At 62.6% G+C, this 57,248-nt stretch carries 50 protein-coding genes (1 of these 50 running past the window's edge); 32 read left to right on the top strand and 18 right to left on the bottom strand.

What is annotated here, in order from left to right; translation table 11 throughout:
- The 8 genes from rsmB to GJ699_RS28705 form a co-directional block, all read left to right on the top strand.
- Positions 1 to 810, top strand: partial view of a 16S rRNA (cytosine(967)-C(5))-methyltransferase RsmB gene (gene rsmB, locus GJ699_RS28740; RefSeq protein WP_154382858.1) — the 3' portion only. Its footprint begins 597 nt before the window's first position; only the last 810 of its 1,407 coding nucleotides appear in the window; the start codon falls outside the window, past its left edge; it ends in the stop codon at positions 808 to 810.
- Positions 803 to 1,402, top strand: a complete 600-nt coding sequence (locus tag GJ699_RS28735) for a DUF4390 domain-containing protein (protein ID WP_195763671.1) — start codon at positions 803 to 805, stop codon at positions 1,400 to 1,402. Before rsmB ends, GJ699_RS28735 begins: the two co-directional genes overlap by 8 nt.
- The gene (locus GJ699_RS28730; protein WP_371867703.1) at positions 1,403 to 3,709 is read left to right on the top strand and encodes a sensor histidine kinase; all 2,307 of its coding nucleotides are present in this window, start codon (positions 1,403 to 1,405) and stop codon (positions 3,707 to 3,709) included.
- A gap of 59 nt (positions 3,710 to 3,768) precedes the next feature.
- Positions 3,769 to 4,491 carry a response regulator gene (locus GJ699_RS28725; protein WP_154382856.1) on the top strand — a complete coding sequence of 241 codons (723 nt, stop codon included), beginning with the start codon at positions 3,769 to 3,771 and terminating at the stop codon, positions 4,489 to 4,491.
- Positions 4,492 to 4,493: 2 nt separating this feature from the next.
- A complete protein-coding gene (locus GJ699_RS28720; protein ID WP_371867702.1) occupies positions 4,494 to 4,913 on the top strand; it encodes a GTPase in 420 nt (139 codons plus the stop codon).
- Positions 4,914 to 5,013: 100 nt separating this feature from the next.
- A complete protein-coding gene (locus tag GJ699_RS28715; protein WP_154382854.1) occupies positions 5,014 to 5,271 on the top strand; it encodes a BTH_I0359 family protein in 258 nt (85 codons plus the stop codon).
- 38 nt (positions 5,272 to 5,309) lie between these two features.
- Positions 5,310 to 6,077, top strand: coding sequence for a class II glutamine amidotransferase (locus GJ699_RS28710; RefSeq protein ID WP_154382853.1), 768 nt, complete (start codon positions 5,310 to 5,312; stop codon positions 6,075 to 6,077).
- Between the two features lie 75 nt (positions 6,078 to 6,152).
- A complete protein-coding gene (locus GJ699_RS28705; protein ID WP_154382852.1) occupies positions 6,153 to 7,433 on the top strand; it encodes an EAL and HDOD domain-containing protein in 1,281 nt (426 codons plus the stop codon).
- A gap of 18 nt (positions 7,434 to 7,451) precedes the next feature.
- On the opposite strand, the gene GJ699_RS28700 is transcribed toward GJ699_RS28705, so the two are convergent.
- The gene (locus GJ699_RS28700) at positions 7,452 to 7,829 is read right to left on the bottom strand and encodes an SPW repeat protein (protein WP_154382851.1); all 378 of its coding nucleotides are present in this window, start codon (positions 7,827 to 7,829) and stop codon (positions 7,452 to 7,454) included.
- A gap of 139 nt (positions 7,830 to 7,968) precedes the next feature.
- Between GJ699_RS28700 and GJ699_RS28695 the strand changes: the two genes are divergently transcribed.
- A complete protein-coding gene (locus GJ699_RS28695; protein ID WP_371867701.1) occupies positions 7,969 to 8,901 on the top strand; it encodes an ABC transporter ATP-binding protein in 933 nt (310 codons plus the stop codon).
- 1 nt (position 8,902) lies between these two features.
- Positions 8,903 to 10,213, top strand: coding sequence for an ABC transporter permease (locus tag GJ699_RS28690; RefSeq protein ID WP_154382849.1), 1,311 nt, complete (start codon positions 8,903 to 8,905; stop codon positions 10,211 to 10,213).
- On the opposite strand, the gene metH is transcribed toward GJ699_RS28690, so the two are convergent.
- Complete coding sequence (metH, locus tag GJ699_RS28685; RefSeq protein ID WP_154382904.1) at positions 10,200 to 13,961, bottom strand: methionine synthase; 3,762 nt, start codon at positions 13,959 to 13,961, stop codon at positions 10,200 to 10,202. The two genes, GJ699_RS28690 and metH, sit on opposite strands and share 14 nt — an antisense overlap.
- Before the next feature lie 238 nt (positions 13,962 to 14,199).
- Between metH and GJ699_RS28680 the strand changes: the two genes are divergently transcribed.
- The gene (locus GJ699_RS28680; RefSeq protein WP_154382848.1) at positions 14,200 to 14,508 is read left to right on the top strand and encodes a hypothetical protein; all 309 of its coding nucleotides are present in this window, start codon (positions 14,200 to 14,202) and stop codon (positions 14,506 to 14,508) included.
- Here the strand turns inward: GJ699_RS28680 and GJ699_RS28675 are convergent.
- Complete coding sequence (locus GJ699_RS28675; RefSeq protein ID WP_154382847.1) at positions 14,473 to 15,063, bottom strand: 2-hydroxychromene-2-carboxylate isomerase; 591 nt, start codon at positions 15,061 to 15,063, stop codon at positions 14,473 to 14,475. The genes GJ699_RS28680 and GJ699_RS28675 overlap by 36 nt on opposite strands.
- Before the next feature lie 47 nt (positions 15,064 to 15,110).
- Here GJ699_RS28675 and GJ699_RS28670 point away from each other — a divergent pair, with 47 nt between their 5' ends.
- Both GJ699_RS28670 and GJ699_RS28665 read left to right on the top strand, forming a co-directional pair.
- Entirely contained in the window at positions 15,111 to 15,566 is a 456-nt protein-coding gene (locus tag GJ699_RS28670; protein ID WP_154382846.1) for a hypothetical protein, read from the top strand.
- Entirely contained in the window at positions 15,563 to 16,468 is a 906-nt protein-coding gene (locus GJ699_RS28665; RefSeq protein ID WP_154382845.1) for a DUF2145 domain-containing protein, read from the top strand. The genes GJ699_RS28670 and GJ699_RS28665 overlap by 4 nt, the downstream gene beginning before the upstream one ends.
- On the opposite strand, the gene GJ699_RS28660 is transcribed toward GJ699_RS28665, so the two are convergent.
- From GJ699_RS28660 to def, 3 genes are all read right to left on the bottom strand, one after another.
- A complete protein-coding gene (locus tag GJ699_RS28660) occupies positions 16,465 to 17,100 on the bottom strand; it encodes an NAD(P)H-dependent oxidoreductase (protein WP_154382844.1) in 636 nt (211 codons plus the stop codon). The genes GJ699_RS28665 and GJ699_RS28660 overlap by 4 nt on opposite strands.
- A 98-nt stretch (positions 17,101 to 17,198) precedes the next feature.
- A complete protein-coding gene (gene fmt, locus GJ699_RS28655; RefSeq protein ID WP_154382843.1) occupies positions 17,199 to 18,155 on the bottom strand; it encodes a methionyl-tRNA formyltransferase in 957 nt (318 codons plus the stop codon).
- A gap of 2 nt (positions 18,156 to 18,157) precedes the next feature.
- On the bottom strand, positions 18,158 to 18,700 hold the full coding sequence (gene def, locus GJ699_RS28650; protein ID WP_154382842.1) for a peptide deformylase: 543 nt from the start codon (positions 18,698 to 18,700) through the stop codon (positions 18,158 to 18,160).
- Positions 18,701 to 18,880: 180 nt separating this feature from the next.
- Between def and GJ699_RS28645 the strand changes: the two genes are divergently transcribed.
- The 8 genes from GJ699_RS28645 (at position 18,881) to GJ699_RS28610 (ending at position 28,086) form a co-directional block, all read left to right on the top strand.
- Positions 18,881 to 19,984, top strand: coding sequence for a LysM peptidoglycan-binding domain-containing protein (locus tag GJ699_RS28645; protein WP_154382841.1), 1,104 nt, complete (start codon positions 18,881 to 18,883; stop codon positions 19,982 to 19,984).
- 8 nt (positions 19,985 to 19,992) lie between these two features.
- Positions 19,993 to 21,114 (top strand): DNA-processing protein DprA, encoded by a 1,122-nt coding sequence (dprA, locus tag GJ699_RS28640; protein ID WP_371867700.1) that lies wholly within the window; start codon positions 19,993 to 19,995, stop codon positions 21,112 to 21,114.
- Positions 21,115 to 21,157: 43 nt separating this feature from the next.
- Positions 21,158 to 21,622, top strand: coding sequence for a Smg family protein (locus GJ699_RS28635; RefSeq protein WP_154382840.1), 465 nt, complete (start codon positions 21,158 to 21,160; stop codon positions 21,620 to 21,622).
- Positions 21,623 to 21,819: 197 nt separating this feature from the next.
- A complete protein-coding gene (locus GJ699_RS28630) occupies positions 21,820 to 24,486 on the top strand; it encodes a DNA topoisomerase III (protein ID WP_154382839.1) in 2,667 nt (888 codons plus the stop codon).
- A 36-nt stretch (positions 24,487 to 24,522) separates the two neighbouring features.
- Positions 24,523 to 25,011, top strand: a complete 489-nt coding sequence (locus GJ699_RS28625; RefSeq protein ID WP_154382838.1) for an O-acetyl-ADP-ribose deacetylase — start codon at positions 24,523 to 24,525, stop codon at positions 25,009 to 25,011.
- Positions 25,012 to 25,404: 393 nt separating this feature from the next.
- Positions 25,405 to 25,812 (top strand): hypothetical protein, encoded by a 408-nt coding sequence (locus GJ699_RS28620; RefSeq protein ID WP_154382837.1) that lies wholly within the window; start codon positions 25,405 to 25,407, stop codon positions 25,810 to 25,812.
- Between the two features lie 90 nt (positions 25,813 to 25,902).
- Entirely contained in the window at positions 25,903 to 26,379 is a 477-nt protein-coding gene (locus tag GJ699_RS28615) for a hypothetical protein (RefSeq protein WP_154382836.1), read from the top strand.
- Between the two features lie 135 nt (positions 26,380 to 26,514).
- Positions 26,515 to 28,086 carry a methyl-accepting chemotaxis protein gene (locus GJ699_RS28610; RefSeq protein WP_154382835.1) on the top strand — a complete coding sequence of 524 codons (1,572 nt, stop codon included), beginning with the start codon at positions 26,515 to 26,517 and terminating at the stop codon, positions 28,084 to 28,086.
- Positions 28,087 to 28,172: 86 nt separating this feature from the next.
- On the opposite strand, the gene GJ699_RS28605 is transcribed toward GJ699_RS28610, so the two are convergent.
- The 4 genes from GJ699_RS28605 to GJ699_RS28590 all read right to left on the bottom strand — a co-directional run bounded on the left by GJ699_RS28605 (position 28,173) and on the right by GJ699_RS28590 (position 34,808).
- Positions 28,173 to 31,757 (bottom strand): ABC transporter permease/M1 family aminopeptidase, encoded by a 3,585-nt coding sequence (locus GJ699_RS28605; RefSeq protein WP_154382834.1) that lies wholly within the window; start codon positions 31,755 to 31,757, stop codon positions 28,173 to 28,175.
- Between the two features lie 9 nt (positions 31,758 to 31,766).
- Positions 31,767 to 32,660: an ABC transporter ATP-binding protein gene (locus GJ699_RS28600; RefSeq protein ID WP_154382833.1), complete on the bottom strand. Its 894-nt coding sequence runs from the start codon at positions 32,658 to 32,660 to the stop codon at positions 31,767 to 31,769.
- Positions 32,661 to 32,828: 168 nt separating this feature from the next.
- A complete protein-coding gene (locus tag GJ699_RS28595; RefSeq protein WP_154382832.1) occupies positions 32,829 to 34,025 on the bottom strand; it encodes an ABC transporter permease in 1,197 nt (398 codons plus the stop codon).
- A gap of 3 nt (positions 34,026 to 34,028) precedes the next feature.
- Positions 34,029 to 34,808 carry an ABC transporter ATP-binding protein gene (locus GJ699_RS28590; protein WP_154382831.1) on the bottom strand — a complete coding sequence of 260 codons (780 nt, stop codon included), beginning with the start codon at positions 34,806 to 34,808 and terminating at the stop codon, positions 34,029 to 34,031.
- Positions 34,809 to 34,919: 111 nt separating this feature from the next.
- Here GJ699_RS28590 and GJ699_RS28585 point away from each other — a divergent pair, with 111 nt between their 5' ends.
- Positions 34,920 to 35,372, top strand: a complete 453-nt coding sequence (locus GJ699_RS28585; protein WP_154382830.1) for a hypothetical protein — start codon at positions 34,920 to 34,922, stop codon at positions 35,370 to 35,372.
- A 33-nt stretch (positions 35,373 to 35,405) separates the two neighbouring features.
- Complete coding sequence (gene coq7 / locus GJ699_RS28580; RefSeq protein ID WP_154382829.1) at positions 35,406 to 36,047, top strand: 2-polyprenyl-3-methyl-6-methoxy-1,4-benzoquinone monooxygenase; 642 nt, start codon at positions 35,406 to 35,408, stop codon at positions 36,045 to 36,047.
- 4 nt (positions 36,048 to 36,051) lie between these two features.
- Here coq7 and GJ699_RS28575 read toward each other — a convergent pair whose 3' ends face one another.
- Complete coding sequence (locus GJ699_RS28575; RefSeq protein ID WP_154382902.1) at positions 36,052 to 36,477, bottom strand: OsmC family protein; 426 nt, start codon at positions 36,475 to 36,477, stop codon at positions 36,052 to 36,054.
- 184 nt (positions 36,478 to 36,661) lie between these two features.
- On the opposite strand from GJ699_RS28575, the gene GJ699_RS28570 reads away from it, so the two are divergent.
- The 7 genes from GJ699_RS28570 to erpA all read left to right on the top strand — a co-directional run bounded on the left by GJ699_RS28570 (position 36,662) and on the right by erpA (position 43,913).
- Complete coding sequence (locus GJ699_RS28570; protein WP_229262349.1) at positions 36,662 to 37,636, top strand: LysR family transcriptional regulator; 975 nt, start codon at positions 36,662 to 36,664, stop codon at positions 37,634 to 37,636.
- Between the two features lie 76 nt (positions 37,637 to 37,712).
- Entirely contained in the window at positions 37,713 to 39,923 is a 2,211-nt protein-coding gene (locus GJ699_RS28565; RefSeq protein ID WP_154382828.1) for a TonB-dependent receptor, read from the top strand.
- 13 nt (positions 39,924 to 39,936) lie between these two features.
- Positions 39,937 to 41,262, top strand: a complete 1,326-nt coding sequence (locus GJ699_RS28560; RefSeq protein ID WP_154382827.1) for a glycoside hydrolase family 1 protein — start codon at positions 39,937 to 39,939, stop codon at positions 41,260 to 41,262.
- Positions 41,263 to 41,433: 171 nt separating this feature from the next.
- Positions 41,434 to 41,862 (top strand): 50S ribosomal protein L13, encoded by a 429-nt coding sequence (gene rplM, locus GJ699_RS28555; protein WP_056157909.1) that lies wholly within the window; start codon positions 41,434 to 41,436, stop codon positions 41,860 to 41,862.
- 9 nt (positions 41,863 to 41,871) lie between these two features.
- On the top strand, positions 41,872 to 42,264 hold the full coding sequence (gene rpsI, locus GJ699_RS28550) for a 30S ribosomal protein S9 (protein ID WP_154382826.1): 393 nt from the start codon (positions 41,872 to 41,874) through the stop codon (positions 42,262 to 42,264).
- A 150-nt stretch (positions 42,265 to 42,414) separates the two neighbouring features.
- Positions 42,415 to 43,452, top strand: coding sequence for an N-acetyl-gamma-glutamyl-phosphate reductase (argC, locus tag GJ699_RS28545; protein ID WP_154382825.1), 1,038 nt, complete (start codon positions 42,415 to 42,417; stop codon positions 43,450 to 43,452).
- Positions 43,453 to 43,562: 110 nt separating this feature from the next.
- Positions 43,563 to 43,913, top strand: coding sequence for an iron-sulfur cluster insertion protein ErpA (erpA, locus tag GJ699_RS28540; protein WP_135199647.1), 351 nt, complete (start codon positions 43,563 to 43,565; stop codon positions 43,911 to 43,913).
- A gap of 44 nt (positions 43,914 to 43,957) precedes the next feature.
- Here the strand turns inward: erpA and GJ699_RS28535 are convergent, their stop codons facing one another.
- Complete coding sequence (locus GJ699_RS28535) at positions 43,958 to 45,835, bottom strand: TolB-like translocation protein (RefSeq protein ID WP_154382824.1); 1,878 nt, start codon at positions 45,833 to 45,835, stop codon at positions 43,958 to 43,960.
- Between the two features lie 149 nt (positions 45,836 to 45,984).
- Positions 45,985 to 47,100, bottom strand: a complete 1,116-nt coding sequence (locus GJ699_RS28530) for an FAD-dependent oxidoreductase (RefSeq protein WP_154382823.1) — start codon at positions 47,098 to 47,100, stop codon at positions 45,985 to 45,987.
- Positions 47,101 to 47,173: 73 nt separating this feature from the next.
- Here GJ699_RS28530 and GJ699_RS28525 point away from each other — a divergent pair, with 73 nt between their 5' ends.
- On the top strand, positions 47,174 to 47,851 hold the full coding sequence (locus GJ699_RS28525; RefSeq protein ID WP_154382822.1) for a TetR/AcrR family transcriptional regulator: 678 nt from the start codon (positions 47,174 to 47,176) through the stop codon (positions 47,849 to 47,851).
- Here GJ699_RS28525 and GJ699_RS28520 read toward each other — a convergent pair.
- From GJ699_RS28520 to GJ699_RS28510, 3 genes are read right to left on the bottom strand one after another with little or no spacing between them, the layout of a single operon-like run.
- Positions 47,837 to 48,943: a lactonase family protein gene (locus GJ699_RS28520; protein WP_154382821.1), complete on the bottom strand. Its 1,107-nt coding sequence runs from the start codon at positions 48,941 to 48,943 to the stop codon at positions 47,837 to 47,839. The two genes, GJ699_RS28525 and GJ699_RS28520, sit on opposite strands and share 15 nt — an antisense overlap.
- Positions 48,940 to 50,175 (bottom strand): MFS transporter, encoded by a 1,236-nt coding sequence (locus tag GJ699_RS28515; RefSeq protein ID WP_154382820.1) that lies wholly within the window; start codon positions 50,173 to 50,175, stop codon positions 48,940 to 48,942. Before GJ699_RS28515 ends, GJ699_RS28520 begins: the two co-directional genes overlap by 4 nt.
- Positions 50,172 to 51,713 carry a methyl-accepting chemotaxis protein gene (locus GJ699_RS28510; protein ID WP_229262348.1) on the bottom strand — a complete coding sequence of 514 codons (1,542 nt, stop codon included), beginning with the start codon at positions 51,711 to 51,713 and terminating at the stop codon, positions 50,172 to 50,174. The genes GJ699_RS28515 and GJ699_RS28510 overlap by 4 nt, the downstream gene beginning before the upstream one ends.
- 215 nt (positions 51,714 to 51,928) lie before the next feature.
- On the opposite strand from GJ699_RS28510, the gene GJ699_RS28505 reads away from it, so the two are divergent.
- The gene (locus GJ699_RS28505; RefSeq protein ID WP_154382818.1) at positions 51,929 to 53,806 is read left to right on the top strand and encodes a TolB family protein; all 1,878 of its coding nucleotides are present in this window, start codon (positions 51,929 to 51,931) and stop codon (positions 53,804 to 53,806) included.
- Positions 53,807 to 53,854: 48 nt separating this feature from the next.
- Here GJ699_RS28505 and GJ699_RS28500 read toward each other — a convergent pair whose 3' ends face one another.
- The gene (locus tag GJ699_RS28500; protein WP_229262347.1) at positions 53,855 to 54,715 is read right to left on the bottom strand and encodes a helix-turn-helix domain-containing protein; all 861 of its coding nucleotides are present in this window, start codon (positions 54,713 to 54,715) and stop codon (positions 53,855 to 53,857) included.
- An 8-nt stretch (positions 54,716 to 54,723) separates the two neighbouring features.
- The gene (locus GJ699_RS28495) at positions 54,724 to 57,123 is read right to left on the bottom strand and encodes an efflux RND transporter permease subunit (RefSeq protein ID WP_154382900.1); all 2,400 of its coding nucleotides are present in this window, start codon (positions 57,121 to 57,123) and stop codon (positions 54,724 to 54,726) included.
- Positions 57,124 to 57,248 lie beyond the last annotated feature (125 nt).

Below are 57,248 nucleotides of genomic sequence, written 5' to 3'. Positions count from 1 at the left end.
AAGACAGCCTGGCCGCAACAATGGCAGCAGATTCTTGCTTCCGGAAATAGTGCGCCGCCGCTGACCCTGCGCGTCAACGCCCGCAAGGCGACGGTCGAACAATACCTGGCTACGCTGGCCGAGGCCGGCATGGACGCGACCCAGATCGGCCCCTACGCGGTGCGGCTGGAAAAACCGGTCGGCGTGCAGCTGATTCCCGGCTTCGCCGACGGTGTGGTGTCGGTGCAGGACGCCGGCGCCCAGCTGGCGGCGCCGCTGCTGGACGTGCAGCCCGGCATGCGCGTGCTGGATGCCTGCGCCGCGCCGGGCGGCAAAACCTGCCACATCCTGGAACTGGCCGAGGCCCAGGTGACCGCGCTGGATGCCGATCCCAAGCGCCTGGCCCGCGTCGGCGAAAACCTCGACCGCTTGCAACTGCAAGCCGCGCTGAAGCCGGCCGAGGCGCAAAACAAGGACTGGTGGGACGGCCAGCAGTACGACCGCATCCTGGCCGACGTGCCGTGCACCGCCTCCGGCATCGTGCGCCGCCACCCGGATATCCGCTGGTTGCGCCGCAAGGGCGACACGCTCCAACTTGCAACACTTTCCGGCAAAATCCTCGACAACCTTTGGCAGATGCTGGCACCGGGTGGTAAATTGCTATTCGTGACATGTTCCTTGTGGCCGCAGGAATCCGAGGCGCAGGCGGCCGCTTTTGCTGTACGCAATCAGGCTGTCCGACTGGATGCGCCCGGTCAATTGCTCCCCGCCGGCGGCTCCGGGCAGGATCACGATGGTTTGTTTTACGCGCTGTTCCAGAAAAATGCGTAACCTCTTGAGTACCGGCCCCGACGTGACTTTACGATTTTTTCGACTCCTGATCGCACCATTGCTGCTGATGCTGGCGCTGCTGCCGCAGCCGTCGCAGGCCGCCGAGGGCGTCGAAATCCGTCGTCACCAGATTGAAACCACCGACGACGGCTACCGTCTGTCGGCGGCTTACGGGGTCGAACTCAGTCATGAGATGGAAGACGCGCTGCAATACGGCCGCACCCTCTACTTTTACACCGAAATCGAATTCACCCGGCCGCGCTGGTACTGGTTTGACGAAAAAGCCATCACCGCGCGCCAGACCGTCAGCCTGTCCTATAACGTGCTGACCCGCCAGTACAACGTCGCCGTCAGCGGCAGCGTGTATCAGTATTTCCCGACGCTGGACGAGGCGCTGTTCCTGATCCGCCGCCCCAACCGCTGGCTGGTGGCGCCGCGCGGCGCGCTCAAGGTGGGCGAAACCTATAACGTCAAGCTGAGCATGGGCCTGGACCCGAACTACGTGCCCAAGCCGCTCAAGGTCAATGCCCTGAACAACAATGAATGGCGGCTGGCGTCGGACAAAAAGTCCTTCCAGTACAGGGCCGAGTAAGTGAAAACAGCCTTACGGTATCTTTCCGTGGTTGGCGGCGGCATCGTCAGTATCCTGCTGTTCCTGCTGGCCTCGGCCTCCGACAATTCCGGCTTCTTCGACCGCTACTACGCCTGGCTGCTGGGCCTGAATGCGGCGGTGGCGGTGTCGCTGCTGCTGCTGGTGGTGGTGTCGCTGTTCCGCCTGTACGCCCGCTACAAGGCTGGCAAGTTCGGCTCCAAGCTGATGACGCGGCTGGTGCTGCTGTTTGCCGCCATCGGCGTGTTGCCGGGACTGGTGATCTTCCTGGTTTCGGTGCAGTTCGTGTCCCATTCGATTGAATCCTGGTTCAACGTGCCGGTCGAGGAGGCGCTGGAATCCGGCATCAACCTCAGCCGCGCCGGCCTGGACCGCGCCGTCAGCGAGCTGACCGTCACCGCCAACCGCACCGTGCAGGAGCTGGCCGACCGTCCGTTCGGCACCGAGCGCGCCACGCTGGCGGCGGTGGTGAAGAATGAAACCGGGATGCAGAACGCTATCATCGTCGACGCCGAGGGCGGGCTGGTGGTCAGCGCCCGCGCCAGCCGCAGCGGCAACCTCAGCGCCGACCTGCCGACCCGCGACATGATGGCCAAGGTCAAGAAGGATGAGCTGTACGGCGGTCCCGAGGGCGGCAACGAGCTGCACAGCGATCTGGTCAACGCGCCGCAAGGGCCGCAGAACAGCCCGGCCGAGGCCGCCAACCAGCTGCGGCTGCGGGTGCTGCTGCCGATCCCCGATCACGTCCAGCCCAACGGCACCCACCTGGCGCCGCGCTACCTGCAGCTGATCCAGCTGGCGCCGGCCCAGCTGGCGGCCGATGGCGAATCGATCCGCCGCGCCTACGCCGATTACAAGGAGCGCTTCGACGCCCGCGTCGGCCTGCGCAAGATGTACATCGTGACGCTGACACTGACCTTGCTGCTGGCGGTGTTTGGCGCCATCGCCAGCGCCTTCCTGATCGCCAGCGACCTGGCACAGCCGCTGCTGCTGCTGGCCGAGGGCACGCGCGCGGTGGCCGAGGGCGATTTGTCGCCGCGGCCGATCGTCGCCACCTCGGACGAGCTGGGCACGCTGACGCAATCATTCAACACCATGACGCGCCAGCTGTCGGACGCCCGCAGCCTGGTCGAGCGCAACCGCAGCGCGCTGCAAAACGCCAAGGCCCACCTGGAATCGGTGCTGGCCAATATGTCGGCCGGGGTGATGGTGCTGGACCACGAGTTCCATCTGCTCAGCTGCAATGACTCGGTGGAGCGCATTCTGCAGCAGGCCGGCGTCACCATGATCGGCCAGAAGCTGGACCAGATCGAAGGCTTGCAGGAATTCGGCGGCGCCATTGTGGCGGCGTTCGCGGCGCAGAACGCGCAATCGGCGGCCGGCCGCAACATCGCGCGCCTGCACTGGCAGCGCCAGATCGAAGTGCCGCGGCCATCGTCCGGGGTCGAGGGCAACGACCTGACGCTGCTCACGCGCGGCTCCCGCTTGCCGATTGAAAGCGGCAGCGGCTTCCTGGTGGTGTTCGACGATATCTCCGACGTGATTTCGGCCCAGCGCTCGATCGCCTGGGGCGAGGTGGCGCGCCGGCTGGCGCACGAAATCAAGAATCCACTGACGCCGATCCAGCTGTCGGCCGAACGCCTGCAGATGAAGCTGGAAGACAAGCTGATGCCGGCCGATATGGAGCTGGTGAACAAGAGCACCTCGACCATCGTCAACCAGGTGGCGGCGATGAAACGCATGGTGGACGACTTCCGCGACTACGCCAAGACGCCGCCGGCGGTGCTGCAGCCGCTGGACCTGAACGCGCTGGTGGACGAGATTCTGCACCTGTACATCAGCGGCGAGGACCACGACATCATCCACCCGCAACTGGGCGCTGGCCTGCCGCTGGTGATGGGCGATCCGACCCAGTTGCGCCAGGTGATCCACAATCTGCTGCAGAACGCGCAGGACGCGATGGCCGAATTGGCGGAGGGCGCACCGCAGCCACGCATTGACGTGATCACCGAAGCCATTCATTATCAGGGCGCGGACGGCAGCACGCGCACGGCGGTGCGGCTGGCGATCACCGATAACGGCCCCGGCTTCGCGCCCAAAATCCTCGCGCGAGCGTTTGAACCCTATGTGACATCGAAGGCGCGCGGCACCGGCCTGGGCCTGGCGATGGTGAAAAAAATTATCGAAGAACATGGTGGACGGATCGATATTCAGAACCATGTCGATAGAAGTGGCGCGTCAGTGTTGATTTTGCTGTTAAAGTTAGCCCCGACAGCGCAAAATAGTTAAAGTGCTACGACTACAAAAATCATTGCCGTTGAATGGCGAAATGAGGAAGGCAAGGGAAGATGGCAAACATTCTGGTAGTTGACGATGAAATGGGTATCCGCGAATTGCTCTCGGAAATCTTGAGCGACGAGGGACATGCAATACAACTGGCTGAAAACGCCCAGCAGGCACGCGAAGCGCGCGCCCAGGGGGCGCCGGACCTGGTGCTGCTCGATATCTGGATGCCGGATACCGATGGCGTCACGCTGCTCAAGGAGTGGCAGCGCGACGGCTTGCTGACCATGCCGGTCATCATGATGTCGGGTCACGCCACCATCGATACGGCGGTGGAGGCGACCCGTATCGGCGCGCTGAATTTCCTGGAGAAGCCGATCGCGCTGCAAAAACTGCTGAAAGCGGTGCAGGCCGGCCTGACCCGCGCGCAGGAAACCGTGCGCGCGCCGGCGCTGGCGCCACGTCCGGTGGTGGCGGCGCAGCCGGAAGAGACGCCAAGTGCGGCGGGCGTCGGCTTTGCGGCGCCGAATCCGGCCGCCGGCATCACCGTGCGCGGTGGCGCCACCGTGGCCGGTGCCGACAACCACATGTTCAATCTGTCGTTTGATTTGCCGCTGCGCGAGGCGCGCGACGCGTTTGAACGCATGTACTTCGAGCACCATCTGGGGCGCGAAGGCGGCAGCATGACGCGTGTGGCCGAGAAAACCGGCCTGGAACGTACCCATTTGTACCGCAAGCTCAAGCAACTGGGCGTGGAGCCAGGCAAACTGGCCAAGAAAAACGCCTGATTGTGACCAACGCCTCCGACACCGGCGCCGTCCATCACCGGCCGCCGGTGCCGACCTGGCTGGTCACCGGCCCCCGCCCCGGCGCGCGCGAGGCCGCCATCGCCGCCCATCTGCCCAAAGAGGGGGCCAGTGTTATCATTCTGGAGGGTTTGTCGGACGGCGGTTCGGCCTTATCCTTTGACCCCACGGATGGCCCGTTTCCTTATGACACGACGCCGCATGTGTTACGTATCGCACCAGGCTGCCTGCATTGCAGCGGTAATCTGATTTTGCGAGTAACATTAAACCGTGTGCTGCGCCGTCCCCCCGCGCGGCTCTACCTTAGCCTGGCCTCCGCCGAGCACCTGGAACAGTTGCGTTCCTGGTTGTCCGAGGCGCCCTACGGAGACTTGCTGAAACTGCAAGACGACATCGCGGCCTAGCCCCAGCCCGCTGATTGGCCTTGAAATGGCCCGTTTTCGGCCCCAATTGGGTTTAGAAGGCGGAAACGCAGGTGTTTCGCCCCTTGTGAAAGGAAGCAAAATGAACCTCATCTACAACAGCGAGCAATACAGTGTTGTCGAATTCGGCGCGGACCGGAATCTGGATGCGTTGCGCTTCGGCGGCTATGAAATTGTCGATAAAGGTGGCAAGCGCGAGATTTTCATCGCTGGCATCCTGGCGCAGAATTTCCGCCGCGACGTCAACGAACTGATCGCGGGGGAGCCGACCATGGCGGAAATCGACGAATTCCTCGGCAGTTACGATGTGTTGATGAGTCAACCGGTGCTGCTGCATTAAGTTAGACCGGCCCCACATGGCGTGGTTATAATCACGCCATGTGCCAACTCCTAGGAATGAACTGCAATGTCCCGACCGACATTGTGTTCAGCTTTACCGGCTTCGCCATGCGTGGCGGCCACACTGATACCCACCACGATGGCTGGGGCATCGCCTTCTTCGAGGGTGCCGGCGTGCGCCATTTCGTCGACCACCAGGCCGCGATCGCGTCCCCGATCGCCGAGCTGATCAAGCGTTACCCGATCAAGTCCACCAACGTCATCGCCCACATCCGCAAGGCCACCCAGGGCCAGGTGGCGCTGGAGAATTGCCATCCGTTTGTGCGCGAGCTGTGGGGCCAGTACTGGGTGTTTGCCCATAATGGCGACCTGAAGGAATTCAACCCGCTGCTGAACGGCGCCTTCCGCCCGGTCGGCACCACCGACAGCGAGCGTGCTTTCTGCTACATCCTGCAGCAACTGCGCGCGCGCTTTGGCGAGCAACGGCCGCCGCTGGACCAATTGCGTTCGGTGCTGAGCGCGCTGGTGCACGAAATCGCCACCCATGGCACCTTCAACATGCTGCTGTCGTCCGGCGGCGAACTGTTCGCGCATTGCTCGACCAATCTGTTCTGGCTGGTGCGCCAGCACCCGTTTGACACCGCCAAGCTGTCCGACGAGGATGTCAGCGTGGATTTCTCGCAGGTGACCACGCCGAATGACCGGGTGGCCATCATCGTCACCCAGCCACTGACTACCAATGAGCAATGGACGGCCTTCCAGCCGGGCGAGCTGAAGCTGTTTATCGACGGTTGTGCAACGCCATAAAAATTAAGCGACACCGCTGTCCATTACTGTCAAAATAGCAGTGTGGGCCATTGTGGTCCTCATTTTGGACTTGCAATGATCGATCTCACTCTACATGACGGTGGTCCCCAGAGTCTGCGCGTGCGCGAATTCTATCTGGGCCGCCAGCCCATTTTGGACCGCAACCAGGCCTTGTTCGGCTACGAGTTGCTGTTCCGCAACGCTCCGGTCGGACCGGCGCGCGTCACCAACGATTTGTCGGCGACGGCGGCGGTGATCGCCCATGCGTCCCAGTTGGGGATGGAAAAGACCATTGGCGATGCGCTGGGCTTTGTCAATGTCGATGCCGACGTCATCATGAGCGACATTTTCCCTTTCCTGCCACGCGAGAAAGTGGTGCTGGAACTGATGAACACGGTGCAGGCGACGCCGCAGGTGCTGGCCCGCATGCAGGAACTGGCCAGCCACGGCTTCATCTTTGCGCTGGACGATGTCACCGGTGAAACTCCGGACGTGCTGGCGTTGTTGCCGCTGGTCGAGTACGTCAAGATGGACATGCGCAACATCCCGCTGTCGACCTTGACCAAGCTGGCGCCGCGCTTCCGCCAGGACAAGAAGAAGCTGGTGGCGGAAAAGGTCGAAACGCGCGAAGAATTCAAAAACTGCCTGGATCTGGGCTTCGATTACTTCCAGGGCTATTACTTCTCCAAGCCGGTCATCATGAGCGGTAAGAAACTGTCGCCGTCGCAGCTGGCGGTGATGGAGCTGATGACGCTGGTCACCTCGGATGCTGAAAACCTCGAAATCGAGCGCGCCATCAAGCGCGACGTGTCGCTGGCGCTGAACCTGCTGCGGCTGGTGAACACGCCGGCGGTGGGCGCGCGCCAGCGCATCGATTCGCTGAGCCAGGCCGTGACCATTCTCGGACGCCGTCAGCTGCAGCGCTGGCTGCAGATCATGCTGTACGCCGAGCCGAGCAAGCGCGGCCACAGCATGACGCCGTTGCTGATGCTGGCCACCACCCGTGGCCGCTTGCTGGAACTGTTGGCCAGCAAACTGCGGCCGAAACAGCGCGAGGCCGCCGATATCGCCTTCACGGTCGGCATCATGTCGCTGATGGATACGCTGTTTGGCATCTCGATGGGCGAGATCCTGGAACAGATTCCGGTCGGCGACGAGGTGCGCGAGGCGCTGCTGCAGCGTGGCGGCTTCTATGGCGACCTGCTGAAGCTGGTCGAGTGCATCGAACGCATCGAGGAAATGGATGGCCACATCGTGCCCACGCTGCGCGATCTGGCCATGTCCACCGATGAACTGGTGGAGCTGGAGATGGCCGCGTTCGAATGGAGCGACAACGTGGTGCGCTACGCGTTGTAGCCCACCGCGTACGCCGGGTCAGGTCGCATGGCCTGTGCCCGGCCAGTGCTTGACCAGTTCCGGGTCGGTGCGCATTTCCCACAGCGCCAGCACGGCCACCGCGATGCCGACCAGCACCGAGTTCCACATCAGCTCGCGATTCTCCGCGATGCGCAGCACCCACGGCGATACCGCCACCCAAATCCCCACTAGCAGATTGAGCACCACGGCCCAGAAGTAGGTCTTGTACAGGTCGAACACCGCCAGAATCGCCACCACCGCGCCCGAGATGAAAGCGGTCCATGCCTGGATCGAGGGGATCGGATAACCGAGCACCCACGGCGTAATGAAGAACCACAGGCCCAGCAGCAAAATCAGCTGGTCCTGCCAGCGCTTGACGGATGGATTGTTTGCCATATTGCCTCCCTGGATAGTTGGGCCGCCGGCTGGCGGCGTTCTACTTAGTCCGCGCGGCGCCCGCAAAAGTTCAGGTGACTTGCTAAATTGTTATTGCAGGGCTATGCTGCCTGACGGTTCAAACAACACGGAGGCGACGGTGTTACTGAGTGTGGAGCAAATTTCCAAGTCCTATGGCGCGCGCAAGGCGGTGGACGGCGTCTCGTTTCAGGTGCAGCGCGGCCAGACCGTGGGCCTGATCGGCCCCAACGGCGCCGGCAAGTCGACCACGGTGAGCATGATCTGCGGCCTGCTGCGGCCGGATGGCGGCAGCATCGTGCTCGATGGCGAGACCATGGCGCAGGGCGCCAGCGGCGCCAAGCGCAAGATCGGCTTCGTGCCGCAGGATCTGGCGCTGTACGAGGATTTGTCGGCGCTGGAAAACCTCAAGCTGTTCGGCGCGCTGTACGGCTTGAAGGGCGCGCCGCTGAAGCAGCGCTGCGAGCAGGTGCTGGCGCTGGTCAACCTGAGCGACCGCGCCACCGAGCATGCGGCCAGTTTTTCCGGCGGCATGAAGCGCCGTCTCAACATCGCCGCCGCGCTGCTGCACGATCCGCAGTTGCTGATACTCGACGAGCCGACCGTGGGTGTCGATCCGCAAAGCCGCAACGCCATCTTCGATACGCTGGAAGCCTTGCAGGCGCAGGGGCGCTCGCTGATCTACACCAGCCATTACATGGAAGAGGTGGAGCGGCTGGCCGACCACATCGTCATCATCGATCACGGCAAGGTGCTGGCCAACGAGACGCCGGCCGCGCTGTATCAACGCTTGCCGGCACAGGCGGCGCTGGAGGTGCAACTTGCGCACGAGCCATCGGCCGCGTTGCTGGCCGGGGTGCAGGCGCTGGATGGCGTGACCGCGGTCGAGCATGCCGGCGCCACGCTGAACATCGGCTTGTCGGCCGGGCCGCACGCGGCCCCCGTACTGGCGTGGCTGGCGGCGCAGGGACAGTCGCTGCAGCACTTCGCCACCGCCCGCACTTCGCTGGAAAACATCTTCCTCAACCTGACCGGCCGCAGCCTGCGAGATTGATATGACCGCTTTCATTGCCATGATCCGCAAGGATCTGATCCTGTATGTGAACAACAAGCGCGCGCTGATGCTGGATTTGCTGATGCCGGTGGTGCTGGCGGCTTTCTTCGGCATGCTGTTTGGCGGCAGTCCGGACAAGAGTGGCGGCAAGCTGGATCTGGGTGTGGTGGCGCTGGACCAGTCGGCGGTGGGACAAAAGATCGTCGCCGGCCTGAAGGCCGAGAGCTCGCTGCGCATCACCGAATTGAGCGAGGCCGAGGCGCGGGACAAGGTCCGCGCCGGCAAGCTGCCGGTGGCGGTGGTGATTCCGGCCGGCTTTGGCGAGCAGGCATCCGATGCGTTGTTCAGCGGCCGTCACAAGCCGGAGCTGCCGCTGTTTTACGATCCGTCGCAGTCGACCATGCTGGCGATGGTGAAGGGGCTGTTGACGCAGCAGGTGATGCAGGCCACCAGCGCCGCCGTCATGAGTGTGAAGGGTAGCGCCACCACGGACAAGTATCTGGCCGAGCTGCCCGCCGCCGGCAAGCGCACCACTGAAGAGGCGCAGTTGGGCGACTTCCTCGCCAGCCTGAAGAAGTTCCAGGACCAGCGCGCCGCCACCGATGCCGCTGCCGCCAGCGCCGCCTCGGGCGCGGCCAGCGCGGCGGACGAGGCGCCGGCGGTCGGCATGACGCTGCCCTACACCACGCAGGAGCAGGCGCTGAGCAGCGGTCCCAAATACAACGCCTACGCGCACTCGTTCGCCGGGCTGGGCGTGCAATTCATCCTGTTCATGGGGATCAATCTGGGCATCGGCATTCTGCTGGAGCAGCGCCAGGGCATCTGGAGCCGGCTGCTGGCGGCGCCGGTATCGCTGGCGACCGTCATCATCAGCCGCGCCGCCGCCGGCGCCATCATCGCCACCGGCCTGCTGTGCTCCATGTTCATCTGCGCGACGCTGATCTTCAAGGTGGAGGTGACCAGTCTGTCCGGCTTCATCGGCATGGCGATCTGCTTTGGCCTGATGACGGCCGCCTTCGGCCTGATGGTCGCCGCCTTCGGCAAGACGCCGGAAGCGGCGCGCGGCATCGCCATCTTCGCCACGCTGGTGCTGGTGATGCTGGGCGGCGCGTGGGTGCCGTCCTTCATCTTCCCCGAGTGGCTGCAGCAAGCCACGCTGGTGGTGCCGACCCGTTGGGCGGTGGACGGCCTGGACGCCGTCACCTGGCGCGGCCTGGGCCTGCAAGGCGCGCTGCCCGCGATGGGCGTGCAGCTGGGCTTTGCGGCGGTGTTCGGCGCGCTGGCGGTGTGGAAGTTCCTCAGGAGAGGTTAGGCGCCAGCCAGCGTTCCAGTTCGGCCTTGTCGACGCCACGGCGGGCCGCCATGTCGTTGACCTGGTCATCACCGATTTTGCCGACCACGAAGTACTTCGACTCCGGGTGCGCGAAGTAGAAGCCCGACACCGCCGCCCCCGGATACATGGCGTAGGAATCGGTCAGCTCCATGTCGATTTCCTCGGCTTGCATGGTGTTGAACATCTCGCGCTTCACGGTGTGCTCAGGGCAAGCCGGATAGCCAGGCGCCGGACGGATGCCGAGGTACTTCTCGCCGATCAGCTCTTCGTTGCTGAGCTTTTCGTCGGTGACATAGCCCCACAAATCGGTACGCACACGCTCGTGCAGGTATTCGGCAAAGGCTTCGGCCAGACGGTCGGCCAGCGATTTCAGCATGATCGACGAGTAATCGTCATGCGCGTCTTCAAAGCGCTTCTCGTGCTTCTCGATGCCCAGGCCCGCCGTCACGGCGAACATGCCGATGTAATCCTTGATGCCGCTGTCCTTCGGCGCGATGAAATCGGCCAGACACTGGTTCGGACGCTGCACGCCATCCACCACCGGCTTCACGCCTTGCTGGCGCAGGCCGTAGTATGTGAAGTCTACGGTTGAACGGGTATCGTCGGTGTAGATCTCGATATCGTCATCGTTGACCGAGTTCGCCGGCAGCAGCGAGATCACGCCGTTGGCGGTCAGCCAGCGGCCGTCGATCAGCTTCTTCAGCATGGCCTGGCCTTCCTCGAACACTTTGGTCGCGGCCTCGCCCACCACGTCATCGGTCAGGATGGCGGGGAAGGGACCGGCCAGATCCCAGGTCTGGAAGAACGGACCCCAGTCGATATAGCGCGCAATGGTGGCCAGGTCGACGTTCTTGAATTCGCGGCGGCCGATGAACTTCGGCTTCACCGGCGCGAATGCCAGTTTCATCTTGTTGGCGCGGGCGTCGGCGATCGACAGCATCGGCAGCGCCTTCTTGTTGGCGTGCTGCTCGCGGATACGTTCGTAATCCTGCTCGATTTCAGCGATGTACTGCTCGCGCGATTCAGGCGTCAGCAGCGACTGCGCCACCGACACCGAACGCGATGCATCCGGCACGTACACCACCGGGCCATCGTAGTTGTGGGCGATCTTCACCGCCGTGTGAGCGCGGCTGGTGGTGGCGCCGCCGATCAGCAGCGGGATCTTCAGCATGCGGAAGTGATCGTCGCGCTGCATTTCCTTGGCCACGTGGGCCATCTCTTCCAGCGACGGGGTGATCAGGCCGGACAGGCCGATGATGTCGGCATTCTCCACCTTGGCGCGCGCCAGGATCTCGGAGGCCGGCACCATCACGCCCATGTTCACCACTTCGAAGTTATTACATTGCAGGACCACCGAGACGATGTTCTTGCCGATGTCGTGCACGTCGCCCTTGACGGTGGCGATGACGATCTTGCCCTTCGGTTTGGCGACGATGCCGGTGCGTTTTTCTTCCGCCAGCTTTTCCTCTTCGATGAACGGAATCAGGTGGGCCACGGCCTGCTTCATCACGCGCGCCGATTTCACCACCTGCGGCAGGAACATTTTGCCTTGACCGAACAGGTCACCGACGATGTTCATGCCATCCATCAGTGGGCCTTCGATCACGTGGATCGGACGGCCGCCGGATGCGGCAACGGCGGCGCGCATTTCTTCGGTGTCGTCGGTGATGAACTGGGTGATGCCGTGCACCAGCGCGTGCGCCAGGCGTTTCTCGACCGGGCCGTTGCGCCATTCCAGCGTGGCCGCTTCCTGCTTGCCGGCGCCGGCTTTGAGCGAGCCGGCGAATTCGATCATGCGTTCGGTGGCGTCGTCGCGGCGGTTCAGCACCACGTCTTCCACCCGCTCGCGCAGCTCGGCCGGCAGGTCGTCGTAGACACCGACCATGCCGGCGTTGACGATACCCATGGTCATGCCGGCCTTGATGGCGTGGTACAGGAACACGGTGTGGATCGCTTCACGCGCCGGGTCGTTGCCGCGGAACGAGAACGAGACGTTGGAGACGCCGCCGGAGATTTTCGCGTACGGCAGATTGTCCTTGATCCAGCGGGTGGCGTTGATGAAGTCCACCGCGTAGTTGTTGTGTTCTTCGATACCGGTGGCGACCGCGAAGATGTTCGGGTCGAAGATGATGTCTTCCGGCGGGAAGCCGACTTTCTCGGTCAGCACCTTGTAGGCGCGCTCGCAGATTTCGATCTTGCGCTCGAAGGTGTCGGCCTGGCCTTTTTCGTCGAAGGCCATGACGATGACGGCGGCGCCGTAAGCGCGGCACAATTTCGCCTGGCGGATGAATTCTTCCTCGCCTTCCTTCATCGAAATCGAGTTGACGATGGATTTGCCCTGCACGCATTTCAGGCCCGCTTCGATCACCGACCATTTGGACGAGTCGATCATGATCGGCACGCGCGAGATGTCCGGTTCGGAGGCGATCAGATTCAGGAAGCGGGTCATCGCCGCCTGCGAGTCCAGCATCGCCTCGTCCATGTTGATGTCGATGACCTGGGCGCCGTTTTCCACCTGCTGGCGTGCCACGCTCAACGCCTCGTCATACTGCTCGTTGAGAATCATGCGGGCGAAGGCTTTGGAACCGGTGACGTTGGTCCGCTCGCCGACGTTGACGAACAGCGAGCTGTCGTCGATGGTGAACGGCTCCAGGCCGGACAGGCGCTGCGCCACCGGCACTTGCGGCAGCTCGCGCGGCTTGACGGTCGACAGGATGTCACCGATGGCCTGGATGTGGTCCGGCGTGGTGCCGCAGCAGCCGCCGGCGATGTTGATGAAGCCCGCCGTGGCGAATTCCTTCAGCAGCGCCGAGGTGTCGGCCGGCAGTTCGTCGAAGCCGGTGTCGCTCATCGGGTTGGGCAGGCCGGCGTTCGGGTAGATGCAGACGAAGGTGTCGGCGATCTGCGACAACTCTTCGGCGTAAGGACGCATCAGCGCCGCGCCCAGCGCGCAATTCAGGCCGATGGTCAGCGGCTTGGCGTGACGCACCGAGTTCCAGAACGCCGGCACGGTCTGGCCGGACAGGATGCGGCCGGAGGCGTCGGTCACGGTGCCGGAGATCATCAGCGGCAGGCGTTCCTGGGCTGGATGCTCTTCGTAGTATTTTTCAATCGCGAACAGCGCGGCCTTGCAGTTCAGCGTGTCGAAGATGGTTTCCACCAGCAGCAGGTCGACGCCGCCGTCGATCAAGCCCTTGGTCTGTTCGTAGTAGGCGTCCACCAACTGGTCGAAGGTGACGTTGCGGGCGCCGGGGTCGTTGACGTCGGGCGAGATCGACGCGGTTTTCGGGGTTGGACCAAGCGCGCCGGCGACGAAGCGTGGCTTGTCGGCGCTGCTGTACTTGGCGGTGGCGTTGCGCGCCAGCTTGGCCGCTTCCACGTTCATTTCATAGGCCAGATGGCCCATGTGGTAATCGTCCTGGGCGATCGAGGTGGCGCCGAAGGTGTTGGTTTCGATGATGTCGGCGCCGCCGGCCAGGTAGCGCTCGTGGATCTCCTGGATCACGCCCGGCTGGGTCAGCGTCAGCAGCTCGTTATTCCCTTTGACGAACAGCTCGCGCGCGCCGCTGTTGGCAGGGGCGGCGAAGTCGATGAATTTGCCGTTCGGGCCGCCGCGATAAGCGGTTTCGTCCAGCTTGTACTGCTGGATGATGGTGCCCATCGCACCGTCGAGGATCATGATGCGGCGGGCGAGGATCTCGCGCAGCTGGGCATCGGTCTTGGACATGACGGGGCGGGTTACGGTGTTATTCATTTGCTATCTCAGAGGTCGGAGGGAGGCGCGCCACAAGATGAGGGCGGTCTGAGATTATACGGCATCCCTGAATATGCTTCAGCCAACAGCGGCATTGCCGCAACAATCTGCTGTTTTGCTCGACTGATCTACCTCAACGGCTACCGCCCCGGCAGCGCGCACCATCCAACAGTGCGCGTCCCGTCGCGCTCTATACTGAAATGGAGCGGCCATGAATTTCGAGATGACACTGTGCGGATTATCTCGGCGAGAAAAGCATCTTTGCTTGAGGAGAGGCGATATGAACGAGGGTATTGATTTCAGTGACATTCCTGAGTTAGGGGATGATTTTTTCGCACATGCCAAAAAACGTGAGGCGTTGGTGCAGAAAAGCTCCGTGATCGTGGACAGAGATGTCTACGAATGGTTCAAAGAGCATGTGCCGGCCTCTTCCGAGCTGATTAGTCAGATATTGCGCGCATACATCGCAGATCATCAGGCCAAGTCAGCCCCGAGTGGCGCGGGACAGGGCGTCGCTTAGGCGGTCGTTGCCCCAGTACATTTCGGCGCCGACGAAGAAGGTGGGGGCGCCGAACAGGTGGAGCGCGGCGGCTTCTTCGCTGCGGGCGCGCAGGCGGGCTTTGTTGTCGTCGGACTGGGCGGCGGCCAGCAGCGCCGGCGCGTCCAGGCCGATGCTGGTGAGGATGGCGGCGATCACGTCGGCATTGCCGATGTCTTCGTCATGCTCGAAATTGGCCAGCATGACGCGGGCGCAAAATTCGGCCATCCACGGCTGATGCTCGCCCAGCAAGGCCACCCGCGCCGCCAGCAGCGAACGGCGCGGAAATTCGGATGGCTGCCGCCACGGCAGTCCATATTTGACGCATTCACGCGGCATGTCCTGCCACACATAATCGCCCTTGTCCTTCTGCAGCACGAACGGCGAATTGTTCCAGCCCTGCGCCGCGAAGATCGGACCGAGCAGGAACGGCTTCCAGCGCACGATCACGTCCTTCTGCCGCGCCAGCCGCAGCACGCTCAGATAGCTGTAGTTGCTGGCAAAGTCGAACCAGCAGGCGATTTCAGGTGCGGTCATGGCGATCTCCTTTATACTCGTCTTTTTACGCAGTTGAGGTAGTGTAGATGAAATTGCCATTGTCTTTGCGTCTGCTGGCCACGGCTGGCTTGATGAGCCTGGCCATGTTCGCGCAGGCCGAGAGCTTTGCCTCGTCGGCATCCAGCGCCGGTTCGGCGTCCAGCGGCAGCGTGTCGGATTCGCTGACCGGCTCCAGCAATAGCTCGAATCGCAACAACCGCGTGGCCGATGGCGATTACCGCATCATCCAGATCGCCGCCACGCCCGGCCACGATGACCGTACTCGCGTCACCATGCAGGGCGATACGCCCGAACAGCGCATCGTGCTCGATCTGCCGCAGACCACGTTCGACAAGCAGCGCCTGGCCGTGGGTGACGCGATGTATGCGCACAACCGCGTCTACGGCATCGAGTTCGGCCGTGCCGATAATCGCCAGCCGGTCTATCTGGTGCTGGCCGATGAATGGCATGACGAACTGGCGTCGCGTCCGCTGAGCCTTTGAAGCGACTGCGCGCGCTGGCGCTGGGCTGCTGGCTGGCATTCGCGGCGGCCGGCGCCGCGCAGGCATCCTCGGGCGGTTTCTGCGACCGCACGCACGATCTCAGCGCCGCCGAGCAAGACCGTCTGCTGCGCTTCGCCGCCGTGCTGCGCGAGGAGCTCGGCGGCAGCGCGGACAGTGTGACGCTGGTCAGTCGCTCCGGCCTTGACCTGTCGCGCTTCCACATCCGTTACTCGCACGCGGCACTGGCCTGGCGCTCGGAGCAGGGCGTGTGGGCGGCGCGCCAACTCTATTATTCCTGTGACGAACGCCGGCCGCGCATCTACGACCAGGGACTGGCTGGCTTTGCCATGGGCACCGACGATCCGGCGCTGGGCTACCTCAGCATCGTGAAGCTGCCGCCGCAGGCGGTGCTGGCGCTGCGGCCGGCCTTGCTGGACAGTTCGCGCGCGCTGCATCTGCTAGGCGCGCAATACAGCGCCAACGCCTATGCCTACGGGCTGCGCTATCAGAACTGCAATCAATGGCTGGTGGAGATGCTGGCCGCCGGCTGGGGCGATCTGGCCGATGGCGCGGATTTGCGCGAGCGCGCGCAAGCCTGGTTGCGTACGGCGGACTATGCGCCGCAGCCGGTCGAAGTCGGCTCGCGTTTCTTGATGCTGGCGTCGCACTTCGTGCCGCTGCTGCATCTGGACGATCATCCGGACGCGGACCGCGCCGCGCTCAGGCTGCAGATCAGCCTGCCAAGCACGCTGGAGGAATTTGTGCGCGCCCGCTTTCCGCAAAGCGAGCGCGTCGAGGTCTGCCACGATGACAAGCAAATCGTCATCCATCGCGGCTGGACCCCGGTCGCCGACGGCTGTGTACCGGCCGACGGCGACCGGGTAGTGTCACTCAGCGATTAGATTTCGCTGATGAACTTGTCGCGTGGGCGACGCACTTTTTTCAGATCGACCAGCCAGTCGCCTTCCGGCTGACGGTAGCCCAGCGGCAGGATCACCACGCTGCGCAGATTGCGCTCTTTCAGCGACAGGATTTGGTCGACGGCGGCTGGATCGAAGCCTTCCATCGGCGTTGCATCCACGCCTTCGAAGGCGGCGGCGACCAGCGCCACGCCCAGCGCGATGTAAGCTTGGCGGGCGGCGGCGTCGAAGTTGGCGGCGTCACCGCGCGCGGCCACGATGCCTTGCAGTTGCTTGCGATAGGCTTCCCAGCCTTCGTTGACGAAACCGCGCACTTCATTGGTCAGGTCGAACATGAAGTCGATGCGTTCCGGCGTGATGTTGTCCCACGCGGCGAACACCAGCAGGTGCGAGGCTTCGGTGATTTGCGACTGGTTCCAGCCCACTTCGCGGATTTTGGCGCGCAGTTCCGGATTCTTCACCACCAGAATTTCAAACGGCTGCAGGCCGCTGGAGGTCGGCGCCAGGCGCACCGCTTCCAGGATGCGTTCCAGCGTGGCGTCGTCCAGCTTTTTGGCGTCGTCGAATTTTTTGGTGGCGTAGCGCCAGTTCAACTTATCGATTACTGCGGTCATATGCATACTCCCTAAGATAATAAGGCCGCGACCCTGGCGGGCGCGGCGACGGAATATCATAGCGAATATGTTGAGACCGTGCTGACGACGGCCTTTTTTCAGCCGAAGCGCTGGCCTTCCAGAGGGAAGCCTTTGATGAACTCGGCTGCGGGCAGGCGCTTGCCGCCCGGTTTTTGCAGCGAGGTCAGGCGCAAGGTGCCGCTGCCGCAGGCGATCACGATGCCGTGTTGCGCATCGGCCGCCAGCACCGTGCCGGCCGGTGCTTTGCTGTCTTCGGCCAGCACTTCGGCGCCCCACAGCTTGACGATGGTGCCGTTGACGTTGCCATGCGCGCCAGGGAAGGGATTGAAGGCGCGGATCTTGCGGCTGATTTCCTGCGCCGATTGCGTGAAATCGAGCGCCGCTTCTTCCTTGCTGATCTTGGACGCGTAATTGACGCCTTCCTCAGGCTGTACCACCGCTTCCAGCTGGCCATGCCGCATCTTGTTGAGCGCCTCGACGATCATCTTGCCGCCCAGCGCGGCCAGCTTGTCGTGCAGGCTGCCGGTGGTGTCGCTGTCTTCGATCGCCACTTTTTCGATCAGCAGCATCGGGCCGGTATCCAGACCTTCTTCCATCTCCATGATGGTGATGCCGGTTTCGGCGTCGCCTGCTTCAATCGCGCGATGGATCGGGGCGGCGCCGCGCCAGCGCGGCAGCAGCGAACCGTGGATGTTGAGGCAGGGCTTGATGTCCAGCGTGTCGCGCGGCAGGATCAGGCCGTAGGCCGCCACCACCATCACGTCGTACGGCGTCGACAGCAGGCGCTGATGGGCGGCCTTGGCTTCCTCGGCGCGTTGCGGGTCCTTGCTGTCCATGCGCAGCGACAGCGGCTGCAGCACTTCAATGCCCTTGGAGACGGCGTATTGCTTGACGGCCGATGGCTGCAAGTGCATGCCACGACCGGCGGGACGATCCGGCTGAGTCAGCACCAGCGGGATCTCAAAACCGGCCTCATGCAATGCTTGCAGGGCCACGGCGGCAAATTCCGGCGTACCGGCGAAGATGACTTTCATGCTTAGTAACGACGGCCCTGGGCGCGCAACTGGGCTTCGCGCTGCGCACCGCGCTCTTCCTTCTGCAGCTTGGTCTTGATGCGGTTGCGCTTCAGCGGCGACAGGTATTCAACGAATACCTTGCCCAGCAGGTGATCCATCTCGTGCTGAATGCAGACCGCCAGCAGGCCATCGGCCTCGACTTCAAACGGCTGGCCCTTGACGTCGTAGGCGCGCACCTTGACTTTGGATGGACGCTCGACGCCGTCGTAGACGCCCGGCACCGACAGGCAGCCTTCGTCGTACACCTGTTTGTCGTCGCTGGACCACAGGATTTCCGGGTTGATGTAAGCGACCAGCGCGCTCTTGTCTTCGGTGGTGTCGATCACGATGACTTGCTCGTGCACGTCCACCTGCGTTGCCGCCAGGCCGATGCCGGGCGCGTCGTACATGGTCTCGGCCATGTCGGCGACCAGCTGGGCCAGACGCTCGTCGAACACGGCGACCGGCTGCGCCACTTTATGCAGGCGCGGGTCAGGGTAACGCAGAATATTTAGGATAGCCATGGGTACTAATAACTAAGTGAAAACTATGTGGATGCCTTGCTAACAGACGACCGCCATGCGGCTGGCGCGGAGCGCGGTTTCGCTTGCTAGTTCAGGGTTTTATGGGCAGAATTTGATTCAATTTGGCAAGCTTTACTGCTCTGCTGCCGTGTGCCTGCGGCGCACTTACTGGACCTATTAATGAAAAATTTTAGCACAGTCGGTCCCCGCTTAGCATGGGCTGCCCTTTTTGTCGCCGCTTCGGCGACTGCGGCAGAACCCATCAAATGCGAGTTCCGGCCTGACGCTCCCGACCAGCACGTGGTGGTCAAGGGCGACACCTTGTGGGATATTTCCGGCACTTTCCTGCAAAAACCGTGGTGCTGGCCCACTGTCTGGGGCATGAACCGCGACGAAATCGCCAACCCGCACTGGATTTATCCGGGCCAGATCATCTGGTTCGACCGCAACGCCGGCCGTCTGCGGCTGGGCACGCCGATTGCCGCCAACAGCGGCGCCAACGATCCCGCCAGCCAACGCCTCGGCCCGCGCGTGCGCAGCGACGGCGTCGGCGCCGATGCGGTGCCGTCGATACCGCCCGGCGTGATCGAACCGTTCCTGACCCAGCCGTTGATCGTCGACGAGGATGAAATGAAAACGGCGCCGCGCATCATCGCCACGCAGGAGAGCCGGGTGTTCCTCGGCCAGGGCGACAAGGCCTATGTGCGTGGTGATTTGCATGGCAACACGGCGTTCCAGGTGTTCCGCCCAGGACAGCCGCTGAAGGACCCGGTCACGCAGAAAGTGATCGGCTATGAAGCGGCCTTCCTCGGCACGCTGAAACTGCAGGCCGAGGCCAAGCCCGGCTCCGGCAGTGATGTGCATACCTTTACGGTCTCCACCGCAGCGCAGGAAATGGGCAAGGGCGACCAGCTGCGCGCGGTGCCGCCAACGCCGATGCAGAATTACGTGCCACATCCGCCGGCGCAGCCGGTCGATGCGCGCGTGGCCGGGATCTATGGCGGCGTCACCCACGCCGGCCAGCACCAGATCGTCAGCATTAATCGCGGAAAGCTTGACGGACTCGATGTCGGCACCGTGCTGCAGCTGTACCATACCGGACAGACTGTCAGCGATTCCACGGCCAAGAAAAGCTGGTTCGGGCGCGAGCAGCAGGTCAAGCTGCCGGACGAGGAAGTGGGTAGCTTGTTTATCTTCCGCACGTTCAAGCAGGTGTCCTACGGCTTGATCATGCAGGTGACAGCGCCGGTGCAGATAGGCGATGTCGCCAAGTCGCCGGAGTAGGCCGCGCCGTGCAAGCCACGGATCCCCCCATCGATGTTTCCGAGCCAGTGCTGGCGGACTGGCTGCGGTTGTTGCTGACCGACGGTGTCGGCCTGCTGACCGCGCATCGGCTGCTGGACCATTTCGGCACGCCGGCGCGCATCTTTGCCGCCAGCCACGCCGAGCTGCTGCCGTTGCTGACCCGGCCGCGCCAGGCCGACGCTCTGCTGGCCGCACCGGCGCCCGAATTGACGGCGCAGCTGGACGCGCTGCAAGCCTGGCTGCAACAGCAGGGACATCGCCTGCTGTTCTGGGGCCAGCCCGATTACCCTGAATATTTACGCAATATCGCGGCGCCGCCGTTGCTGCTGTACGTCAAAGGCCGCGCCGAGTTGCTGCCGCAGCGCTCGGTGGCGGTGGTGGGCTCGCGCAACGCCAGCCGCCAGGGGGTGATCAATGCCGAGCAGCTGGCGCAGGCCTTGTCCGAGGCCGGCGTCACCATCGTCTCCGGGCTGGCGCTGGGCATCGATGCGGCCGCCCACACCGGCGGCCTGAATGGTCCGGGCAGTACCATCGCCGTGCTGGGCACCGGCATCGACCGCATCTATCCCGCCCGCAATGGCGCGCTGGCGCGCCGCATCGCCGAAGAGGGCTGCCTGGTGAGCGAATACCTGCTCGGCACCTCGCCCTCGCGCGACAATTTTCCGCGCCGTAATCGCATCATCAGCGGGCTGGCGCGTGGCGTGCTGGTGGTGGAGGCGGCCGCCCAGTCCGGTTCGCTGATCACCGCCCGGTTGGCGCTGGCGCAGGGGCGCGAGGTGTACGCCGTCCCCGGCTCGATTCATGCGACACTGTCCAAAGGCTGCCACCAGATGATACGGGAGGGCGCCCGGCTGGTGGAAAGCGCGGCGGATATCTTGGCCGATCTGCAACTGGCGGCGGGCGGCGGCGCGCTGACGCGGCCGGGGCTGGACGACAGTTTCGTCGACCGCGTGCTGCAGGCGATGGGCGACGATCCGGTCCAGGCCGAGGTGCTGGCCTTGCATTTAAACCAATCCGCCGGCGAACTGCAGGGGCAATTGCTGGCGCTGGAGCTGGCCGGATTGCTGGAACGCTTGCCGGGCGGCATGTTTCAACGGCTGCGGGCTTGAACAACACTTGTCGCGGATTCGTTTTAACTGATAGAGTAGAGCCATGTTCGACGTCCTTGTTTATCTCTACGAGACTTATTACCGTCCCGATGCCTGCCCGGAACCGGCGGCATTGGCCAAGAAGCTGTCGGCTGTCGGTTTTGACGACGTCGAGATCTCCGAGGCGCTGGTATGGCTGACCGACCTGACCGCCATGGCCGAGGTCGAGCACTCGCTGACCGCCGCGTCCACCGGCACCCGTTTCTATGTGGACCAGGAAGTCGACGTGCTGGGCCCCACCGCCATCGGTTTCATCCAGTTCCTGGAATCGGCCAAGGTGTTGTCGCCGTTGCAACGCGAGATCGTGATTGAGCGCGCGTTGGCGCTGGATGAAGTGCCGGTGTCGCTGGGCAAGTTGAAAATCATCGTGTTGATGTTGCTCTGGAGCCAAGGCAAGGAGCCGGACGCGCTGATGTTCGATGATTTGTTTGGCTCGGACGAAGACCAGGCTCCCCGCCTGTTGCATTAAAGTCCCAGAAAAATTCCCTTTAAGCAACAAAACACGGCATAATCGGCCTCCCGGTGGCGTGCGCTTGCCGAGCTGTCGGCAATCCGCTTATTATTTGCGCTTTGACAATACTGTGACAGAAATGTGCAGATCGCCAGCCGATCCATGTATCATGCGCAGGCTGTCCCCCTGAAGTGTTAAAAACGAGATACTAAAATATGAGTAAAACCCTCATCATCGCCGAGAAGCCGTCTGTCGCGAATGACATCGCGAAGACGCTTGGCGGCTTTACCAAGCACGATGAGTACTTTGAATCCGACGAGTACGTGTTGTCCTCCGCCGTCGGCCACCTGCTGGAAATCGCGGTTCCCGAAGAATACGACGTCAAACGCGGCAAATGGAGCTTCGCCCATCTGCCGATGATCCCGCCGTACTTCGCGCTGAACCCGATCGCCAAGACGGAAGCCCGCCTCAAGGTGCTGAACAAGCTCATCAAGCGAAAAGACGTTACCACCCTGATTAACGCATGTGACGCGGGCCGCGAAGGAGAACTGATCTTCCGCCTGATCGCGCAGAACGCCAAGGCCAAGCAGCCGGTCAAGCGGCTGTGGCTGCAGTCGATGACGCCAGCCGCGATCCGCGACGGCTTCACGCAGCTGCGCACCGACGACGACATGATGCCGCTGGCCGACGCCGCGCGCTGCCGCTCGGAAGCCGACTGGCTGATCGGCATCAACGGTACCCGCGCCATGACCGCCTTCAACTCGAAGGAGGGCGGCTTCTACCTGACCACCGTCGGCCGGGTGCAGACGCCAACGCTGTCGATCGTGGTCGAGCGCGAAGAAAAGATCAAAAAGTTCGTGCCGCGCGATTACTGGGAAGTGCGCGCCGAATTCGTCTGCGCCGCCGGCGTCTACGAAGGCCGCTGGCTGGACACCAAGTTCAAGAAGGACGAGAACGATCCGGAGAAGCGAGCCGAGCGCCTGTGGAGCAAGGCTGCGGCCGACTCCATCGCGCTGGCCGTGCGTGGCAAGCAGGGCAATGTCACCGAAGAATCCAAGCCGACCACCTCGATGGCGCCGGGCCTGTTCGACCTGACCAGCCTGCAGCGTGAGGCCAACTCGCGCTTCGGTTTCTCGGCCAAGAACATCTTGGGTCTGGCGCAAGCGCTGTACGAGAAGCACAAGGTGCTGACCTACCCGCGTACCGATTCGCGCCATCTGCCGGAAGACTATCTGGACACCGTCAAGCAGACGCTGGACTCGGTCAAGGAAAACAATAACTACCACCAGTTCGCCAAGCAGATTCTGGACAAGGGCTGGGTCAAGCCGAACAAGCGCATCTTCGACAACAGCAAGATCTCGGATCACTTCGCGATCATTCCGACCCCGATCGCGCCGAAGAACCTGTCCGAGCCGGAGCAGAAGCTGTACGACCTGGTGACGCGCCGTTTCATGGCGGTGTTCTTCCCCGCCGCCGAGTTCCAGGTCACCACCCGCTTTACCGAAGTGTCGGGCCACACCTTCAAAACCGAAGGCAAGGTCATGACCAATCCGGGCTGGCTGGCGATCTACGGCAAGGAAGCCGATGGCGACGACAAGGAAAAAGAAGGTGGCAGCAACAAGAACCTGGTGCCGGTCGCCAAGGGCGAGAAGGTGCTGACCGACCGCGTTGACGCCAACGGCTTGGTGACCAAGCCGCCGGCACGCTACACCGAGGCGACGCTGTTGTCCGCCATGGAAGGCGCCGGCAAGCTGGTGGAAGATGACGAGCTGCGCGACGCCATGGCCGGCAAAGGCCTGGGCACGCCAGCCACGCGCGCCGCCACCATCGAAGGTTTGATCAGCGAAAAGTATCTGCTGCGCGAAGGCCGCGAGCTGATGCCGACCGCCAAAGCGTTCCAGCTGATGACGCTGCTGCGCGGCCTGGGCGTCAACGAACTGACTGCGCCCGAGCTGACCGGCGAGTGGGAATACAAGCTGTCGCAGATGGAAAAGGGCAAGATCTCGCGTGACGAGTTCATGCGCGAAATCGCCCAGATGACGCAGGTGATCGTCAAGCGCGCCAAGGAATACAGCAACGACACGATTCCGGGTGACTACCACACGCTGGTGGCGCCATGCCCGAATTGCGGCAGCGTGGTCAAGGAAAACTACCGTCGCTTCGCCTGCACCAAGTGCGAATTCTCGATGAGCAAAACGCCGGGCGGCCGCCAGTTTGAAATCGAGGAAGTGGAACAGCTGCTGCGCGACCGTACCATCGGCCCGCTGCAAGGCTTCCGCTCCAAGATGGGCCGTCCATTTGCCGCGATTCTGCGCATCGTGCGCGATGAGGACATCAGCAACTTCAAGCTGGAGTTCGACTTTGGCCAGAACGACGAGTCCGAGGATTCAGAACCGGTGGACTTCAGCGAGCAAACGCCGCTGGGTCCGTGCCCGAAGTGCAACGGTGGCGTGTACGAAATGGGCCTGGCCTATGTTTGCGAACACAGCGTCGCCAAACCGAAGACTTGCGATTTCCGCAGCGGCCGCATCATTCTGCAGCAGGAGATTCTGCCGGAGCAGATGGCCAAGCTGCTGAACGACGGCAAGACCGATCTGCTGCCGGGCTTTATCTCGCAGCGCACGCGTCGTCCGTTCAAGGCTTTCCTGGTGAAGGGCAAAGACGGCAAGATCAGCTTCGAGTTTGAAGAGCGCAAGGCCAAGCCGGGCGCCGCCGCCAAAGGCAAGGCGGCAGCGGCTGACGACGGTGCGGACGAGGAAAAGAAAGCACCGGTGAAAAAGGCCGCAGCGGTGAAGAAGCCGGCGGCGGTCAAGAAACCGGCAGCCAAGAAACCAGCCGCAAAGAAAGCAGCGCCTAAAAAAGCTGCCGCCACTGCGGAGTAAATGATGAGGACGGGACACGCGAGTGTCCCGTTTTTTATGATGCGAGCGGTTCAATCCAATATCACCACGCTGGCGGTGGATGCCATCGTCAATGCGGCTAATTCTTCCTTGCTGGGCGGTGGCGGCGTTGATGGCGCGATCCACCGCGCGGCCGGGCCGGAGCTGGTGCACGAGTGCCGGCTGCTGGGCGGTTGCCATACCGGCGACGCCAAGATCACCAAGGGCTATCGTCTGCCTGCGCGCTACGTGATCCACACCGTCGGCCCAGTGTGGCGCGGCGGTACCGAGCGCGAGCCGGAATTACTGGCCTCTTGCTACCGGCGCGCGCTGGAGCTGGCGGTGGCCAACGGCGTGCGCAGCATCGCCTTCCCCAGCATCAGCACCGGCATCTACGGCTATCCGATTCAACTGGCGGCGGAGATAGCCATCGCCACGGTGGCGGCGTCTCAGTTCGAAGGCGAAGTCATCTTCTGCTGCTTCTCCGCAGCCGATTTGCAGGTGTACGAACAGCTACTTCACAGGTGAGGCATGGCGGTGACGAACAGCGCGCAGCATGACCTTCAGCTGGACTGCTTTGTACCTGTTTCTTGCGATGACCGCGGCCGTACTACTATTCGGACATTCGCTGGGTAGCCATCGCAAACTGATTGTGCAGGTGGGCTTGGCGGGACCGCTTGGCTTGCTGCGACAGCATGCTGTGACCTCTATCTGAAACACGAACCGCTGACTCAGATCGAAGTGCGTATTGCCGACGATCGCTTTGGAAAGCTGCTGCGCGCGCACGCTGCGTTATTTGATGGGATACAACTGGTAACTTTTCTTACGGAAATGTGGTCGTCGGCGCGTGGGGCGGGCGCGTTGTATGCACAAGAGCACTGATGAACAGCGCTCTGCCAACCCAAGAAAAGGAACACTGTCATGAAAACCAAAACCCTGATGATGAGCGCCCTGTTTTCGATGATCAGCGCCGCAGCTTTCGCGCAGAATCCAGTGGCCCAGGACAGCCGCGAGATCAAGCACGACAATGCTGTGATCGCGGTCAAAAAGGGTGAGGTGGCCGCCGGCAAACAACAGCTGCAAGCCGAACACCAGGAAACCAAAGCGCTGGCCCATGCCGAACATCAGGCACTGAAGAAAGGCGACGTGGTTCAGGCCAAGCAGCTGGATCAGGCCCGCCACGACGAGCAGCACGCGATGCAGCAGCAAAAGCAGGCGATTAAACATGATAAAAAAGTCATCGCCCGCCACCGCGTCGACAAGCACGAAGCCCAGATCGCCCGCGAGGAAGACAAGCTCAAGCACGAGCACGAAGCCGGCAAAATCTGATTGTCACTCCGACAAAAGCCGCACAGTTTCAGGCTGTGCGGCTTTTTATTGCTTGCATTCAACCGCATGAGTGACTATATTTAAGGCACCATGACCACCTCCGTGACCTCCGCCACCTCCAGCTCGACGTATCAGGCCTATGTGCCGACCGTCGGCCAGACGACTTCAACCGCAGCGTTGACGTCGCAGGCAGTGTCGTTGTCGACGCAATCGGCCGTGGTGGCCGCGTTGGGCGGTTCCAGCAGCGCCACGGTGTACACGCCGAGCGGTTTGTTGAATACTCTGCAACAGGCCGGTGTGGCCAGCGACACCATCGCCACTCCGGAATCCGGCAGCGACACCTCCAGCACCGCGCAGGATACGCAGGATCAGGCCATCGTCTCGTCGCTGTCCAGCAGCACCTCCAGTTCCGGCATCTACACCGGCACCGGCACGGTCAGCGGCCTGACCGAGCAGGCATCCGCCAACTGGGCGGATCTGCTGAAAGCCAACCCCAGCCTCGCCAGCACTGTCATTTCCAGCTCCTACAACCTCGGTCTGGTCAGCAGCCTGTCCACCACCGCCTGAATCCCTTCAGCAGCAAATAATTTGCTGTGATAAACTATTGGTTCTTTTTGGCAATCAATCTTCTACTGCCTGAATCGTAGTTTCAATCGTCGTAGCGCTTCTTTCTTTCCAACTGCCTGCAGGGGCACACAACTCATGAAAAACTTCACAATTGGCACGCGCCTGGCGGCGGGCTTTGGTTTGGTGTTGGCGTTGATGATCTTGATGACGCTGATTGGCATCCGTCACATGCACTCGGTAGCGACCGCCACCCGCGACATGATGCAGCAGCCGCTGGCGAAGGAACGCATGATCAGCGACTGGTACCGGCTGATCCACACCAGCGTGCGCCGCACCTCGGCCATCTCCAAGAGTTCGGACCCGTCGCTGGGACCGTTCTTTGCCGACGACACCAAACAGTCCACCGCCGAGATCAACGTCCTGCAGCAAAAGGTCGAAGCCTTGCTGGAAGGCGACGAGGAAAAAGCCATGTTCAGCGACATGATGGCGGCCCGCAAGCAATACGTGGCCTCGCGCGACAAGATCGTGGCGCTCAAAAAAGACGGCAAGCTGGACGAGGCGGCCGAAGAACTGGAACAGCGCTTCACGCCCAACGGCAAGGCTTACCTGGCGGCGCTGGGCGGACTGCTGGAGCATCAGCGCAAGAACATGGATAACCAGGCCGGGCACATCGAATCGCTGTACGAAAGCAACCGCGCCTTCATGATCGGCTTCGGGCTGGCGGTGCTGGCGCTCGGCGTGGTCAGCGCGTGGCGGCTGACGCGCGGCATCACCGTGCCGCTGAGCCAGGCGCTGGAGATCGCCGAGGCGGTGGCCCACCGCGATTTGACCTCGCACATTGAAGTCAGCAGCTCGGACGAAACCGGCCGTCTGCTGCAATCGCTGCAAAAAATGAATGATGGCCTGATCGACATCGTGACCCAGGTGCGCAACGGCACGGAAAGCATCTCGACCGCATCGAGCCAGATCGCCGCCGGCAATCTGGACTTGTCGAGCCGCACCGAGCAGCAGGCATCCAGCCTCGAAGAGACCGCCTCGTCGATGGAAGAACTGACCGCCACCGTCAAGCAAAACGCCGACAATGCGCGCCAGGCCAACCAACTGGCGGTGCGGGCGTCGGAAGTGGCGCAGCGCGGCGGCGGCGTGGTGTCGGACGTGGTCAGCACGATGGAAGCGATCACCGGTTCCTCGCGCAAGATTGCCGACATCATCAGCGTGATCGACGGCATCGCCTTCCAGACCAACATCCTGGCCCTGAATGCTGCAGTGGAAGCGGCGCGCGCCGGCGAGCAAGGACGCGGCTTCGCGGTGGTGGCGTCGGAAGTGCGCAACCTGGCGCAACGCAGCGCGGCAGCGGCCAAGGAAATCAAAGGGCTGATTGACGATTCGCTGCTGAAGGTGGATGCCGGCAGCGCGCTGGTATCGCAGGCCGGCAGCACCATGAGCGAAGTAGTGGAAAGCATTCAACGCGTGACCGACATCATGGGCGAAATCAGCTCCGCCACGCAGGAGCAGAGCAGCGGCATCGAACAAGTCAACCAAGCCATCGGCCAGATGGATCAGGTAACGCAGCAGAACGCCGCGCTGGTGGAACAAGCCGCCGCAGCCGCCGCCGCGCTGCACGACCAGGCCGACACCCTGACCGCCACCGTCGCCGTATTCAAGCTGCACGAAGCCCAATCCAACCACCTGCGCCTCGCCGCGTAAATCCGGGGTCAGGTCCATCATTTCTACACGAGCTCAACCGCACAGCGGTTGAGCTCGTGTAGAAATGATGGACCTGACCCCGGAGGTTACTGCGTTTGCAATTCGACGTTGATCATGTTGTCGTCGGGCTTGCGGTCGATGAGTTTGTTGTCGGGGTCGATGCCGGCCTTGGCTGGACGGCCATTGACGATCACGGTGTAGCGGTTGTCTTTTTGCTCGATCAGTTTGCGTTCGCGCAGCAGTGGGTTGCCGTCCTTGTCGTCGACGCCGATGTCGATCCAGTCCTTTAGCGCGACGTCTTTTTCTTCGCCCTGTTCGCCGGCGCGCACTTTGGCGGCGCTGACTACGAAGCTGACTTCGTATTTGCCATCACTGAGCTTGCGCGCGGTCGCTGAGGTCGCATGGTTTTCGTACAGCACGATGTAGTTGAACAGGTCGTCAATCAGATACGCCTGGTCCGCCGGCGTGATCTTGCGCAGCGCTTCCACCAGCACATCCACGCCCGGATACGGGCCGGACTTGCGGCCATACTGCGTCAGCAATTCCTTCAGCGCGCCGTTGACCTTGGCTTCGCCCAGAATATCCTGCAACTGGTACATCGCCAGGCTGCCCTTGCGGTACTGGATGTAGTTCTGGTTTTCATTCTCCGCCAGCGGCAGTTCTTTTTTGCGCTCCAGCGCGCGGCCGATCAGATATTGCTCCAGGTCGTAGTGCAGGAAGCGGCGCATTTTGCTGGCGCCGAAGTTTTTCTTCATCACCATCAAGGCCGAGTATTCGGCCAGCGTTTCGCTCAGTACCGAGCTGCCGCGCGTGTTGCCGCCCACTAGCTGGTGGCCCCACCACTGGTGCGCCACTTCATGTGCGGTGATGTAGAACGGGTAGTCGATGTCCTTCGGATTCTTGTCGTTGACCTTGGCGATGAAGCCCACCGATTCCGAGTACGGTATGGTGTTCGGATACGATTGCGCAAACTGCGCGTAACGCGGGAATTCGACGATGCGTACCAGTTTGTGCTGGTACGGCCCGAAATTCCTGGTGTAGTAATCCAGCGATTCCTTGATGCCCTTGTCCATGCGATCCAGGTTGTACTCATGGCCGGGATGGTAGTACAGCTCGATGCCGACGTCTTGCCACCAGTCGCGCTTGACCAGGTAGCGCGCCGACTGGAAGGCGTACATATTCAGTATCGGCTGCTCCATCTTGTAGTGGAAGTAGCGGCGGCCCTTGCTGCTCCAGTCCTTGACCAGCGTGCCCGGTGCGATCGCGGTCTGGTCGGCGCTGGTACTGATGGTGGTGTCGAACGAAATCCAGTCGGCGTCGTTGGCGGCGAAGTTGTTGGTCAGGCCGCCGGCATCGTTACGCGGCAGCATGCGCTCGCGCGCCGCCAGTTGGTGTTTCTTGCGGTCGCTGGCGTCGTTCAGCTCCCAGTCCTGCTGGTAACCGATGTGCGGCATGATGCCGTTGTTGAAGAAGGTGCCGTTGGCGATCACCGGCGTGTCCTGGCCGATGCCGAGGATGCCCTGCGGCGCGTAGCGGATTTCAAAGTCCATGCTGAGCTGCGCGCCCGGCGCCAGTGGCTTGCTCAGCTTGTAGCTGTAGAAGCCGAGCTCGCTGTCCTGCAGGCCGTTGCGTACTTCCTGGCCGAAGCGCACGCGGTATTGCGCCACGTTGTTGTCCTGCGAGACGATGATGTCGCTGACCGGCTGCGCGGTTTTGTTCTGCAGCGTGTAGCGGCCCTTGATGACCAGCGTGCGCTGCTCCGGCCACATGTCGACACCCAGTTGCACATCGGTGATGCGCGGCTGCGGGATTACGGCGTATTGCTTGTACTTGCGTTCGTAGTCGGCCTTGTCCGTTTCCTTGTGGTAGTTCGATTTGTAGCAGTTGGCGATGTGCTGGTTGTAGAACAGCACGCCGCCGGCACCGAGGAAGATCAGCAGGCCGATGGCGATGGTGCTCAGCACCGGCACCGTCAGCGCGTGGCGCGCCAGTTGCAGGCGCTGGCGCCAGCCATCGTTGGTGCCGCGCGCCCAGAACAGCAGCGACAGCACCACCAGCAGCAGCGCCGCGCCGCCCCAGTAGGCTTCGAACCAGCGCTCGCGCAGCAGGAAGTGGCCATAGCCGTTCATCGCCGAGTAGATGATGGTCGGCATATTGCCGTAGATGAGCATGGGGTTTTCCAGCCCCACCGAACTGGCCGTGACGCTGATGATGTAGTAGACGATCATCGCGAAGTAGGCGATGTAGCGCTGGTTCAGCAGCACTTGCAGCGCGATCGCCAGCACCGCCGTCAGCGCATAGCCGGGCAGCAGCACCAGGAACAGATGGCGCAGATACAGCCCCGGCTCCAGCATGAAGTAACCCTGGAAAACCTGTACCGCCATGCCGGTCAGCATGATGATGGCCATCAGCAGCGCTTGCAGGCCGATCAGCGCGAACAGCTTGGACAGCAGCGGCAGCCAGCTCGGTACCGGCAGCGCGTCCAGCATCTGCCCCATGTGGGCCTCGCGCTCGCGCCAGATCAGCTCGCCGGCGTAGAAGGTGGTGATCACCATCATGAACAGGGCGAAGGTTTCGCTGATCACTTCCAGCACCTGGTAGGTGACCGGATAGGTATTGGTGCCGTACAGCGAGCCCAGGTCCAGGCAGGAGGCGAACATCATCAACACGCCGGCCAGCACGATCACCAGGAAGTAGATATTCTTGGTGGTTTCGCGCAGGTTCAGCCAGCTCATGCGCACCAGCAGCCAGCCCAGGCTGCGCGCCTTGAAGTCGGGCGTTTCCTGGGTGTTGATGGAGGCTTGCGACAGATGTTGCGGCACTTCGCCTTCGCCGGTGCTGGCGTGCTTGCTGTGGCCGCTGTCGCTGGTGGCGATGAAGTGGAAGCGCCAGTAACCGACCAGCAGGCCGGCCAGCGCGGCCGAGGCCCAGATCACGCGGTTCAGCAGGTACACGCCTTCCGGCCACAGCATGCGGGTGTTGCGTTCGACGATGGGCCAGTACTCGGTCAGGCGCATCACGGCGGTGGTGCCGAACGGGTCGATCAGGGCGGCGAAGGTTTTGAAGTCGAGGTCGCGCGCCAGGCCCGGCGCCACCAGGTAGCCGATCAGCATGACCACGCTGGAGATATACACCGGCAGCATGCGCCGCGTCAGCGCGGCCAGGATGAAGAACACGGCGCCGAAGATGAAGATGTTGGGCAGGATCACGATCAGATACGGCATCACATACGCCAGCAGCGGCGGATGCGCCAGCCGCTCGGGATCGATGCCGGGGATGAAGCTGCCCAGCCAGGCACCGAGCAGGATGCTGGTGAAGATCACCGCCAGCGTGAAGTAGGCGCCGAGGAAGCGGCCGAACATATACTGGTGTTTCTTGATCGGCGCACTGAAGAAGAAGTGCTGCATGTCGTACTCGAAGTCCTGCTGCACCGAGCGCCCCATCATGGCGGCGATCACGATCACGCCCAGCGAGCCGATGAAGCTGGTGGTGAACATCAGCGAGCGCGGCGAGTCGATCAGCTGGCTGCCGAACACGATCGAGGCGCCCTTGAAGAAGCCGCCGGCGGCGGCCATCCACAGCATGGTCAGTGCCAGGAAACCGAAAAAGTAGACCCAGGTCGATAGCAGCTTGAGGCGCTGGCGCGCTTCAAAGGAGGCAATGGCTAACATGATGCCGCCTTACTCGCAGCTGTTCGCGGCGCGATGGCGGCCGGCGATGGTGGCGAAGTACACATCCTCCAGATCGCCGATGGCTTCCTCGAAGCCATCGCCGGGATCGGTGTCGCTGTAGACGTGGATCAGGGTGCGGCCCGACAGCAGGCGCGACGAGATCACTGGATGACGCAGCTGGAACGAGGGCAGGTCGCTCTTGGTGATGAAGCGGGCCCAGATCTTGTCGCTGACTTCGTGGATCAGTTCCTGCGTCGGCCCGCACAGCAGCAAATGGCCTTTGTTGATGATGGCCATGTTGGCGCACAGGTCGGCCACGTCGGACACGATGTGGGTCGACAGGATCACGGTCTTGTCTTCGCCAATGTCGGACAGCAGGTTGTGGAAGCGCACCCGCTCCTGCGGGTCGAGGCCGGCGGTCGGCTCGTCGACGATGATCAGTTTCGGGTCGCCCAGCAGCGCCTGGGCGATGCCGAAACGCTGCCGCATGCCGCCCGAGAAGCCGCCCAGTCGCTGATGGCGCACTTCGAACAGATTGGTTTGCTGCAACAGGCCGTCGACCACTTCGCGCCGGCGGTGGCGGTTGCTTAGTCCTTTCAGCACCGCGAAGTGATCCAGCATTTCGTAGGCGGTCACTTTCGGATAGACGCCGAAGTCCTGCGGCAAATAGCCCAGCAGGCGGCGGATTTCATCTTTTTCGTCCAGCACGTCCATGTCGCCAAAGAAGACCGAGCCGGAGTCGCATTCCTGCAAGGTGGCCAGCGTACGCATCAGCGTCGACTTGCCGGCGCCGTTGGGGCCGAGCAAGCCGAACATCCCGGTCGGGATGGTGAGCGAGATATTGTCCAGCGCCACCACGCCATTCGCGTAGGTCTTGGACAAATTGCTGATGCTTAATTCCATGCTAACTCCTGATTCTGCACGACAAACCACTTTTCACATGATGGCATTGTATTGAATTTGATCCATAGCGGGGGCGCCATTGCGATGGGCGGCAATATGCTGCGCCAGAGTGCAGAATCGACGGAACAGGCGGTGTTGCCTGCATGGCTGGTTGAATAGACAACTTATTCAATTCCTAAACAAAACCTGCTCGCGGCTGAACCACCAGCGGCACAGGGCCAGCAACAGGCCGGCAGTGATCGTTGTTGACACTAATATCACGGAAAACATGCGGTAGTCCATGGTTCCCTTCACCAATTCCTTCATCGCCAGCGCCACATTGGTCAGCGGCACCAGCGCCCACTTCCAGTTCAGCTCGACGCCGGGCAGCAGCGCCACCAGCGTCGGCAGGATGGTGACGACGATCAACGGCGAGATCAGGCCAGCCGCTTCCTTGTAACTTTTGGCGTAGACCGAGATTGCCAGCAGGATGGCGGCGAAGATGGCGGCGATGGGCACCAGCATCAGCGCCACCATGGCCAGGTCGAGCAGGCCGATGGCGCGCATCATCTGCACCAGATCGCCGCCGATCAGCGGGCCGACGAAGGTGATCAGCGCGGCCACGCTGGCGACCATCAGCAGCGCCGAGGTCAGGCCGACGGTGAACAGCATCAGGAACTTGGCCAATACCACCGCCGTGCGCGAGACCGGCGCCAGCAGCAGCGTTTCCAGCGTGCCACGTTCCTTTTCGCCGGCGCCGGTGTCGATGGCCGGGTACATGGCCGCCATCAGGCACACCATCAGCAGCACATAGGGCAGCATGCCACCGATCAGCGCGCCCATCTGCTGGCGCTTGTCGGCGGTGGAATGGTCTTCCAGCGTGATCGGATCCAGCGCGAAGGACAGCTGATGCTTGCTGAGGCCGAGCGCGGACAGTACATGTTCGCGCAGCTCGCGGTTTTCGCTGCCGAGCACCGACTGCACCCGCTTGCGCGTCAGGTCGACGGTGGCGGCGCTGTTGTAGTGCAGCTGGATCACGCCTTGCTGCTGCGCCGCCAGCCGCTCATCCAGGCCGGCTGGAATCACCAGCGCGAACTTGATGCGGTCGTCGGCGATGGCCTCGCGGATCTGCTCCGGCCCGGCCAGCTTCACTTCATGAAAGCCTTTCTCCTGCGCGAAGCGGGCGGCCAGCTGCGGCGCGTATTGCTGGCCGAAGATGGCATACGCCATGTCGGCCTGGCTGGCGCGCTTGAACATGCTGGAGGACAGCAGGCCGAAGCCGGCGAAAATCAGCGGAATCGCAAACACCGGAATAAACACGGTAAAGAAAAAGGTGCGGCGGTCGCGCACCAGCTCCAGCAATTCCTTCAGGTAGATGGTCCACATGGCTCAGCCTTCCTGGTTGATGAGGCCGACAAAGGCATCGTACAGATCGGCGCTGCCGCCGAGGTGGCGCAGCTGGTCCATGCTGCCGTGGAAAGCGGTCTTGCCGTGGTTGATGACGCATACGCGGTCGCACAGCTTTTCCACCTCGTGCAAATGGTGGGTGGAAAAAATCAAGGGCACGCCCAGCGCCTTGTAGCTGGCGATAAAATCCAGCAGGATCTTGGCCGACATCACGTCGAGGCCGGTGGTCGGCTCGTCGAGGATGACAATGCGCGGCTCGTGCACCACGGTGCGGGCGATCGCGCATTTCTGCTTCATGCCGGTGGACAGCTGGTCGGCCCGCTTGTTACCGTACTCGTGCATTTGCAGCAGCTCGAACAGATGGTCGCAGCGCTGCTTCAGATGGGCCGGCGTCATGCCGTGCAGGCGGCCGAAGTATTCGATGTTTTCGCGCGCGGTGAGGCGGCCGTACAGGCCGGTGGAGCCGGACAGAAAACCGATGTGGCGGCGCGCGAACAGCGGATCGGCCAGCAAGTCGACGCCATTGGCGTGGATGCTGCCGGCGTCCGGCGTCAGCGCGGTCGACAGCAGGCGCAGCGTGGTGGTCTTGCCGGCGCCATTCGGGCCGAGCAGGCCCAGCACCTCGCCGGGCGCGCAGCGGAAGCTGACATCGCGCACCGCGTGGAACCAGCCGTCATGATCGCGGGGATCGCGCGCCATGGCGGTTTTGCTGCCGCGCTTAGGCAGGCGAAAGCGTTTGGCCAGGCCGCTTACCTCGATCATCGTGGTTGTCCAAGGTTGAAAGTTTCAAGAGTAGCATGCAAAAATTCTGACACGCAAGCTACTGTGTGTAGAAAACTCTTGCTATAGTCGCGCACAGGAGCTGAGCGAAAAATGAATCCCATACTCAAGGACAAAATACTGGCAGTGATGCAGAGCGGCACCAGCCGCGACGAGGCCACCGGTTTCTTCCGCGTGACGGTGGGACTGTATTACCTGTCCGGCCTGATGACCAAGGAAACCATCGACTTCAAGCAGCTGGACCGCGAGTTCAATCGCTTCATCTATCAGAGCATCGGCAAGGGCCACAGCATTACCAGCATCTTGCAATACATGAGTGGCGAGAAAGTGGTGCGGGTGGTCGATTCCAAACGCTTCCTGCAAGCCTTCGAGCAATACTGTACCGAGGTTCCGGTGGAAAACATTCCCTTCCTGCTTGGGCTGAACCTGGGCGTGGCCAAGGATATTTCCAAGATCGACGTGCGCGGGCCGGTGGCCGATTACATCGAACGGCAGCGGCAGTTGCGTGAGGAGGCTGACGCAAAATCGGGAGCCGGTCCCGTATAATGGGACTTTCCACCGAACACGCGAGTTTGCCTCATGGCTGCATACCATCACACTCCATTGGACCGATTCATCGCTGGCGCCGACAAGGCGCTGCGCGTCATTTCCGGCGTGGCCACGGCCTCGCGCGCCAACCCGGCGGTGCACGCGGCCGATGCGGAAATGAGTGAAGCGGAACGCCGCCACGCGGCCGGCCTGATGCGCGTCAACCATGTGGGCGAGGTGTGCGCGCAAGCGCTGTACAACTCGCAGGCGCGCTTCGCCCGTACCGAGCAGATCCGCGAACAGTTCGAGCATTCCAGCCGTGAGGAAGAAGACCATCTGGCTTGGACCGCGCAGCGCCTGGGCGAGCTGAACTCGCACATCAGCGTGCTGAATCCGCTGTTTTACGCCGGCTCGTACGCGCTGGGCACGGTGGCTGCCTTGCTGGGCGATCCGCGCAGCCTGGGCTTCGTGGTGGAAACCGAGCGTCAGGTGGAAGCGCACCTGGAAAGCCATCTGAACAAGCTGCCGCCGCAGGACGCCAAATCGCGCGCCATCGTCGACCAGATGCGCATCGACGAAATCGAACACGGCGCCGCCGCCCAACGCCTGGGCGCCGCCGCCATGCCGCTGCCAGTACAAAAAGTCATGTCCGCCATGGGCAAGGTCATGACCAGCACGGCTTACTACGTCTGAGGGCTTAAGCTACTTCGACGATCTCGAACGAGTGGGTGATCTCGGCGGTTTTGCCCAGCATGATCGATGCTGAGCAGTATTTGTCGTGCGACAGGGTGATGGCGCGCTCCACTTGCTCAGGCTTCAGACCTTTGCCGGTGACCACGAAGTGGAAGTTGATTTTGGTAAATACTTTCGGCTCGGTGTCGGCGCGATCGGCTTTCAGCACGCATTCGCAGCCGCGAATGTCGGCGCGGCCTTTTTTCAGGATCAGCACGACGTCATAGGCGGTGCAGCCGCCGGTGCCGAGCAATACCATTTCCATCGGACGCGGCGCCAGGTTGTGACCGCCGCCCTCGGGCGCGCCATCCATGTTGACCAGGTGGCCGGAACCCGTTTGGGCCAGGAAGCTCATGCCCGATGGGCCGTTCCAGCTGACTTTGCACTCCATCATTCTCTCCGTAAAAATTTAGTGCCCATATTGTAATGGACCTCGCGCCCTAGCGCATTTCCCACGTTGCCGCTATTGATTTTCTGAATCCGACGTATCCACAGAATCAGCTGCGAGGCGATTCCCGGCGCCGCTATGCTGTCTCCCAATCAAAGAGGTGCGCTCCCGCACCCGGGAGACCTGTATGAATGTGCAGAGCATGCGCTTCAACCGCCTCGATCTGAATCTGCTGATCGGGCTTGATGTGCTATTGACCGAATGTAGCATCACCCGCGCCGCCAGGCGATTGTGTCTGAGTCAGTCGGCCGCCAGCGGCATTCTGGCCCGCTTGCGCGAATACTTCGACGACGAACTGCTGGTGCAAGCCGGCCGTCAGATGGCGCCGACCCCGCTGGCGCTATCGTTGCGCGCGCCGGTGCACGAGATCCTGCTCAAGATCCAGCAGACGGTCGACATGGCCGAGGTGTTCCGTCCCGAGTCCGCGACCCGTCATTTCCGCGTGGTGGCCTCGGACTACGTCAGCTCGGTGGTGCTGACCGATCTGGCGCTGCGGCTGAATCAGGTAGCGCCCTTCATCACCATGGAAATCCTGCCGCCCAACGAGCGCTCGCTGGCGCAGCTGGAACGCGGCGAGATCGACCTGCTGCTGATGCCAGAGCGCTACCTGTCGCGCAGTTATCCATCCGAAGTGCTGTTCACCGACCGCTTCAGCTGCATCGTCTGCAACGACAACACCGAAGTGGGGCCGCAGCTGAGCAAGGTCGATTATCTGCGGCTAGGCCATGTCGCCACCTCGTTCGGCTCGCATCAACAATCTGCGTTCGATGAATGGTATTTCAAGAGCATAGGACTGAACCGCCGCATCGAGGTGATGTGCGCCGCCTTCAACCTGCTGCCGCAGTTTGTCATCGGCACCCGTCGCATCGCCACCCTGCAGCACCAGCTGGCGCTGCAACTGGCGCGCTATTACCCGATCCGCGTGCTGGCGCCGCCGGTGGAGATTCCTCCCATCGTCGAGTCCATGCAGTGGCATCCATCGAACAACCACGACCCGGCGCACCAGTGGCTGCGCGGCATGCTGTGCAAACGCGGCCCATCAGCAAAACCAATAGGTGAGCATCGGCAAGGACGATTTCTGCACGGAGGTGAACTGCTCTAGTCTTCGCTGACTGCCGGTTTCAAGGCGCTACCTAAAAAAAGATTGCCCGCTCAGTCGGGTCGACACTGGAGATACCATGCAATACAAACGAATCCTGGAATGCCTGTTGGCCAGCGGCGCCATGCTGCTGTCCTCGCAATCCGCCTTTGCCCAGCTGGCGCCACAGCCCGACGCCCAGAAAGCCGACAGCGCCGACAAGAACGACCTGAACGTGGTGGTGGTCACCGCCAATCGCGTCCGCTCCAACGCCCAGACCACCGCCGTGGCGCTGGACGTGTACAAGGGCACGGCGCTGGCCGATGCCGGCGTCAGCAATGTGCAGGCGCTGCAAACCATCGACCCCAGCATCAACGTCACCAGCTCGACCGGCGCGGCCTACGTGGCGGTGCGCGGCGTGGCTTCGACCGACACCACCGAAACCGGCGACCCGGCGGTGCCGATCGCGCGCGACGGCTTCTTCACCAACCGTTCGTTCAGCATCGCCTCGTCGATGTACGACATCGAACGGGTGGAAGTGCTGAAAGGCCCGCAGGGCACGCTGTTCGGACGTAACTCTACCGGCGGCCTGATTAACATCATCACCGCCAAGCCGGGCGAAACGCTGGGTGGCTACCTGAGCACCGACGTCGGCAATTACAACGCCGTCAATCTGGAAGGCGCGGTCAACGTGCCACTCAGCGACAAAGTGCAGATGCGCTTCTCCGCCGTCGACCGTCATCACACTGGGTATCGCCACCTGAGCGGCATTAACGGCAGCGGCGATGACGAGGGCACCAAGTCTGCCCGTCTGCAGTTCGCGTTCCAGCCGGTGGCCGGTTTCCAGGGGCTGGTGTCCTACCAGAAGGACAAGACCGACGCCATCGGCGACGTCACCAAGGTGGCGCCGGTGGGCGTGCTGACACCGGTCGGCGACGCCAAGACCTTCCCCGGCTGGGCGCCCACCGCGACCAAGCTGGACGGCGAGCGCCTGCGCTGGGAATTCAGCTACGACCGCCTGCCATGGGACTTGACGCTGACCTACGCCGGCGGCATCGACCGTCAGGACTACCACCACGAAACCGACGCCACCGGCCCGAGCTACCCAGCCGCGCGTCAGTTCATCCAGAACGAATCGCCAGACACGCGCAACCACGAAATCCGCATTTCGACCCCGTTGAAGAACAGCGTCACCTGGCAGGCCGGCTATTTCTACTTCCACGAGACCAACCTGATCAACAGCGGCGTCGCCAACCTGGCCATGGACGCCGGCGTGCCGACCGATTACGCCTACACCTACGGCATCAAGTTCGACTACGTCATCAAGACCAAGACCCAGGGCTTGTTCTCGCAAGTGGGCTGGAGCCTGACCGATGCCCTCAAGCTGACCATTGGCGGCCGCTATTCGCGTGACGAAAAGCTGCGCACCGGCCAGGCGCGCCTGTTGCTGGGCGCACTGGTCAGTCCGTACATCGGCGCGCCCGCCATCATCACGGCCGGTGATGGCCAGATGAAGGAATCCAAGCCGACCTATCAGCTGGGCCTGGACTGGACGCTGACGCCGCAGAATTTCCTGTACGTGAAATACGCCACCGGCTACAAATCGGGCGGTTTCAACTCCAACGGCAGCGCCGTCTCGGTGCCGTATGACGCCGAGACCCTGAAGGCACTGGAATTCGGCAGCAAGAACAGCTTGTGGGACCGCCGCATCAAGCTGAACGTGGCGCTGTTCCATCAGAATTACCAGAACTATCAGGCGTCCCAGTTCTCGGACGCGCTGAGTAGCGGCACCGGTGTGTTCAACATCGGCAAGGCCACCATCAAAGGGCTGGAGACCGAACTGGTGGCCACCGTGCCGGAAGTGGCGCGCTTCGATCTCAACACCACCTTGCTCAACACCCGCTTTGGCGGCGGCATCTCGGCCACCGAAGGATCGAGCCCGGCGGTGAGTCGCGACATCAGCGGCCACGCGCTGCCGAACGCGCCGAAATTCGTGATGACCGCCGGCGTGCAAAAGAACTTCGACGTTGCCGGCGGCGACTTGATGGCGCGCCTGTCAGCCAAATACTCGGGCGCGTTCTACTACACGGTGTTTAACGATCAGGACACCCGCTCGCCAGCCTACACCACGGTCAACGCACTGCTGAGCTATCGGCGCGATGGCAGCAGCTGGGAATTCCAGAGCTACGTCAACAATCTGACCGACAAGGTGGTGCTGGCCAACGCGCAGCGCAATTACACCAGCGTGATCAACACGCTGCAATTCCAGCCGCCGCGTACCTTTGGCGTGCGCGCGCGCTACAGTTTCTGAGAGGGGAGCGGACATGCTGAATCGTCGTCATTTTCTCGGTGCCATCGCGGCCGGTGCCGGCGTCATGACGCTGCCTGGCGCGGCGCGTGCCGCCGCCTTCAACCCGCGCTTTCCGCCGGGCTTTCTATGGGGCGCGGCCACCGCCGCCTATCAGGTCGAAGGCAACAACAGCAACAGCGATGTGTGGGCCATGGAGCACGCGCAGCCGACCGTGTATGCGGAACCGTCGGGTGACGCCGCCAACAGCTATGCGCTGTGGGCGACCGACCTTGATCTGGTCAAGGGCATGGGCCTCAACACCTATCGCTTCAGCCTGGAGTGGGCGCGCATCGAGCCGGCCAAGGGCGAGTTCTCGTTGGCCATGCTGGAGCATTACCGGCAAATGATTGAAGGTTGCCACGCGCGTGGACTCAAGCCGATGGTCACCTTCAACCACTTCACCACACCGGTCTGGTTCGCGGCGCAGGGTGGCTGGTCGAACGCCGAAGCGCCGGCGCTGTTCGCCCGCTATTGCGAGCGCGCGGCGCGCCATCTGGCGGCCGGCATCGCCTACGCCACCACGCTCAACGAGCCGAATCTGTCCGGCGTGCTGGATCTGGTGCTGCCGGGCGATATCGGCCCGCGCCTGCTGGATGCCGACCGCTTGATGCAGGAGGCGGCCGCGCGTGCGCACGGCGTGCCGCGCTTCCTGCCGGGCAATCCGCTGTACGTGGCCGATCCGCAGGTGGTGCAGGCCAACCTGCTGGCCGCGCACAAGGCGGGCCGCGCCGCGATCAAATCGGTGCGGCCGGAGTTGCCGGTTGGCGTTAGCCTGGCCATCATCGACGACCAGGCGGTGGGCGAGCATAGTCTGCGCGACGCCATGCGCCGCAAGCTATACGGTGCCTGGCTGGAAGCGGCGCGCGGCGATGAGTTTGTCGGTGTGCAGAATTACGAACGTGCGGAGTGGGATGCGAAAGGGCGGCTGCCGGTGCCGGCCGGCATAGCCACCAACGACGCCGGCGCCGAGATTTATCCAGCCTCGCTGGCTGGCGCGGTGCGGCATGCGCATGCCGTCAGCGGCGTGCCGGTGATTGTCACCGAGCACGGCATCAACGCCGCCGACGACAGCAAGCGGGCGCGCCTGATCCCCGCCGCGCTGACCGAACTCAAACGCGCGATCGATGATGGCGTGCCGGTGCTGGGTTATATGCACTGGTCGCTGGTCGACAATTTCGAGTGGGTATTCGGCTACAAGCCGCAGTTCGGCTTGCACGCGCTGGACCGCAAGACCTTCCAGCGCACGCCCAAGCCCAGCGTGGCCGTGCTGAGCGCCATCGCGCGCAACAATTCCCTGTAAGCCGCGCCGCAGGCCGCTTCCGGGCGAAATGCGGCTTGACGCGTCAGTCATCGCTGACTTATAATCGAGGGCTTTCCATTCGCTCAGGAAAGTAAATAAAAAGGCCGAGTCCGCTGTTGTGATTAGCGGAACCACCATTTGAGCGGTAATTTCTTATTTGAAAGTCATCACATGAAAACTTTTTCCGCTAAAGGACATGAAGTCCAGCGCGACTGGTTCGTGATTGACGCGACGGACAAAGTCCTCGGACGTGTTGCCAGCGAAGTGGCACTCCGACTGCGCGGCAAACACAAACCTGAGTTCACCCCTCACGTCGATACCGGCGATTTCATCGTCATCATCAACGCAGGCAAACTGCGCGTGACCGGCACCAAAGCAACCGAGAAGACCTACTACCGTCACTCGGGCTACCCAGGTGGCATCTACGAGACCAACTTCCTGAAAATGCAACAGCGTTTCCCAGGTCGCGCTCTGGAAAAAGCCGTCAAGGGCATGCTGCCAAAAGGCCCACTGGGCTACGCAATGATCAAGAAGCTGAAAGTGTACGCCGAAGGTTCGCACCCGCACGCTGCTCAGCAACCTAAAGCACTCGAAATCTAAGGAACTGACATGATCGGTAACTACAATTACGGCACCGGCCGTCGCAAGAGTGCAGTAGCTCGTGTGTTCATCAAAGTTGGCACTGGCCAAATCATCGTTAACGGCAAGCCAGCAGCTGAGTACTTCTCGCGCGAAACCGGCCTGATGGTGATTCGCCAGCCTCTGGAACTGACCGGCAACGTTGAACGTTTTGACATCAAAGTCAACGTTCACGGCGGCGGCGAGTCCGGCCAGGCAGGTGCAGTTCGTCACGGCATCACCCGCGCTCTGATCGATTACGATTCGGGCCTGAAAGGTGACCTGGCACGCGCTGGCTTCGTAACCCGCGATGCACGTGAAGTTGAACGTAAAAAAGTTGGTCTGCGCAAAGCACGTCGCGCAAAACAATTCTCGAAGCGTTAATTTTTACGCTCTGGTGCGCTGCTTGCGGCGCACCACCGAAAAAGCCGCCGGCCTTGTGTCGGGCGGCTTTTTTTCCATCTGGCTACTGTCATGCGGCGGTAGTCGTTGCCTGATAAAATGGCACCTCACTCTTATTTTCAAGGAAGAACAATGATCAAAGTTGGCATCGTCGGCGGCACCGGATACACCGGGGTAGAACTGCTGCGTTTGTTGGCAGTCCACCCGAATGTGGAACTGACGGCAATCACCTCGCGCAAAGAGGACGGCTTGCCAGTCGCTGATATGTTCCCTTCGCTGCGTGGCCGCGTTAACATCAAATTCTCGTCGCCGGAAAACGCCGACCTGAGCAAATGCGACGTGGTGTTCTTCGCCACCCCGCATGGCGTCGCCATGGCGCAGGCACCCGAGCTGCTGAAAGCCGGCGTCAAGGTGATCGACCTGGCGGCCGACTTCCGCATCAAGGACAAGGCCGTCTTTGAAAAATGGTACAAGATCGAGCACACCTGCCCGGACCTGCTGGAGCAGGCCGCCTATGGTTTGGCCGAGCTGAACCGCGAAGAAATCCAAAAAGCCAATCTGGTCGCTAATCCGGGCTGCTATCCGACCACCATGCAGCTGGGCTACTACCCGCTGCTGAAAGCCGGCGTGATCGATGCCGCCGGGCTGATCGCCGACTGCAAGTCGGGCGTGTCGGGTGCCGGCCGTAAAGCCGAAATCGCCACCCTGTTCTCGGAATCCTCGGATAACTTCAAAGCCTACGGCGTGGCCGGTCACCGTCACACCCCGGAAACCAAGGCCCAGCTGCAGAAATTCACCTCGGACCAGGTTAATCTGATCTTCACGCCGCACCTGGTGCCGATGATTCGCGGCATGCACTCGACGCTGTACGCGCGCCTGACCAAGGACATCAGCAACGAAGAACTGCAAAAATTGTTCGAAGAGCAATACAAAGACAGCGCCTTCGTCGACGTCATGCCGTTCGGTTCGCATCCGGAAACCCGTTCCACCCGTGGTTCCAACATGCTGCGCCTAGCGCTGCACCGTCCGGACAATGGCGACACCGTCATCCTGCTGGTGGTGCAGGACAACCTGGTCAAGGGCGCGTCCGGCCAGGCGGTACAGTGCATGAACCTGATGTTTGGCCTGGAAGAAACCACCGGCCTGACCCAAATTGCACTGCTGCCTTGATCTAGCGCCTTGATTTTGTGCGTATTATCATCAAATTTGAAGCAGGGCGGAGCAGGAAAATCGCCCAAGGTCTATAATGGCTTCTAATTGTTTTCTCGTAGGAGTAAGAAATGAATGCTGTTGCTGAAATGCCAGCGCCTATCATCTTCACCGATAGCGCTGCTGAAAAAGTGGCCCAACTGATTGAAGAAGAAGGCAATCCCGATCTGAAACTGCGCGTTTTCGTGCAGGGCGGCGGCTGCTCCGGCTTCCAGTATGGCTTCACCTTCGACGAAATCGTCAACGAAGACGACACCACCATGGTCAAGAACGGCGTTCAGCTGTTGATCGACTCGATGAGCTACCAGTACCTGGTGGGCGCGGAGATCGACTACAAGGACGACCTGGAAGGCGCGCAGTTCGTCATCAAGAACCCGCAAGCCACCTCGACCTGCGGCTGCGGTTCCTCGTTCTCGGTATAAGTTCGGATCGCTCCAACAAGAAAGGCAGCCTGGGCTGCCTTTTTTTATTGCTCCGCCGCCGTGCGGAGCGCGGCTGGTGGCGCAAAGGCCGGCATGGAATCTTCCCAGCGGCTGTCGGTCAGCATTTGCTTGCCCGATCCGTCCGGGTTCATCGCCCACACCTGGCCATACGGCTGGAATGAGTTGTCATACAGCGCCGCTTCGTCCTTGAAGCCATATTCGCTGCTGTTCCACAGGATCTTCTTGCCGTCCCAGCTCCACACCGCATGCGCATCGGAGCCGGGGAAGGTGGTCAGGCGCTTCAGATCGCTGCCATCCGGCTTGATGGTGTAGATGTCGAAGTTGCCGTCCGTTTGCTTGCGGGTGAACACGATCAGGTCTTGCGACGGCGACCAGCCCGGCACATTGTCCCAATCATTGGTCAGCACCCGTACCTGGCGCGTGGCCAGATCCATGATGCGCAAGCCCTCGTCGCCCTTGGCCCACGAGCGGTACACCATCCGCTTGCCGTCCGGTGACACGCTGGCGAAGCCGGTGTTGGAGGTGGGCGAGGTCAGATCCTCGACGCCGCTGCCGTCGCGGTGGATCAGCTTGACGTTGGCCACGTTCTGGTCGCGTGTGCGCCAGTAACCGCCAAAGCTGAACACGATCGACTGGCTGTCCGGCATCCATGACGGCGTCAGCGCCACGCCGATCATATCGCCGCACTGGCCGGATGGGTTCTTGCCGGCGGCGCACTTGGTGGTCGACTGGAACACTAGCTGGCGATTGCTGCCATCGGCGTTCATGGTCACCAGCGAGGTGTCGACATCCTTGGCGGACAATGCCAGCGTGCCGTCCTTGGCGAACATCGGGAATACATCAGTGTAGCGGTATTCATACTGCTGGTCCCAGCTGTACAGCTGCGTGTTCTGCGCCATCGGCAGGTTGTCGATACGCTCGTAGATCACTTGCTTGCCATCCTTGCGCCACGACGGTTCGCGCAGATTGGCGGGGAAGGGCTTGGGGCCATCCGAATACATGATGCCAGTGGTCTGGGCCGACTTGGTGCTGTAGCCGAAACGGCCATCCGGCAGGAATTGCGGATTCAGCTTTACGCCGGGGCCGGAGGTCAGCTCGGTCGACTGGCCGCTGGCGACGTCGATCGCCACGATCTGCGAGGTGGCCTTCATCGACAACTGGTCCACGCGCGACAGCCAGCTGACTTCGACATCGCCCTGGTAGGCGATCAACTGCTTGCCATCGGCCGACCACTTGGGCGAGCCGGTCATCACGCCTTCCGGCGACAGACGCTTGAGGCCGCTGCCATCCGGGTGCACGATGTAGACCGACAATTCCTGCAAGTGCTCCCAGGCCGCGCCCTTGTCGTGCGATTTCCATTCGGTGTTGCGGTCCGAGGTGAAGGCGATCCACTTGCCGTCCGGCGACCACGATGGGCGATAGAAACCATCCGGCTTGTTTGGATCGCCCTGGATAGGCGCTTTGCCGGTCAGATTGGTCAGCTTGCGGGTTTGCAGATCGAGCAGCCAGATATTCGCGCGGTGCGAACCACGATCCGACATGAAGGCGATATAGCGGTTATCCGGCGACAGCGCCGCCTGGTCGTCCACGGCAGGATCGTCGGTCAAACGCTCCAGCGCGCTGCCATCGGCCTTGACGCGGTAGATGTCGGACTGGCCCAAGCCCTGGCGCTCCGAGGTGAACACGATCCACTGGCCGTCGTCGGAAAACTTGGCGTTGTAGTCGTAGCCCGGCGTGGCTATCAGTTTGTGTTCGCCGGTGCCATCGGCATTGGCCACATACAGTTCGGACTTGGTGGGACCGATACGGTTGAACAGCAATACGTCCTTGGCCATGACCGGGGCGGCGGCCAGCAGGCCGAGCGCGGCGCCAATGCTGGCGATGAAAGGTTTGTTACGCATCAGGCAGTCTCCTTTTTATGAAAGCGTTGTGCGCCACTGTGCCGCTTAAAAAAGGAAACGTCCTGGTAAAAAAATGCGATTGCTTGGTACTTTTCGCCGATTCCGGCCGCTAAGTGAACGATCCTTGATGTAGATCAAAATCCACAATCTCAGGCGCTGAACATTTCGACCAGACTGTATGGCGCGCGCTCGCCGTAGAGGATGCCATGCAGTTCCGCCGCCTCAGCGGCGGCTTGGGCGCTGCGCGGAAATAGCGTCTGTTCATATGCCGTTAGCGCCGCTTCAATGTCGCCAGGATGTGCAACGATGGCCTGGGCCAGTTCGGCGCCATCGTACATGGCTAGGTTGGCGCCTTCGCCGGACGGCGGCATCAGATGCGCGGCATCTCCTACCAGCGTCACGCCGGGCACGCGCCGCCATTGATGATCCGGCGGCAGCGTGTGGAGCTTGCGCAGCACGGGCACGCTGTCGGCCTCGGTGATGAAGGCCGTCAGCGCCGGTGCCCAGCTGGCGAACTCGGCGGCGATGCGCGCTGTCGCGGCGGTGTCGCTGAAATCGATCCGCGCCAGCCACTCCTCTGAGCGTTGCAGCGCGATGTAGGCGTGCAGCACGCCGTTGGGCTCGCGGTGGGTCAGGATGCCTTTGCCGTCGCCCAGCGCGAACATGGAACCACCGCCGGCAATTGCCGCGCTGGCGGCGTGCTGGCGGTCGCTGTCGTGCAGCCAGGTTTCAATCAGCGCGGTGCCGGTATAGACCGGCGTGGCATCGGACAGCAGCGGTCGGACCTTGGACCAGGCGCCATCCGCGCCCACCAGCAGGTCGCAGACCACGCTGGTGCCATTGGCAAATTCCAGTCGATGGCGGCCGTCGCCCAACGGCGTGGCTTGCGTCAGCTTGCGGCCCCACTGCACGGTGCCGGGCGGCAGCGACTCCAGCAGCATGCGCCGCAGCTCGCCGCGCTGCACTTCCGGCCGACCGCCGCTGCCATCGTCGGCATCTTCGAACAGCACCTGGCCATGGCGGTCGAGCACGCGCGAGGCTTGGCCGCCGTGCTGGATCAGCGCTTCAAACTGTGGATACAAGCCGGCCGCTTTCAGCGCCAGTTGACCATTGAAGTCGTGAATGTCCAGCAAGCCGCCCTGAGCGCGGGCGGTGGCCGATGCTTCGCCTTCGTAGACGGTGGCGGCAGTGCCGTGCAGGTGCAGCACGCGGGCCAGCACCAGCCCGCCCAGTCCGGCACCGATAATCGCAATATGTGTTTTCATGGTCTATTTAATAATGGAACGTTGTTCCATTGTGATTTTGCGATAGTCGCCGCGCTGTGTCAAGATAGCGGCCATGGCGAAAAACACAGCAAGCAGTCCGCGCCGCGAGCAATCGCTGACGCGGGAACGCATTATTGAAGAGTCGATTGCGCTGCTCGACAGCAGCGGTGAAAGCGGCCTGACCTTCCGCGCATTGGCCGAACGGCTGGCGACCGGCGCCGGCGCAATCTACTGGCACATCGCCAACAAAAACGATTTGCTGGCCACGGCCTGCGCCGAAATGGTGACGCGCGCGCTACAGGCCACCGCGCAGCAGGCGTCGCCGCAGGACAGCATCCGCGCCGTGGCGCTGGGCCTGTTCGATACCATCGACGCGCATCCGTGGGTGGGATCGGCACTGACCCGCGCGCCGCTACAGTCACCGACGGTGCACATCCTTGAAAAGCTGGGCCAGCAGGTGAGGGCGATGGGCGTGCCGCCGCAGCGGCAGTTTGCGGTGGTGTCCGCGCTGTTGAGCTACATCCTGGGCGTCAGCGTACAGAATGCGGCCAATGCGCAAATCGGCCGCGCGCTGGGTGGCGACCGCGCCGCGCTCCTTGATGAAGTGGCGGGCGCCTGGGAACAACTGGATGCCGGGCAGTTCCCCTTCACCCGCGATATGGGCGCGCAACTACGCGCCCACGATGACCGCGCCGACTTCCTGGCCGGCGTGGATTTGATACTGAGCGGGATCGTGTCAGCGCCCCTCTGAAACAAAGGTAAGGTTGACCGGCGCCGCCACAGCCACGCTTTCACTGGTGGCGCTCAGCTGGCCGGTGGCGGCATCGATGCGGAAGACATTGACGCTGCCGCTGCGCTGGTGGGTGACCAGCAGCCAGCGTCCCGAAGAATGCACCTCCATGCCCCACGGATTGTCGCCGCCGCTGGCCAGACGTTGCACGAAGCCGAGCTCGCCAGTGGTGGCGTCAATGCGGTACACCACCAGCGTGCCCTCGCCACGATCTTCGATGTACAGGAAGCGTCCATCCGGGCTGCGCGTGATTTCGGCGGCGCTGCGCGTGCCGCTGAAGCCCTCGCTGCTGATCGGCTGGCTACGCACGTGCGTCAGGCGGCCCGCTTGCGCGTCCCAGCGCAGGGTGATGACTTCGGCCGTCAGTTCGCTCACCACGTAGACGTAGCGGCCATCGGCGCTGATCACCAGGTGGCGCGGGCCGGTGCCTGCCGGCGCTACCCACGAGCGGCCGGCGTCGTCGGCGCTCAGGGTGTGCGTGGCGCGCTCCAGCGGATAGACGAACACGCGGTCGACGCCCAGGTCCGGCACCAGCGCATAACGTCCCGATGGATCGACCGCGACGGCATGCGCATGCGGGCTGGTCTGGCGTTTGTGCGGCCCGGAGCCGGTGGCCTTGATGGTCGACACCACGCCACCCAGGCTGCCATCAGCATTCACCACGATGCTGGATGCCGAGCCGCCGCCGTAATTGGACACCAGCAGCGTGTTCGATGGCGCATCCAGCCACAGATAGGTCGCGCCACCGCCACCGCTGGGCGTGCTGTTCAACTTGCTCAGCGCGCCGGTGGCGCGGTTGATCGCGAAGGCCACAGCTGCGCCTTCCTTACCCTGCTGGTCGTCGGTGGTGTACAGCACCGGCAATTGCGGATGCGCGGTGGTCCAGGTCGGCCGCAAGCCTTCGGCTGCTGCGCCAGCATCGCTCAGCTTGCCGCTGGCGGGATCGAAGTGCAGCGCGCGCAGTTGATTGCCCTGGGTCCCGACGTAGACCCAATCCGCGTGCGCCAGACCGGCGGTCAAGGTCATCAGGGCGGCGGCGAGGATATGCTTCATTGTGCTTTGACTCCAGGTTGAATAGAGATTGTAGGACGGAACAGGCGGTCGCGATTGAGCAGCGACGGGAACAGCCGCGCCCACAGCAAGGTGATGCCCACCGTCGCCACGCCGCCGACCAGCACCGCGCCCACCGGCCCCAGCCACTCGGCGGCGACGCCGGCGCGGAACTGGCCCAACTGGTTGCTGGTGACGATGCTTGTCGCATGCACCGCGCCCACGCGGCCGCGCAGCGCGTCGTCGGTTTCGATCTGCACCACCGAATGGCGCAGCACGGTGCTGACGATGTCGGCCGCGCCCATCAAGGTCAGTACCAGTAGCGCCGCCGTCATGCTGGTGCAGAACGAAAACGCAATCGTGGTCAGGCCGTAGGCGAACACCGCGCTATACATGCGGTGGCCGACTTTGTGTTCCAGCGGCCAGCGCGTCATCAGCGCCGTCATGGCCAGGCCGCCGACCGCCGGCGCGGCGCGTAGCAGGCCCAGTCCCCACGGCCCGGTGTGCAGGATGTCGCGCGCGAACATTGGCAGCAGCGCGGTGCCGCCGCCCAGCAGGGTGGCGAACATGTCCAGCGTCATCGCGCCCAGAATCACCGGGTTGTGGCGGATGAAGCCGATGCCGGCAAACATCGCGCTCCAACTGATCGCCTCGCGCTTGCGCGCTATCGTCTGCAGCACGATCAGCATCGCCAGCGCGGCGCCGATGGCAAACGCCAGCGCGCACACGCCGTACACCAGCGCGGCGCCACCGGCGTACAGAAAGCCGCCCAGCGCCGGGCCGCTGACCATGGCCAGTTTGTTGATCGAGGCATTCACCGCCATCGCCTTGGGCAGATCGGCGGTCGGCACCAGCATCGGAATCAGCGCCTGCTGCGCCGGTAGTTGGCCGGCGCGGGCGATGCCGATCAGCACGCACACGATCAGGATCGCGTGTGGCCCGGCCCAACCGGCATAACTGGCCCAGGCCAGCACTGCCGACGCCACAAACTGCAGCGCCAGGCTGATCGAAAACACCACGCGGCGATCGGCCGTATCCACCAGCATGCCGGCCGGCACCGTCAGCACCAGGCCGGGCACAAATTGCACCAGACCGACCAGCCCCAGATACCAGCCGCTGGACGTGAGGTCATAGATCTGCCAGCCCAGCGCCACCGCGATGATGTTATTGCCCATCACGCCGAGAAAGCGCGCGGCCAGGTAGCGCCGCATGCTGGCGGGCAGCGGATTGCTCATCGTGCCTCCGCCGTGTGCTTGAACACCGCCACCGCCTGCACCAGTTGCGCCGCCTGGCCGCGCAACTGGGCGGCGGCGGTGGCGCTTTCGTCTACCAGCACCGCGTTCTGCTGCGTCACCTGATCCATCTGCGCTACCGCCTGGCCGATCTGGCCGACGCTGCTGCTTTGCTCATTGCTGGCGACGCTGATGTCAGCCACGATCGCCGTCACCCGGCTGATCGCCGCCTCGATTTCCTCCATGGTGGCGCCGGCCTGACCGACCAGCGCACTGCCTTGCCCGGCTTGCGCCACGCTGGTGGTAATCAGTTCCTTGATTTCGTGCGCCGCCACCGCGCTGCGCTGTGCCAGGTTGCGCACTTCGCTGGCGACCACGGCAAAGCCACGCCCCTGTTCGCCGGCGCGCGCCGCTTCCACCGCCGCGTTCAGCGCCAGAATGTTGGTCTGGAAGGCGATGCCATCGATTACGCTGATGATGTCGGCAATGCGCGCCGCGCTGTCCTGTATGTCCTTCATGGTCTGCACCACCTGGCCGACCACTTCACCGCCGCGCGCCGCCACCGCCGAGGCGCCGACCGCCAGCTCGCGCGCCTGCATGGCGCTGCCTGCGTTGTTGCGTACCGTCGCGCCCAACTGCTCCATGGTGGCGGCGGTCTGCTCCAGCGCGCTGGCCTGCTGTTCGGTGCGCGCGCTGAGCGCCTGGCTACCCTGCGCGATATGGGCGCTGGCCGTAGCCACGCTTTCCGAATTGCTGCGCACATTGCTGACCACCCGCGTCAGCGCGTGCTGCATGTCGCCCAGCGCCGCCAGCAGCGGCGAGAATTCGTCGTGAGCATCGTCGCGCACCGCCACCGTCAGGTCGCCGTCGCGCACACGCTCGGCCACGGCGCGCGATGCCGCCACGCGCCGTCCCAGCACCCGCGTCACATACCAGGACAGCAGGGCCAGTCCGGCGATCGAGACGGCGGCCAGTATCACCAGCACGGTCAGCGTATGCTGCGCCTCGGCCACCACCTGGCCCAGGTCGTCATGCAGCGCGCCTTCCTGCAGCTTGACGGCGGCGCGCAGGGCGGCCAGCAGCTCGGTGCGGGCTGGCACGGTCTTGTCCATCAGATAGGCCAGCGCCTCGTCTTTCTGGCCCGCTTGGATCAAGCGCGTATCCTCGGCGGCGACTGACCAGAAGGTCTCCAGCAATTGCGGGACTTTGGCAAAGCGCTCGCGCTCGGCGTCGCTCAGCAGCGCATCCTGATAGGATTGCATGGCGGTGGTGATCAGCTGGCGCTTGTCGCCGATGCCGTCCAGCTGACGTTTCAGTTCCTTGTCGCTGCGCGCCAGGATGGATTGCCGCAACAGCAGCAGCACCCGCGTGACTTCCAGCTCGGTGGCGGACACCCGCTGCAGCTGCGGCACGCGCAGGCTGTCGGTTTGCCGTGCCAGTTGGGTAACATGGTTCAGATTGAAATAGGCGTAGATCGCCACGCCGGCAAACGCCAGTGACAGCAAACCTGAAACCAGATGCAGACGCCGCGCGATGCCCATAGATGAAAATTGTCTCATGCCGCGAGAATAGTGGATGGTCGGCAAGCCGTCTCTGCACAAAAATGACATTCACCGGCACTTTTTATCGGCCCCGATCGCACAAAAGTACAAGCGATTTTCACTTTTGTTTAAGGACTTGCGCCCGCCTTGTGACCATACTGTCTGTTATGGTCGGCAAGGTTGTCCGATCAAAACAACAACGATTAGGAGCACACATGGATCGCAGAAATATCCTTCGCCTGATGGGGGCGACCGCCGTGGCGGCGCAACTGCCCCTGGCGGCCATCGCCAAGGCGGCGGAAGTGAAGAAAAAGGGCGTGATGCTGATGAACCGCATCGCCCCGTCGGTATCCGAACTGTACATTGCCAACCTGGACGGCAGCAATGAACGCAAGCTGCTGACCGATTCCGCTTTCGATTACAACGCTACGCTGTCGCGCGACGGCAAGTGGCTGGTCTTCACCTCCGAGCGCCGCGCTGACGGCCAGTCGGACATTTACCGCGCTCGCGCCGACGGCAGTGGCATCGAAGCGCTGGTCAACACCGATTCGATGGAAGACGCTGGCGTGCTGTCGCCGGACGGCAAAACCATGGCCTTCGTCTCCACCGCCAACGGCTACCGCGCCAACATTTGGGTGCGCGACATGGCCAGTGGCAAGGTCAAGCAAATCACCGGCATTGGCAAGGTCAAGGGCACCGAAGGCAAGCCGGATTGCTACTTCCGCCCGACCTGGTCGCCGGATGGCAAGTGGATCGCCTTCTCCAGCGACCGCAATACCGAATGGACCGGCCACGATCAGGGCCAGGGCTGGGAGCATACGCAGGAACTGAGCATCTACATCATCCGTCCGGATGGCAGCGGCTTCCGCCAGGTCATCAGCAAAAAGGGTTATTGCCTGGGCTCGCCAAGCTGGTCGCCGGATGGCAAGCGGATCGTGTTCTATGAAATGACGGTGGAAGCCACTTGGGGTGCGCGTCGTCCGAATTACATCGGCAAGGCGTACTCGCAGATCGTTTCGGTGGACGTGGCGACCGGCAAGGACCGCGTCGAGCACACCACCGGCACCGATTTGAAGTTGCAACCGCAATACATCAGCAGCAGCGAAATCGGCTACCTGATTAAGTACGGTCCGAACGAAGGTCTGGCGTACACCTCGGGCCGCGCACCGGTCAAGCAGACCTTTATCCGCTCGCCGAGCTGGACCCCGGATGGCAAGTCGGTCATCTACGAGAAAGTCGCGTTCAAGCCGGTGCGTCCGCTGCTGAAGCCGCTGTTCAGCTGGGACCCGGAGTGGGACTACAAGCACATCGACGTCTATCCGCTGATGTCGCGCGATGGCTGGATCGTCTACACCGACAAGCAGACCGGCAACAGCTCGATCTGGGTGATGCGTCCGGACGGCTCCGAAAAGCGCAAGGTATTCGAATCGTCGGGCCGTGGCCTGGAAGAAGCCAAGGTGCGCATGGGCCTGGCCGGCGCGTTCCAGCCGTGCTGGTCGCCGGATGGCGAGTGGATCTCCTTCGGCCTGGGTTACTGGTTCGCTGAGCGCAACACCATGACCGCAGCGCTGTGGCGCGTGCGTCGCGATGGCACGGGTGCCGAGCAGCTGACCGATGGCACGCTGCACTCGGGCTTCCCGAGCTATTCGGGCGATGGCAAGGAACTGGTGTATCGGGTGTGGAGCCAGAAGGAGAAGGGCTTGCGGATTCTGAATCTGGAAACCCGCCAGATTCGCGTGCTGACCGAAGGCTTCGACAATCTGCCGGGTTGGTCGCCGGATGGCAAGCGCATCGTGTTCACTCGTCGTCGTGACGATGGCAATTACGATGTTTACACCATTCGTCCGGACGGTAGCGATTTGTTCCGTGCCACCGACCACGAGTCCAGCGATGGTCACGCGGTGTGGGCAGCGGATGGGCGCATCATGTGGAGCGGTTCGCAGCACGGCTTCCGCGACGAGGCGGCGCTGTACGAGCAAACTTTCCAGCAGTACGGCCAGATCTACATCATGAATGCCGATGGCAGCAACAAGCGCATCCTGACCGATAGCAAGTGGGAAGATTCGATGCCGCTGTACGTGCCAGCGACCTAAAAAGTACCCGCCATTTCGCCCGGCGGGCGAAATGGCGGGGCGGCTGCGTTAATTCTTCGCAGTAGTCCGAAACTGGCTGGGCGTTTGCCCAACTTCGCGGCGGAAGAAGCGGGTGAAATACGCCGCGTCGTCAAAGCCCAGCCGGAACGCGATCTGCTCCACCGGCAGATCACTGAAGATCAGGCTGCGCTTGGCCTCGGTCACAATCCGCGAATGTATCACCTTGGTCGGGCTCTGTCCCAGCGCCGCCGTGCAGGCGGACCGCAGTTGCGTCACCGACACCGACATCATCTCCGCATACTCCTGCAAGCGCAGATTCTTCCCGTAATGCTGATTGACCAGATCGCGAAAGCGTTCGGCCTGGCGCTGGCTGGCCGGACTGCCGTGTTCCTGCAACTGATTGTCCGGCATGGCGCGGATCAGTGTAATCTGCAGCAGGGTTAGCAGCGCTTCCAGCGCGGCGGCGCGGCCACTGGCGTTGGCCAGCATCTCCTGCTCCAGCCGACGAATCAACTGGTAAGACTCACGCTCCACTTCCGGATTGTAGGACAGCGGAATGATGCGCGGCCCGGTCCACAACTGGCTGAACTCCGGCAGCCGACCGCTAATCTGCGCCAGGTAGCTGACTTCAATCGTCACCACCCAGCGGTCCTGATCGACCTCGTAATCGAGGCCATGCACACAGTCAGTCGGCAGCAGCAGAGCGCAGGGGCCGGCGAACGGCACCCGCATGCCTTCCAGTTCCACCACGCCGCGCCCCTCGCGCACGAAGATCAGCTGGCCATACTCGGGATGAATATGCGGCTCAATGCGCCAGCGGCCGCGATTGGCCACATGGCCGACGTGGACGAACCAATCCTCATCCTGCTGATGCTCCACATACAGCCGCAACCTTGGAACCGGGGTCATACCTGGCGTCATACTGCACGTTTGAGTTTGGTCTGAGGTACGGACTGCTCAGCCTGCGCCAGCGCGGGCGGCTTCAACAGGAAGCGCGCCAGCGCCGGCAGCAGTACCAGTGCGCCGATCATGTTGACGATGAACATGAACGCCAACAGCACGCCCATGTCGGCCTGAAACTTGATTGGCGACAGCGCCCATGTCGCCACGCCAAGCGCCAGCGTGACACCGGTCAGCATCACCACACGGCCGGTGAACAGCAGCGCGCGGTGATAGGCTTGCGCCAGCGACAGGCCGAGCCGCATCTGCTGCAGCATGATGCTGAGCACATACAGCGCGTAGTCGATGCCGATGCCCACGCCCAGCGCCACCACCGGCAAGGTGGCGACCTTGAGGCCGATGTTGAGCCACACCATCAGCGCTTCCGCCAGTACCGAAGTCAGCATCAGCGGCAGGATGGCGCAGGCCACCGCGCGCCAGTCGCGGAAGGTGACATAGGCCAGCACCAGCACGGCGCCATACACCAGCAACAGCATTTCATGGTTGGCTTTCTCGACCACGGCGTTGGTGGCAGCTTCGAAACCGGCGTTGCCGGCGGCCAGCAGGAATTGCGCGTCGGGGCTGTCGTTCTCTTTGGCGAAAGCTTCCACCGCTTCGCTGACGCGGCGCAGTGTGGCGGCTTTGTGGTCGGTCAGGTAGACCTGCAATTGCAGCAGCGAGAAGTCGCTGTTGACCATGCTGCGCGGCGCGCGCGAGCTGGCGGTGTTCAGCGCCGCCTGGTTCGGTTGCAGCTCGTACCAGCGCGGATTGCCTTCGTTCATGCCGACTGCGGTCTGGCGCGCCAGCGAGGCCACCGATTGCGTGGTCTCGACGCCTTCCACCTGGCGCAGACGCCATTCCAGATCATCCACCCGTTCCAGCACCGCTTGCTTCATGGCGCCTTGCACCGGGGTACGCACCATCACCACCAGCACGTCGCTGCTGGTGCTGTAGTGCTGGGTCAGGAAACTGTTGTCGACGTTGTAGCGCGATTGTGGCCGCAGTTCCGGCGCGCCGGCGTCGAGGTCGCCCACTTGCAGCGCTTTGCTGGCGTACAGACCGTAGAAGCCCAGCAGCACCGCCACGGCGATGGTGCCGATGGCCCAGCGCGATTCTGTGAATTTGCACAGGAAGGTCCACAGCGTTGGGCCGTCGCTCATGTCGCTGTCGGCCATGGTGGCGCGCTGCGCCGCTTTGGCGCTGACGCCGGTATAGCTGAGCAGCACCGGCAACAGGATCAGGTTGGTGATGACCAGGATCGCCACGCCCAGGCTGGCGGTGATGGCGAGGCGGCGGATCGACTGGATGTCCAGCATCATCAGCACGGCGAAGCCGACGGCGTCGCAGGCCAGCGCGGTGAAGCCGGCCATGAACAGGCGGCGGAAGGTGAAACGCGCGGCTACCAGGCGGTCCATGCCACGGCCGATGTCCTGCATGATGCCGTTCATTTTTTGTGCGCCGTGGCTCATGCCGATCGCGAACACCAGGAATGGCACCAGTACCGCGTACGGGTCGAGCGCGTAGCCCAGCATCGGCAGCAGGCCGAGTTGCCATACCACGGCCACCAGTGAGCAGGTCACCACCAGCAGCGTGCTGCGGATGCAGCGGGTGTACCAGTAGACGATGGCGGTGACGATGGCGGCGGCCAGCGCGAAGAACAGCAGCACTTGCACCAGGCCTTCCAGCAGGTCGCCGGCGACTTTGGCGAAGCCGGTGATGTGGATCTCGATGCTGTCGGAGTGGTATTTGGCGCGCAGCTGTTCCAGTCGTTGCGACAGGGTGGCGTAGTCGAGTTCCTTGCCGTCTTCGTCGCGCTCGGCCAGCGGCACGATCAGGGCGCTGGACTGGAAGTCGCGCGCGACCAGTTGGCCGACTTCGCCGGAGCGTTCGATGTTGAGGCGCACGCGGGCCAGGCCGGCGGGCGTGCCGTCGTAGTCGTCGGGGATGACGGTGCCGCCTTCGAAGCCGCGCTCGGTCACGGCGGTCCAGCGGGTGGATGGCGTCCACAGCGATTTCAGCTGGCCGCGTACCACGCCGGGCAGCAGGAAGACGTCGTCGTTGATGTGACGCAGGGTGTCCAGGTAGTCCTTGTCGAGGATGCTGCCGTTGCCCTTGTGCTCGACCACGATGCGCAGGCTGTTGGCTTGCGAGACCAGTTTCTTGCGTTCGGCCAGGTAGTTTTGCAGGTAGGGGTGATTCATCGGCAGCATGCCGTCGAAACTGGCGTTGGGCACGATGTGGCTGGCTTGCCAGCCGAGCACGATGGTGATCAGCAGGCAAACCGCCAGCAGCGCGCGGCGGTAGCCGAACACGAAGCGTTCCAGCCGGTTGCCGGAGGTGGGATCGAAGGGAGCTTGGGAGGGAGGCGAGGTATTCATGGCTTGGCGGCTTTGGATGAGTTTGCCGGTGCTGCGGATGGGGCGGCAGCCGCGCCAGGCGGCGCGGTGGCTGCGGCCGGTCCGGCCGGCGTGGCGGCGGCGATTGGGGCGTTGCGTGCGTTCGC

The organism is Duganella guangzhouensis (assembly GCF_009674535.1).
GTDB classification, from domain to species: domain Bacteria; phylum Pseudomonadota; class Gammaproteobacteria; order Burkholderiales; family Burkholderiaceae_D; genus Rugamonas; species Rugamonas guangzhouensis.
The sequence above is the reverse complement of the archived record's forward strand: the minus strand, read 5'-3'. Positions and strand labels throughout refer to the sequence as shown.

What these genes read in the sequence shown, in the direction of transcription:
- GJ699_RS28600 (WP_154382833.1), bottom strand. Translation starts at nt 32,660, where the DNA reads ATGGAATTAAGCATCAGCAATTTGTCCAAGACCTACGCGAATGGCGTG.
- GJ699_RS28515 (WP_154382820.1), bottom strand. Translation starts at nt 50,175, where the DNA reads ATGAGCAATCCGCTGCCCGCCAGCATGCGGCGCTACCTGGCCGCGCGC.
- GJ699_RS28630 (WP_154382839.1), top strand. Translation starts at nt 21,820, where the DNA reads ATGAGTAAAACCCTCATCATCGCCGAGAAGCCGTCTGTCGCGAATGAC.
- def (WP_154382842.1), bottom strand. Translation starts at nt 18,700, where the DNA reads ATGGCTATCCTAAATATTCTGCGTTACCCTGACCCGCGCCTGCATAAA.
- erpA (WP_135199647.1), top strand. Translation starts at nt 43,563, where the DNA reads ATGAATGCTGTTGCTGAAATGCCAGCGCCTATCATCTTCACCGATAGC.
- GJ699_RS28615 (WP_154382836.1), top strand. Translation starts at nt 25,903, where the DNA reads ATGACCACCTCCGTGACCTCCGCCACCTCCAGCTCGACGTATCAGGCC.
- GJ699_RS28595 (WP_154382832.1), bottom strand. Translation starts at nt 34,025, where the DNA reads ATGTGGACCATCTACCTGAAGGAATTGCTGGAGCTGGTGCGCGACCGC.
- GJ699_RS28520 (WP_154382821.1), bottom strand. Translation starts at nt 48,943, where the DNA reads ATGAAGCATATCCTCGCCGCCGCCCTGATGACCTTGACCGCCGGTCTG.
- GJ699_RS28620 (WP_154382837.1), top strand. Translation starts at nt 25,405, where the DNA reads ATGAAAACCAAAACCCTGATGATGAGCGCCCTGTTTTCGATGATCAGC.
- GJ699_RS28575 (WP_154382902.1), bottom strand. Translation starts at nt 36,477, where the DNA reads ATGGAGTGCAAAGTCAGCTGGAACGGCCCATCGGGCATGAGCTTCCTG.
- GJ699_RS28670 (WP_154382846.1), top strand. Translation starts at nt 15,111, where the DNA reads ATGAAATTGCCATTGTCTTTGCGTCTGCTGGCCACGGCTGGCTTGATG.
- GJ699_RS28560 (WP_154382827.1), top strand. Translation starts at nt 39,937, where the DNA reads ATGCTGAATCGTCGTCATTTTCTCGGTGCCATCGCGGCCGGTGCCGGC.
- GJ699_RS28660 (WP_154382844.1), bottom strand. Translation starts at nt 17,100, where the DNA reads ATGACCGCAGTAATCGATAAGTTGAACTGGCGCTACGCCACCAAAAAA.
- GJ699_RS28565 (WP_154382828.1), top strand. Translation starts at nt 37,713, where the DNA reads ATGCAATACAAACGAATCCTGGAATGCCTGTTGGCCAGCGGCGCCATG.
- metH (WP_154382904.1), bottom strand. Translation starts at nt 13,961, where the DNA reads ATGTCCAAGACCGATGCCCAGCTGCGCGAGATCCTCGCCCGCCGCATC.
- GJ699_RS28715 (WP_154382854.1), top strand. Translation starts at nt 5,014, where the DNA reads ATGAACCTCATCTACAACAGCGAGCAATACAGTGTTGTCGAATTCGGC.
- GJ699_RS28700 (WP_154382851.1), bottom strand. Translation starts at nt 7,829, where the DNA reads ATGGCAAACAATCCATCCGTCAAGCGCTGGCAGGACCAGCTGATTTTG.
- GJ699_RS28500 (WP_229262347.1), bottom strand. Translation starts at nt 54,715, where the DNA reads ATGACCCCGGTTCCAAGGTTGCGGCTGTATGTGGAGCATCAGCAGGAT.
- GJ699_RS28725 (WP_154382856.1), top strand. Translation starts at nt 3,769, where the DNA reads ATGGCAAACATTCTGGTAGTTGACGATGAAATGGGTATCCGCGAATTG.
- fmt (WP_154382843.1), bottom strand. Translation starts at nt 18,155, where the DNA reads ATGAAAGTCATCTTCGCCGGTACGCCGGAATTTGCCGCCGTGGCCCTG.
- rpsI (WP_154382826.1), top strand. Translation starts at nt 41,872, where the DNA reads ATGATCGGTAACTACAATTACGGCACCGGCCGTCGCAAGAGTGCAGTA.
- GJ699_RS28710 (WP_154382853.1), top strand. Translation starts at nt 5,310, where the DNA reads ATGTGCCAACTCCTAGGAATGAACTGCAATGTCCCGACCGACATTGTG.
- GJ699_RS28590 (WP_154382831.1), bottom strand. Translation starts at nt 34,808, where the DNA reads ATGATCGAGGTAAGCGGCCTGGCCAAACGCTTTCGCCTGCCTAAGCGC.
- GJ699_RS28495 (WP_154382900.1), bottom strand. Translation starts at nt 57,123, where the DNA reads ATGAATACCTCGCCTCCCTCCCAAGCTCCCTTCGATCCCACCTCCGGC.
- GJ699_RS28605 (WP_154382834.1), bottom strand. Translation starts at nt 31,757, where the DNA reads ATGTTAGCCATTGCCTCCTTTGAAGCGCGCCAGCGCCTCAAGCTGCTA.
- GJ699_RS28690 (WP_154382849.1), top strand. Translation starts at nt 8,903, where the DNA reads ATGACCGCTTTCATTGCCATGATCCGCAAGGATCTGATCCTGTATGTG.
- GJ699_RS28705 (WP_154382852.1), top strand. Translation starts at nt 6,153, where the DNA reads ATGATCGATCTCACTCTACATGACGGTGGTCCCCAGAGTCTGCGCGTG.
- GJ699_RS28735 (WP_195763671.1), top strand. Translation starts at nt 803, where the DNA reads ATGCGTAACCTCTTGAGTACCGGCCCCGACGTGACTTTACGATTTTTT.
- GJ699_RS28645 (WP_154382841.1), top strand. Translation starts at nt 18,881, where the DNA reads ATGAAAAATTTTAGCACAGTCGGTCCCCGCTTAGCATGGGCTGCCCTT.
- GJ699_RS28525 (WP_154382822.1), top strand. Translation starts at nt 47,174, where the DNA reads ATGGCGAAAAACACAGCAAGCAGTCCGCGCCGCGAGCAATCGCTGACG.
- GJ699_RS28510 (WP_229262348.1), bottom strand. Translation starts at nt 51,713, where the DNA reads ATGGGCATCGCGCGGCGTCTGCATCTGGTTTCAGGTTTGCTGTCACTG.
- GJ699_RS28505 (WP_154382818.1), top strand. Translation starts at nt 51,929, where the DNA reads ATGGATCGCAGAAATATCCTTCGCCTGATGGGGGCGACCGCCGTGGCG.
- GJ699_RS28680 (WP_154382848.1), top strand. Translation starts at nt 14,200, where the DNA reads ATGAATTTCGAGATGACACTGTGCGGATTATCTCGGCGAGAAAAGCAT.
- GJ699_RS28610 (WP_154382835.1), top strand. Translation starts at nt 26,515, where the DNA reads ATGAAAAACTTCACAATTGGCACGCGCCTGGCGGCGGGCTTTGGTTTG.
- GJ699_RS28535 (WP_154382824.1), bottom strand. Translation starts at nt 45,835, where the DNA reads ATGCGTAACAAACCTTTCATCGCCAGCATTGGCGCCGCGCTCGGCCTG.
- argC (WP_154382825.1), top strand. Translation starts at nt 42,415, where the DNA reads ATGATCAAAGTTGGCATCGTCGGCGGCACCGGATACACCGGGGTAGAA.
- GJ699_RS28530 (WP_154382823.1), bottom strand. Translation starts at nt 47,100, where the DNA reads ATGAAAACACATATTGCGATTATCGGTGCCGGACTGGGCGGGCTGGTG.
- GJ699_RS28635 (WP_154382840.1), top strand. Translation starts at nt 21,158, where the DNA reads ATGTTCGACGTCCTTGTTTATCTCTACGAGACTTATTACCGTCCCGAT.
- rplM (WP_056157909.1), top strand. Translation starts at nt 41,434, where the DNA reads ATGAAAACTTTTTCCGCTAAAGGACATGAAGTCCAGCGCGACTGGTTC.
- GJ699_RS28570 (WP_229262349.1), top strand. Translation starts at nt 36,662, where the DNA reads ATGAATGTGCAGAGCATGCGCTTCAACCGCCTCGATCTGAATCTGCTG.
- GJ699_RS28625 (WP_154382838.1), top strand. Translation starts at nt 24,523, where the DNA reads ATGATGCGAGCGGTTCAATCCAATATCACCACGCTGGCGGTGGATGCC.
- coq7 (WP_154382829.1), top strand. Translation starts at nt 35,406, where the DNA reads ATGGCTGCATACCATCACACTCCATTGGACCGATTCATCGCTGGCGCC.
- GJ699_RS28585 (WP_154382830.1), top strand. Translation starts at nt 34,920, where the DNA reads ATGAATCCCATACTCAAGGACAAAATACTGGCAGTGATGCAGAGCGGC.
- GJ699_RS28675 (WP_154382847.1), bottom strand. Translation starts at nt 15,063, where the DNA reads ATGACCGCACCTGAAATCGCCTGCTGGTTCGACTTTGCCAGCAACTAC.